Source organism: Lacimicrobium alkaliphilum, from assembly GCF_002591895.1.
Lineage (GTDB): Bacteria > Pseudomonadota > Gammaproteobacteria > Enterobacterales > Alteromonadaceae > Lacimicrobium > Lacimicrobium alkaliphilum.
The window spans coordinates 57217-114887 of the sequence record NZ_NISX01000004.1; the positions used below are offsets into that span (position 1 = coordinate 57217).

The window sequence follows — 57671 nt, forward strand, 5'->3', positions numbered from 1 at the left end:
TTGAAATACTGCCCGCCATGATCTTCGGATCACCGGTACCAAACAGGGTAATCTGCTGGAAGGTGGCAATCATACCGATAACCGTACCTAGCAGACCCAACAGCGGGGCGATGGCAGCAAGAATCTTGATGATATTCACACCAGACTCAATCTTCGGCAACTCACGCAAAATGGCTTCATCGAGTTTCAGTTCAAGGTTCTCTACATCTGCGCCCTTATTCTCTTTATAAACCTGCAGGATACGACCCAGAGGGTTAGAAGATGAAGGATTAGAGGTGTTGTTCAGCTGAGAACGAATCTTGCCACTCATTACGGTCAGAGTAACAATCTTGTACAAAGCAATCAGTAAACCAAGAATGAACAGCCCGGTGATGACATAGCCTGGTAAACCACCGGCATGGTAACGCTCAGACAATGTTGCTTTGGCTGTCAGCAGACCAAGGATGGAACCTTGTGAAGGATCCACATAGAAAGGTGCGATACCGGATGTAGCGCCTTTAAAGTCTTCTGCAGCACTCAGCATGTAGCCATCGGGCTGACGACCCAGCGGTTGCACCTGAGCATTCTCAGAGTTGTACAGCAGGTAGCCTTCTTCACCAACCAGGTTAAAGGTACCAACGCGCACCACTTCCTGGCGACTTGAACCACCATCCAGGCTCACCACTTCTGTTTCAAAGCGGGAAACTTTACCGGACTCGGTCATTTCAGTCTGCAGAGCAATCCACAGCTCTTCCAGCTCCTGAATATTTGGCAGGCCTTTTGACTCTGAAGACATCTCTTCAAGGAAAGCGCCTCGGCCGGGATACTCGGCACTGACAATTGAGGTGGAGATACGGCCATAGGCCTCGCCGGAAGCCTGACGAACCACACCGAACATTTCACCAAGGGTACCGGTAGCGGTATCCAGTTCCTGTTCTTTCTCAGCCAGACGCACTTCGTTATCAGCGTATTGTTTTGTCAGACGGTCACCGCGATCCTGCTCAGCTTTAAGCTCTGATTTAGCTTTACGCAGCAGTGCCTGTTTGTCGGCACGGGCAGAATTAAATTCCGCTTCACGCTGTGAATTAATGCGCGCTTCGGATACACGGTTTTTCTTAACTTCTTCAAGCAGTTGATCCAGTGACGTCGCCGCCTGAACTGGTGCAACACTTACAGCCATTGCCGCTGTAAGTAGTACAGATTTGAATATTGTTTTCATTCTGAATTACTCCGCAGCTTTAATTGGCAATTTAATCATATCGAAAGGCACCAGTTTACGGGCCATACGAACCGCTTTGACTACTGAACTCAGATACTCATCACCCAGCTGTTCCCAGGTGCGACTATCATTGTTCCATACCCAGGCGTTTTTCTGGTCCAGAGACAGTGCCAACAAGGCGGTACGACCAAGATTAAAGAAATCAGCCGAAATCGTCTGACCATTATGCTCCAGCTCACCCTGATAAGCGCGGATACGTGAACCGTATTCGTTCTCTATCTGGTAGGCTTCAAGCACCTGGCGGAACTGTTCAGAGGTGGTGACGTTGGATTTACCCATCAGCTCGCGCAAGTGAGCAATACGATCCATACGTTCGTCATAGTTGATCGGCACATCCAACTCAATAAACTGTTCCAGTGAGTCGATCATGCGATACATCAACGGCACAACACCACGCTTGACGCCTTCAATACCGTCAATCTGACGTTGTAACGAGGCAATGCCAGCTTCCTGGTCGGCAACAAGGCGAGCCAAATGGTCGTTATAAACCTTGAGGTTCTCAGTTTCATCGACAACAGCACGATACTCTGCCAGTAATTCCTGGGTTTGCTCATAGATGCTGTTAATTTTCTTTTGGGATTGCGCTGCAGCCACATGGATTCTTGCTTCTTCTTTATGCAAATCATTAAGTGGGTCTGCAGAGACAACTTGGCTGCCACCTAGCGCGAATGCGCTGATAACGGCAGAAGCAATCAGATTTCTCTTGCTCATTTTGGACATAGTTCCCAACCAATTTTTTTATCTTGAATCCTCACCCAAGGCTTGGTCTAGCCTTCGTGAGGGGCGTTAAAAACGGTTCTGCTTTTGGTAAGAAGCCTTTGCAGGATTTATTCATCCAAAGGCTCGACCTCGAATGTTCACACGGAACAGATAAAATTGTCAAGGTCAGCCAGCGGCTCATTTACAATTCATTAATGTGGTTGTGGTCAGTATCAGAGGATATAAGATGAAATACAGGGATACGAATTTGTACATGGCATTGAAGAACTAATAGGCGTCAGGTTACCTGTGCGAAATATCAGCTAAGAATCGCCAGTTTTTCTGGTCAGTTCAAAAGCTTCTTTTGCGACTTTAAAGTTCACTTGCGACAATTTCTCTGACGCCAGACAAATAACTTTCGTAATTGCGCCACCGTTCAAGAGAGTGCATATACAGTGGCTGTCTGACCTGCCAGACACTTGCGGTTTTGACTACAGAACTGGACTTATGGAACTGCATACAATCCTCTGACCAGGGTAGTCCACAGAACTCTAATACCCTCTTCATCGTATCTTCCGGCTCCATCACCAATTGTTGATAATCGACACAAATCAGGTTATCCGGCATCAGTTCTTTAAAATGTTTCAACAACTTTTTATATTGCATATAGTAATGCGCAATATGTTCCATATTCGCATTGTAGGGTAATTCATTACCCAGATGCTGAAAGTACACTGACAAACAAATATCTAATGGATGTCTGTCAGTGCAAATAATTTTCGCCTTGGGAAAGGCAGAGCGAATCACACCCAGATGCCAGAAATTATCAGGGCGTTTATCGGTCACCATTTTAGCTTCTGGAAACAGTGCCTCTATGCCCTTCTGGTACATGGTACTTAACTCCAGAACTTGCGCTTTAGTCATCTGTTTCTCAGTGTTCTCAGCCTCCACTTTCTCTACGCAGCGTTTTAGTACACTCAACTCACCACCACTGGTCACCATGGGGTGTGCGCTGAGTATCTGTTCAAGCAATGTGGTGCCTGAACGAAACATGCCACAGATAAAGACCGGTTCAAAATCACTAGAAGTCTGAGTCTGCTTCACCCAGTTGTTATCAGTCGATGTCAGAATAGTTGTTACCTGAGACTCTGTCTGTTCAGCCTTATAGGGGGGAAGCCTTTTGCTGCACAATGCATTGGCTTGTGAGTAGTAATTAAAGGCCGTCGCATAATCTCGTAAGTCATCGTAACCTTTACCAAGCGCAAAGTAGCCCGCTTCACGCTCTAATTGACTAAGATTAGGGTTGTTTTTCAGCGATGAGGTCAGCCGTTGCAATATTCCGCCCTGCTCTGGCTGTACTTTGTCGCACTGAACCAGACGAGCCAGTACCTCGGTATTCGAGGGCTGGTGCTTTAGCAACCTTTGATATTGTTGTTTCGCCTGAGGTTTATCCCCGAACTCTTCAAATAAGGTAGCCAGATTAAACAGCGCGGGAACATAATCGGGATTAATTTCCAGAGCACGTTTAAGACTTACCTTAGCGTCCTCTTCGCGCCGCATCTCAGAATATAAAACCGCCAAGTTCGTATGAACTTCCTCAGGCTGAGCAATATTCAGGGCCAGAGCCTTGTTATAGGCCTCTTCAGCCTGAATTGGGCGACTCTGCTCTTTGTATAACAATGCCAGATTAAAATAGGCATCGGCGTTATCAGGGTTGTTCAGCATAAACTGTTGATAGCAGCTAATCCCTTTTTCAGGCATCTTTTGGTGCTTGTACAGCTCGGCAAGCTGTTGGGTATAACCAAGTCTATCAGGATTGATTCTGGCGAGATCACTAAGTTGAGCTTCAGCTTCCTTAAACTGCCCTGTAGCCCTGTAGATATCAGCCAGTAGTTGACTAAAGGCCTGTTTATGAGGGACTTCGGCAATTCTGTGACACCGGAGACACAGAGCAAGTGCAGATTGCCACTGACCTTGCCGACATAAGCTGACAACACTATTCAGTTCTTTTTCTGCCAACATGGATATCCCCCGCTTTTTTGACAAGCATCATACCCGGTTGATGGCGATTTTTCTAAACACAAAAAAAAAGCGGCCTCAGTGAGGCCGCTTTTAGTATTTAACTCATACCGCTTAGTAAGTCAGACTTACACCAGCGAATACATAGCGTCCCAGAGCGTCATAGGCGCCAGGGAAGGTGTTACCGTTACCGGAACCTGCTGGTGCGTTAGGCATCAGCGGTGGCTCTTTATCCAGTACGTTGTTAACACCCAGTCTCAGAGATACATTCTCATGCGCCTGCCATGTGGCTGCCAGATCTAAGTAGTTCTGAGCATCAAACGTGGTAGGTACATCTGGATCACCTAACTCTTCCGCCTCACCCATATAGCGCCAGGTTGCAGTAACAGTTGCATCCCAAGGCGTATTCCAGGTTGCGCGGAGGTTATGGCGCCATTCAGGAGACGGTGAGCCACAGGCATTACGATCCCATTTACCGGCACATTCGATAAGGTCTGCACCAGGTAGTGGCAGCTCATCCAGTTTCTCTAACCAGGTTCCCACCATGGACACTTTCATACCGCCCATTTCGCCGATATCAAAGTCATAGGTGGCTTCGATATCCACGCCTGAGGTGGCGCGATAACCGATATTGATATCCGTTGCCGTTACACTGGCCTGGCCAACCCACAAATTACCGTTAGGACCACGGTTAATCAGGTCACAGAACTGCGCATCGCCAGTGGTACCACACAGATTTATAATAATATCTGACGGGATATTGGCGATCGCATCTTCAATTTCAATATCGAAGTAGTCGACATTCATATTAAAGCCAGGCAATGCGCTGGGCGATAATGCAAAACCGAAGGAGTAGGTATCAGATACTTCAGGATCCAGTTCCGGATTACCACCTGTAACCTGATTATACTGTCCTGCAGGGCTTTCCAGTGCACCACTTTGGTACTGGTCTGCAGTCAGACCGGTATTCAGACACTGCTCCAGTGTCAGGTTACCACCCACACCACAAGGGTCGGCCAACATATTAAACAGACCGATGCTTTGCGGGCGGAACAAGTCACGCACGTTACCGGCACGCACCGCACGCTGATAGCTGGCACGGAAACGAATGTCTTCGTTAATACCCCAGTCTAAAGCGTACTTATAGGTATTAGTAGTTTTGTCTGTGGAGTAATCAGAGTGACGGAAGGCCAGCTCTAAGGTCAGCTCGTCAGCGAACTCTTTGGCTTCAAGCAGTGGAATATCCAGCTCACCAAACACCTCGGTTACGCTGTATGACCCCTCAACACCCTTGGTTGGGCCACCCTGACCGGCACCATCACCTGAAGTGAAACCAAAGTCAGGTTCCAGAATCAAGTGTTCACGACGATATTCGCTACCCAATACCACACCGACACCGGTAGAGGTACCTGGCACCATTACGCCGGCTTCGGTTAAATCACCAGTAACATAACCACTTACCTGTGTGGTCTTGGTATCACCACGGGCGTAAAGAGGCTTAATCAGATAATCCAGAGCAGACTGCGTTACACCGCCAGTTTCAAAAATATTCCAGGGCACACAGTTAGGATCGCTACCATCTACAACAGAACGACAAACCGGGTTGCCGCTGTCATCTTCAACAACGTCCAGCGCGCGCTTAATGTTGGTGATTGACAGTTCGTTACGGTAAGTCTGTACATAGGCAACAGAGCCGTGGTTAGCGAATAAGTCATATGACCAGTTATCATCGATAATACCACGAACACCCAGTACTGCTTTCATTGAGGTGTGACGCAGGTCATCCTGACGAGGACCACCTTCGACGTTACGACGGCCAATGTAAGTACCTTCACTGAAATCATCTTTGGTCAAGCCACGGTCGTCACATAACAAACCAAACTGCTGATCAGACAGGAAAGGGTTACCACAGAAGATTTTGTCAGTTACAAAGAAAGCACCGGAAGGGGCGATCTGAGCCACACTGCGGTCATCCATGTAGCTAACTTCTGCATAGACTTCGGCGTGTTCATTGATTTCATATTTACCCAGTGCACCCAGTGTTTTGCGATCATCGGGGCGCTGGTAATAGTTCAGCGGACCATAGTTATAAAGGGCAGTTCTGGGTACAAACTGATCACCTTCGACCTGATAGTCAAAAGTATCAAAGTCGGTAATGCGGCCCTGAGGAATCGTACCGGAACCACCACAAACAAAATCATCAGCCGTGCCAAACAGGGCACAGGAGCTGTAATCACGCTCTGAAAGTCTCAGCGACTGGATGTCACGGAAAGTACCATACATGGTCACATTACCGCGGCCATCAGCAGTATTAGCACCCACCATAAAGGAGAAGTCATTAGCGTGACCATCACGAACATGGCTGGTTGGCAGATCATAACCATCACCACGGACGATATCCTGAATAGTGCCATTGTCGTTATTATGCTGATAGAAGCTGTGCTGGTAATCGAAGTTAAAACCTTCGAAATCATCCTTAAGGATAAAGTTAACCACACCGGCAATCGCATCAGAACCGTAAGTTGCAGAAGCACCACCGGTCAGCACTTCGATACGCTCAATCAGCGTAGCAGGAATCTGGTTAACATCGGGGGCAATACCACCGGCGCCCGGAGAACCAGAAGGCAGGCGACGGCCATTAACCAGCACCAGTGTACGAGTAGAGCCGAGGTTCCGCAGGTCCAGCGTTGCTGTACCTGTTGAACCATTTGCCAGGTTACCGGTTTGCGCAGCGAACAGCGCTGGCATATCGTTAAGGATATCTTCCACACGGGTCATACCGGTGATGGCAATATCAGCGGCCGTGATTTCTGTGATAGGGCTGGCGCTAACCATGTTTACACGTTGGATACGTGAGCCCGTAATTGAAATTTTCTCTACTGATTCAGCGCCTTCTTGCTGCGCCATGGCAACAGGAGTGAAGGCTGCGGTAGCAGCACCCAGAGTCAGTGCCGTACGCACTGCTCCAGCTAATCTGGATTTTGTATACATGTTTTGTCTCCCTGGACCACCAAAATGTTAGTGACACATTTTTTTAGTGATTATTGTTTACCGCTTTTGCGGCTTCTTATTTAAAGAGGTAGTGAGCCTCTACGTTGATAATACACACAGCTCTGATGCAGGGTCAATACAGATTGGAAAGTCAGTTGGGAACATTCTGCGAATCAGATTGTCGTCCCACGCACTTATGTAAAGTTATTGTTACTATATAGCATCCCGGAATGACCGAAATACATCGCTTTCATCGTCATTTTCCTGCTGTTGCCCAAATAATTTACATTTTGTTCGCCTGTCTTGGGCGGACCACTTTCAGCTCTGGCGTATCCGGTTGTTGAAGAAAAACACTCACTCATTCCTTGCTAAGTACAAACCCCAGGTGTTTTTTTACATGGGCAGGCAACTGTGGAAGTGCCTCTTTGGGTAACAAAAACGTCGCCATATTGAAAAAGTCCTGAAAGATACGGTTAGTTTCTGTGGTGCGTTTGAGGTATTCATGCCCGGAAGATCCTCCGGTACCGATTTTACCACCCAGCATGCGCTGCACCATCATCGCATGGCGGTATCGCCAGATAGTAAGTTTCTCGTCAATCTCAGTCAGGCAGTGAATAAGCTGACAGGGCAGGTTAAAAAGCGGCTCTTCACTATATTGATTAATAAACAGCGCCGCCATCAAGGCTTTTTGCGATAGTCTGAAATGGCCATCTGCCTGCCACTGAGAATATTTCTTATCATCCCATAAGGTTGTAAACGTCTCTCGGGTACTTTCCAGCTCTTTTATTTCCTGACGCCGCTCTTTATCAGACAAGGTTGGGTTGCTGCGGATGATCTGCTCATCGCTGGCCAGCATTTTCTCAGTCGCATCGCGATAAAGTTGCCAGAACTTAAAGTCACCAAACTCCAGCAAAGGAAGACGCTCAAGCCAGGATTGCGTAAGTTCAAATAAGCTGGGCTTTTGTTCCAGTTGCTCGAGAAAGTCACGGTCTGACTGATTCAGCCTGTTATAAAAGGACTGCTTATCAAAATCTATGCGGGTACCGCGCTTCAGACCCAGTGAAATTTCCAGCATTTTAAACTGAATGCTCTGAAAGCCCGACGCCGGTACAAGATAATCTCGGAAAGATAAAAACTGCTGGGGGCTCATGGTTTCCATGATACCGATCTGGTCATTCAGCAGTTCCTGAATACTGATGACACGCTTTAGCCGGTGGACAACGGTGGTTAATTGCTGATCTCTGACCTGCTGTTCACAGAACACGTCCATAACAGAGGACAACTCATGCAAAATCTGTTTAAACCAAAGCTCATAAGTCTGATGCACAATAATAAACAGCGTCTCTTCATGGGCCGGCGGCCCATATTTGCTGCTCTGCAATGCCTGTGCACCAAGTAATTTATCCAGTTGAAGATACTCGCCATAGTAGACGGGTTGCTGATTTTTCTTCATTTTATTCCCCGATCATTGAACCGCTTCAGTCTAACATCTGTACCGGTAACAGTTGCCAGTATCAGAGTATTCTGTCTATCTTAGGATTGTAGATAATTTGTTACTGCATCGGCAGAGGTAACCATCACTCTGTCATTAGCCGCTTCAGGCCCGCGCCTGAGCGACTGTAAAACAACTAAAAAAGGTCGGAACATGAAGTTGGACGATGATATTCACAATTACTATGAACACCTGGTACTGGAAAAGATTGAGCAGATGGGACTGGATAAAACAGAAAATCAGGATTACCTTGCCGATCTCTGTTGCCTGACGCTGAATCAGGTCCCCCCCAGATATATTCGCTATGAAGTGGACATGGCGTTTTATGTATCCCCTAACGAGCGCCACCAGATGGAAATGAATGTGGCATCAGCGCTGAGTAAAGCCAAAGAATTTCTCGACAAAAAACGTCAGGAATAACAGATAAATCAGGAGGGTGGCAGTCCTGCCAGCCACATCCCGGCACATGAGTTCTTTACTGCGGCTGCTCCCTTCCAGGCCTGACCGGGTTCATAAAGTATCATTGCGGGAGGACCAACAGGACCACCATTGAAAGCCTGAGGTCATCTCAGGCGGCGCGCATTATCTCTGAACCCTGAGATGGTTTCAAGCCGCGTTCGGCGTTAAACGGGTAAAAATCCGATAACAATACCAATACAGGATTCAGATCGTCTTCAGACCCCGGCTAAAAAGCGTTGTTCGGCGATCTTATTCGCTTCAATATTGGTAGGAAGCCCCTGTTGTTCCGCTTTCTGATAAATTTCAGTTAATGTGTCTCCAAGCCCCTCAAGGTGCTTACGCAAGGCTTCGGCTGTGCTGCCCTGTTTCTGGTGATATATATCGATCACACCACCTGCGTTGATCACATAATCGGGCGCATACAGAATGCCTTTTTCCATTAACATCTGACCATGGCGCTCTTCGGCCAACTGGTTGTTTGCAGCGCCCGCGATCACGCTGGCTTTGAGCTGGCCAATTGAATGATCATTAATCGCAGAGCCCAGAGCACAGGGCGCAAAGACATCCACATCCAGCGCAAATATCTCATCAGGAGAAACCACTGTTGCACCGAACTGCTGAGCGGCCTTATCCAGATTGTCCGGGTAGATATCCGTTACATACAGTTTGGCGCCTTCTTTATGCAGATGTTCTGCAAGTCGGAAACCCACATGGCCTAACCCCTGGATCGCCACGGATACGCCTTTAAGGTCTGACTTTAGCTTATGCGCTACAGACGCCTTCAACCCCATATAAACGCCGTAGGCCGTTGACGGTGCAGGATTGCCATCAGCAGGGCCACCATCATAACGGTACTTGGCATGTGTGCCGGCAATATAACTGCTGCGCTGCGCCATGGTCTTCAAATCACTGACTGCAATACCTGAGTCTTCGGCACTGATGTATTTGCCTCCAAGACTCTGAATGAAGTCGCCCATCGCTAACATCATGTCGCTTGATTTATCTTTGCGTGGATCACCGATAATGACCGATTTGCCGCCACCTAGCTTAAGGTTGGCCATAGCAGACTTGTAAGACATTCCCTTAGAGAGTCTTAATACATCGGTCAGGGCTTCTGCGCTATTGGCATAGGGCCACATACGACACCCCCCCAAAGAGGGCCCAAGATTGGTGTTATGAACGGCAATAATGGCTTTCAGACCACTTTTGATATCATGATAAAACGCCACATGTTCATGTTGGTCGTAGGCCGGATGATCAAAAACAGACATAAATATACCCACAAAGTTCTGGAAGCTAAAAGTTGCGCACATGGTAGCGCATGGCTTAGAGGATATGTCTTGCTATGTTAGAAGCCTGGTATCAGTTAGCGCAACTGGCGTAACTGAAACTGAACAATACTAGGATACACATCCTATTAAATTCCCTTGAAAAACAAACTTTTTTTCCGCATCCTTGGGCAACTTCATTATCTCACAGCCTTATATGAAACTAGACAAATTTGATCGGGAAATACTGCGCGTTTTACAAAGAGACGCCACCGTCTCTATGGCAGAACTCAGTCAGCGGGTAGGACTGTCTCACACCCCTTGTTGGCGCCGAGTTAAGAAACTGGAAAGTGATGGCATCATCCGTCGTAAAGTGACACTGCTGGACAATAAAAGGCTCAATCTGGGCGTCAGCGTGTTCATCTATGTGACCCTGAAAAATCATGATGAGGAATCGCTTAACAGTTTTGAAGCCTCGGTGCAGGATATTCCGGAGGTGGTAGAGTGCCACACCACCAGTGGTGAAAAAGATTATTTACTTAAAGTCGTTGTGGAAAGTATCGAAGAATATGAGCATTTGCTTAAGAGTAAACTGACCCACCTGCCAAGTGTTGACCATCTGAGTTCCACTTTTGCCCTCAAACAAGTGAAAAACACCACTGAACTGCCGATAAAGCAGTGCTGAGGGATTAGTGATGAATGCTGAGTGATGAATGCTGAGTGATGAGTGATGAGTGATTCAGTGTGCTTGAGAGGTTTTGACAATACTGGTCAGTATTTTTACCAATTCTTCACACTCGTTCAGAAGTTCTGATATCTGAGACTCAGTCACTAACTCTGTAGCAAGCAATAACCGAAGCCAGTAATGAGATTCCCTGGCTTCCTTCCTTGCAATAGACATTTTTGCGGTAAAATCCGCTTAGCTATGTCCCGCCTGAGCCTCTTCAATATTTGCACCTACAGACGTACCTGACCGCAGAAGCTGAGATGCCAATGTCCTCGATACACGATTCTGTTTATCCAGAAACAGGCACAATCGAACAAGTCTGACTGAAAACTGAAACGCTCTCTCCTTAACCCCTAATTCAGCATTCATAATTAATCACTCAGCATTCATAACTGCTTTACCCTGCGTCCGGTTGATTTTCCGGTAAAGCCTGTTCAAACGCAGTAAGCTGATTGCAGTTTGAAGCAATACGAGATATCAGTGGATACTTATCGAGATCCACTCCAAAACGGGTCGCATTGTAGACCTGAGGCACCAGGCAAATGTCAGCCAGTGACAAGTCAAAGCCAAAGCAGTATTTTCCTGCTGTAGTTTGCAAACGTTCCTCAATGGCAGTAAACCCTTTTTCAATCCAGTGGCGGCACCACAATGACTTGTTTTCATCGTCGATGCCATGCTCCCGCTGAATATACTGTAGTACTCTGAGGTTTACCAAAGGCTGAATATCTGCCGCTATATCATAGGCCAGCGCACGCACTCTGGCTCGCTGCAACTTATGTTCTGGCAGCAATGGCTGCCCGGAATCATAGCGCTCATCCAGATACTCGATAATCGCCAGTGATTGATTAAGAATAATATCCTCATCCTCATCCACCAGTGTCGGAACCAGCTCCGCTGGATTAAGGCGGGCGTAGGGCTGCTGATGCTGCTCGCCCCCCTCTTTGACCAGATGCACGGGAATAATCTCATAATCCAGTTGTTTCAGATTTAGCGCAATCCTCGTCCTGTAGGTGGCAGAGGATCGCCAGTAACCATATAACTTAAGACTCACGAGCGGTACTCTTTAACCTGCTGATCGATAGCACCAAAAATACTTTCACCGTTCTCATCCAGCATTTCTATGCGAATACGATCATCAAACTTCATAAACTCAGTACTGGGCTTACCGTCTCGAATAGTCTCAATCATCCGTACCTCGGCAATACAGGAATAACCGACACCTCCTTCTTCGATAGACGTACCATGTTCCGTCCCCTGCTTATTGGATACAGTACCGGATCCGATAATGCTTCCGGCACTCAGGTTACGTGATTTGGCAGCATGGGCGATCAACTGACCGAAATTGAAAGTCATGTCTTCGCCAGCCTGAGGCTTACCAAAAGGCTTTTCGTTATAGGTAGACAACAATGGCAAATGGACTTTAAAGTCTTGCCAGTAATCACCCAGCTCATCTGGCGTTACAGCTACAGGAGAGAATGCTGATGAAGGTTTGGACTGAAAGAAGCCAAATCCTTTCGCCAGCTCTCCGGGAATGAGCCCGCGAAGGGATACATCATTAACCAGCATCATCAAACGCACATGATTGCCCGCCTCCTGTGGTGAAACGCCCATGGGCACATCGCCTGTTACGACCGCCACTTCGCCCTCAAAATCGATACCCCATTCGTCACTGGGCATCAGGATGTCTTCCATTGGACCAATAAAATCATCGGAGCCGCCCTGGTACATCAGCGGATCGGTCCAGAAAGTTTCTGGCATTTCCGCGCCCCGGGCCTTTCTGACCAATTCAACATGGTTGACGTAGGCGCTGCCATCCGCCCACTGATAGGCGCGGGGTAACGGGGATTCGCATTCACTGGGATCAAAAGCAATCACATCATCCAACTGTCCAATGCTCAGAGAGTGATAAGTGGCCTGTAAATGCATCGATACTGTATCCCAATTGTCCAAAGCAGACTGCATGGTTGGGGCAATATGGGTGACGGCTACGGCTGTTTTGAGATCTTTGCTGACAACAACCAATTGTCCGTCACGTGTACCATTTTTTAATGTTGCTAATTTCATTGATTATTCAGACTTCTTTTTCCAACTATGGATGTATTCAGGGTTTCCCACTGCCGGCACCGCTTGGGAATAGCCGGCATCAATGGCACCTCGTCGGTTAAGGTCCGCTGGCGCTCTAATCGGCGTTAAAAATCGCCAATGAGCCAGTGGGTAAACCCTGCAACTATGAAAGTATCACAACTTCAACAGACTCCTTAATGGTAAAAGAGTGCAATCCGAAGACGCCGTGACGTAGATTTAAATTGATATCCACATTCTCCCATTTACCCTGCGTGGAGGGGAATACAACAACGCAGGGTCAACAGCCTGCCTTGTCAACCTGAATGTATTCATACCTTTACAGTCTTCTTGTTGATGCCATATTCACGCAGTTTATTGGCAATAGCGGTATGGCTGAGCCCCAGTTTCTTGGCTAATTGCCGGGTACTCGGGTAAGAGGGATATAAGCGGCGTAAAAGATCTTTTTCAAACCGTTTTACTTCCTGGTCCAGCGTTCCCTCTATCTGCTCGCTGAAATAACTCGGCGCACCCATACTGCTGGGCAGCTGCACGTCATCCCGACCCATTTCATCTTTTTCCAGCAGGCTCAGAGCCCGATAAAGCGCATTTTCAAGCTGCCGGACATTGCCGGGCCAGGGATAGGACTGCAGGTAATCGACACAGGATTTATTCAGGGTCGGCGGGCGACGCCCCAACTTACTGCTTTGCTGTTTCAGGAAATATTCTGCCAAAGCAATAATATCGGATTTACGTTCACGCAAAGAAGGAATAGTCAGACTCAAAACATTTAGCCGGTAATACAGATCTTCCCGGAATTTACCTTCCTGTACCATCAGGCTGAGATCTTTTTGAGTGGTACTGATAATACGCACATCTACTTTCACTTCCCTGGCATCCCCTACACGCCTGAAAGACCCATCCTGTAAGACCCGCAATAGCTTGGTTTGCATTTGCAATGACATGTCGCCGACTTCATCAAGAAATAACGTGCCACTTTGTGCCTGCTCCAGCAAACCTACCTGACTCTGTTCATTGCCGTAACTGCCCGGACCACATCCAAATAACTCCTGCTCTGCTACTTCGTCGGGAATGGAAGCGCAATTCAACACCAAAAAGGGGTGCGTACCCCGCCGACTGGCCTGATGACAGGCTTTGGCGATCAGTTCCTTGCCAGATCCGGTTTCACCATAAAGCAAAATCGGCGCATCCAGTTCGGCCATTTTCTTCGCTTCACGAACAACCCTTTTCATCTGTGCACTCTGTGCCTGTATCTGAGAAAACGAGTCACTACTGATTTGATTAAACGCCGTGAGTTGCTGCCCAAGCCTGTACTCAGATTTGAGCAATAACACAGTCCCGGCCAGAATCTCGCCACCCTCACCGTCTGAAACATTGATTGGCAGAATGTCGGCGAGAAAGTCCTGTTCGATAAATTTCACTTTATGGGTCTGGGCGTACACCTCTTTACCATCCATCCAGCGAACAAAATTAAACCCCTTCACCAGTTCCGTTATTTCCTGCCCGATCACTTCTTCATATTCACTTTCCAGGCTCGACAACACGGCTTCGTTAGCCAGCAGTACATACCCTCTGGTATCGATAGAGAAGACCGGGTCGGGCAATGTTTTTAACAATGCTTTGAGCTGATTTTGTTCGCGTTCAATAGGCATAAATGGAGTGGTTTTAACATCCTCCACCCCGTCTATCCGGCGAATCTTGGGCATCAAATGCTGAAACTCAGCGAAGTCTATATTGGGAAAATGAAGGAAAATCTTGCCGGACTTATCGATCTCTATTCCGCGCAGATCAATCTCATACTCTACCAGAATATCTAATAAATCCTGGGTAATACCTAACCTGTCCTGACAACTTATTTCCAAACGCATAAAGACACCTCTGTCACTGAGTTGTAAACATTTTATGCCATCTGTGCGGGGGAAAACAGCAAAATATCAACCCGCAACATGTCATCAGGCAATAAAAAAGGAGCACCTGGTGCTCCTTTTGCAATCACTTGCCCACTCAGTTATCTGACAGCTCGTCTGTTTTAGCTGCACAGATAAAGTCATTCTTATGCAGGCCATTAATGGCATGGGTCCACCAGGTCACCGTCACCTTGCCCCATTCCAGTAATATAGACGGATGATGGCCTTCAGATTCGGCCAGTTCACCCACCTTGTTGGCAAAGGCCATCGCCTGCCTGAAATTCTTAAATTTAAATTCTCGTTCTAACTGCATCACACCATCAACGGCTTTGGGCGTCCAGTCAGGGATCTGCCCCATCAGTTGTTTCAGTTCATCATCAGACACTTTAGGTGCGTCAGCATGGCATGCTTCACATTTTTGCTCAGATAATTCTGTCATATTAATCTTCTCCTTCAGGTTAACTGGCCATTTTTTCTTTCGGTGGAAATTTCGGCTTGTGCAAACCCAGACCTTTGGCTTTTTCTACCAACGCCATAATGTCCATATCTGCAATCCCGAATAATTCATCAAGGCTATCTAATACGTAGTAAACCGGCTGCATAATATCAATGCGATAGGGCGTTCTCAGCGCCTCTACCGGATCCATCTCATGCCTGTCGGGTTTATCGCTTTCCAATGCATACAGTGTTTCGCCCGGAGAAGAGAGGATCCCCCCTCCATAGATTCTCAGATCACCGTTTTGGCGGAGCAGCCCGAATTCGACGGTGAACCAGTAGAGTCTGGCCAGATAGACGCGGTCCTGTTTGCTCGCCGCATAACCCAACTTGCCATAAGTATGAGTAAAGTGGGCAAACGCAGGATTCGTCAGTAAAGGGCAGTGACCGAAAATCTCATGGAAGATATCCGGCTCCTGCAGGTAGTCAAATTCTTCGCGGGTGCGGATGAAGGTAGCAACCGGGAAACGTTTATTTGCCAGCAGACGGAAAAACTCATCAAAATTTATCAACGCTGGTACTTCCGCCACTTGCCAGCCGGTTTCACGCTCCAGCACCTGATTGACTTCTGCCAGTTGAGGGATTCTGTCTCTGGGCAAATCAATCAACTCAAGACCTTGCATATATTCATCACAGGCGCGCCCCTGAATAATCTCAAGTTGCCTGGTGACCAGGTCCCGCCAGACGGCATTGTCTTCATCACTCCAGTGGATAATACCCTTCTCGTCTGACTGACGGGATACATACTGGGTTGTCTTACTCATAAATTCCTGCCACTTCGATAACTCGGCTTTAGTTGGACGTGAGTCTACTTAAATAGTGGCAAAGAAAAAGCAGTGTTGTCTTTTCAGGGTGCCGCAAAGGCGTAACATTATTTTTACATGACTTCAGGGCCCATGACCTGCCGTAGCGCTCATTTTGTTGTCCCGGCCGATTCAGGTTCCATTTTCTTAAGTCGGCTGAGCACCTGAGAGGCAATTTTTCCGGTATTCGGAGCCGGCACCTGAATAAATGGCATTGGGCGGCACAAACGCGCTGCCTGAACGCCCATTCTGGCGGTCAGTACACCCGCTCCGAGACCTTGCGCCACGCGGCTTGACAACCTCGCAGTGAGACTGCCCCCCAGAGCCCAGGCAGAAGCGTCGGTGGCTAATTCACTGGCGCCAGCGTAGACAAGGTTATGGCACATTTTTCTGATTAATTTAATTCGTGCCCAATATCCGGTATCGACACCATAACTTCGACAGATCTGATTAATCATCTTAAGATTACGCCAGAGTACCAACAGCATATCCAGAAGCGCAAAGGGACTGACCGCAATAAGCACCGAAGATGCACTCGCTTCACGACCAATCTGATTTACTACTTGCTTGTCGATATCACTCAGCACCTGCTGTTCAAACAAAAGCATGATTTCTTTGTCAGAGTAATGGGGCTGAAGATTACCAAGCCAGGTGGTGACGCTGGTCTGTGCCGATTGAGGTAACTGCCGCGCCAGTTGTAAACAATAGTCCCGAGCCTCACCAATTGCAGGGCTTTCGGCCAGCAAAGCCGAGGTCTGTTGCCATTGACTTCGCTGCTCCAGTCGTGCAAAAGCGCGCCACTCCTTTACCAGCGCAACACCCATCGCCAGGCCACCAAGTGCCAACAGGCTTAACCAGGCGACCCCAAACCATGCTCCCGTCTGAAAGGCGCTGTAAAGACTGACAAACAGCTGCGCGGTTGCCATCAGCGACAACAAAACCACAAACCAGAATAATTTCCCCGGGGCCGAAAAGTCATCTTCAGGTTCGGTCGCGTTTTCTTCAGAAGCGCTGTCAAAGTCTGCTTCTTCTATCTGTATTGCCGAACGTAATGAGTCAGGGTGTGAATTATCAGATTCACTCACCGGGATATGCACAGCGGGATGCAGGCCGTTATTTTTAAGGTTTTGATTCATTGCACTTTATCGCTTAACAAAAATTCCAGTAACTGATCCATCCGGATATGAGGAAGAGCCGACATAGCATCGCGTTTTGGCGGAGCAAAGGCGGGAAAGCTAAATTGCTGAGATTGCCAGAATTCCTTCCGTGGGCAGCATGACGGTACATCCCCCGGATAAAGCATAATGGGTTTACCATCAAGGTCTCTGCCACGCAATACACTCAGCATGTTACCCTGGTATTCTGTTTTACCCACTTGTGAGGCCCTGATCGCCGCCAGGGCAGTCGTCTGGATCTTACTGCCCCGGTAAGTAATATCCTGGCGAGCACTGTGAACCATAGACTCCAGCAAACGAATTAAATTGTCCTGTTGATCAGGTGTAATATGGTCAGCCTTACTGGCGGCAAAAACCAGTTTATCGATACGTGAGGAGAACAATCTTCGAACCAGAGAGTTATTGCCATAATCAAAGCTCTTTAATAACCAGTTAATCGCTTCCTGTAGCTCCTGAAAACTCTGTTCTCCACGATTCAGTGCAGACAGGCAATCGACCAGAATAATCTGGCGATCAAACTGCTTAAAATAGTTGTGATAAAAAGGTTTGATGACTTTTTCTTTATATTGTCTGAAGCGTTCAATAACCACAGCCAGATTCGAACCTTCCGGAACCCCCTTATCACCCTGCTTGCGAAGTGTTTCGGGTACAGGTACAAATTGCAGTATCGGCGCACCTTCAAGCTCTCCGGGCAACACGAAACGCCCGGGCTGAATCAGTTCCAGCCCAGCCCGTTTACATTGATGCAGATAACTTCTGTACGCATCGGCAAGCCCTTTAAGCTGCATTTCATCAGCGGCTGCCAGCCAGTCAGTCTGCTTTAGCTGAGCAACAAAGTCCGTCGCTAAGTGTTGACGCTCAGGTTGCTGAAGTTGTTGTTCACAGAACGCACTCCAACTGTCAAAGCCCATTCCCAGTAAAGGCAAATCCAGCAGCCATTCTCCAGGATAATCAATAATATCCAGCACCAGAGTTGACGTATCGGCAAATAAACGCCGGAAGCGCTGTGCATGCTGATAGCGGATATTAATACGGATTTGACTGACCCCCCGGGTCGGCGCCGGCCACTGTGGGCAATCCTGATTAAGAGCTGACATGCCCTGTTCATATTCGAACCGGGCTAACTGCAGGTCAGGTTGGGAGACTCGCTGAGCACCGACTAGCCGGCCCTGACGAGCAGGACTAAAAAACGGTAAATCAGCGCCATGATTGGCTTCCAGTAATTGATTAACCAGTGATGTTATAAAAGCCGTTTTACCCGCTCCACTTAACCCGGTCACGGCGAGCCGTACATGCCGATCGGTTACTCTGGCGGCGGCCAACTGTGCCTTGCTACGAATTTTTTTTATCGTCTTTTGGTGCAAACCGGATGTCATAGAATCCTTAAACTAACTGGAGGTGTCATTGTGAGGGCATCCTGCCCATCATCATGCCAATACCAAAGTGACATACTGAAGTCAGCAGAGTAAAGTTACAACTGGCTGATTTCGCGATTCAGCTGATACTGCGAGGACGTCACATACGTTTCCATTCTCCGAAGCCTTGTTTCGAGCCGGTCAAACTGGCCAACAATGTCGTGAAACGCTTGCTGGGGCGGCTCTCCGGATTGCCAGACCTTAGACTTCACTTCCACTGCTTCTGAAGAATCACTGTTCTGCCACCCCTTTCCGGAGGAGGATTGCATACTGCCCACAGAGAGGTGCTGGACTGGCTTCTTATCCAGAATAAACCAGGCCGCAATGTACGCCATAATGAAAAATGGACCGCCAGCCAGCAACACTGCTGAGATAAAAATGATCCTTACCAACCAGGCTTCCCAGCCAAAATAGGCAGCAACGCCGGCACAGACGCCGGCTACCTTGCCATTTTTACTGTCCCGGTAAAGCTGTCCTTTACTTTTCATGCTCTGTTCCTCCACTGCGGGGCCTCGGCATCCAGCAAGGCTTCAAGTGTCTGAATCCTTTCACTCATCACCTCCGCTTTCTTAGCCAGCTCTGTCAGGGCGGCAAACTCTTCCTCTGACAGTCCCTGTGCTACCTGCTTCTTGCTTCGGTAATGCATAATCAACCAGATAGGCGCCACAAAGATCATAAAAATGATAATGGGCGCAACAATGATACCAATTACACCTTCCACAACACTCTCCTTAAACCGTTACTTTTTGCTGTTACCAGAGGGCTGTTTAGTCTTAACCTTTTTCTTCAGCGCCGCCAGCTCCTCATCAATCTTATCGCTGGCTTCGAGCTCGGCAAATTCATCAGCCAGGGTATTTTTACCTAAATCATAGGCTTCTACCTGGCTCTCCAGATCATCTATTTTACGCTCATATCGCTCGAAACGCCCCATCGCATCATCGACTTTGCCACTGTCTAGGTTGCGCTTAATCTCCAGCCTGGACTGGGCTGTTTGCTGACGCATAATAATGGTTTTCTGACGGGCTTTCGCATCAGCCAGTTTTTCCTGCAATTGTCCGATTTCACTTTGCAGTTTACTGATTTGCTCTTCCACCAAAGTCAGTTCACGATTCAGCACTTCAACATGCTCATCGGTCTTTTTGCGTTCCATCAGCGCGGCACGGGCAAGATCTTCACGATCTTTACTCAACGCCAGTTCAGCTTTGTTTTCCCAATCCCTGGCCTGTAATTCTAATTTCGCAACCTGACTGACAATGTCTTTCTTGTTGGCCAGCGTCTTCGCCGAGGTAGAACGCACTTCCACCAACGTGTCTTCCATTTCCTGGATGATCAGACGTACCATTTTCTCTGGATCTTCAGCCTTATCCAATAAAGCATTAAGATTAGAGTTCACAATGTCAGAGAATCGGGAGAAAATACCCATAATACTTACCTCTTTATCATTAAACTTGAGTGACCGGTCAATATGACCTCGTCTGATATCAGGTATTCAATAACCAGGCCAATCAGCAAACAAATATAACCCATTGATTTTAAGAAACTATTAATTTACTACCTTTTATCCTTCATCTAGAATATTATTTATATCAACCACAAATTAGTCTTTTAGACCACTTTTTAAGGAACAGCGTGAGTCGTTTTCGTCAACAAGATAATCTACTGGGGCAGTCCAACAGCTTTTTAGAAGTGTTGGAACAGGTATCGCAAATCGCCCCTCTGGACAAACCTGTTCTGGTAATTGGCGAGCGCGGTACAGGTAAAGAATTAATTGCTGCACGGTTACATTACTTGTCCAAACGCTGGGAACAGAGTTACCTGAAACTCAACTGTGCTGCTCTGAATGACAATCTGTTGGAGAGTGAGCTGTTTGGTTACGAGGCCGGGGCTTTTACCGGCGCATCTAAACGCCGCGAAGGCCGCTTTGAAACAGCCCACAATGGCACCCTGTTCCTTGATGAAATGGCCAATACTTCCGGCCTGATTCAGGAAAAGCTACTGAGAGTAATTGAATACGGTGAGTTTGAGCGTGTAGGCGGCTCCCGAAGCGTCAAAGTGGATGTCAGACTCATTGCTGCCACGAATGAAGACCTGCCCAGTCTGGCTGAACAAGGCAGCTTTCGGGCAGACCTGCTGGACAGGCTGGCATTCGATGTCATAACGCTGCCACCGTTACGTGAGCGCCAGGAAGATATTCTGATGTTAGCGGAGCACTTTGCAATCAATATGGCTCGCGAGCTGGATATGGAGCTGTTCAGCGGATTTACCGAAAAAGCCAAACGCACCATGCTTAATTATGAGTGGCCGGGAAATATCCGGGAGCTCAAAAATGCCGTGGAACGGGCGGTGTACCGATGCAACAACCCACATCTTCCGGTACATGAAATGGTTCTTGACCCATTTGCCTCACCTTACCGGCCAAAACAGCATATAAAACAAAGGGTTCACAGTCACCCACATGCCACAGCTCAGTTCAGTGAACCCGAAACACCGCTATCGGACGCAAAGCCACAACACACCAATGGATATATACAACCCGATTTTGATTTTCCGGTAGACCTGAAGAATCTGTCCCAGGATTTTGAAATTAAACTGATTCGTTCTGCACTGGCAGACAGCCAGTTTAATCAGAAGAAAACGGCTGACAAACTCGGACTCACCTATCATCAGCTAAGGGGCTATCTGAAGAAGTACAATCTGCTGGAGTCAGCCAACAGCGAACAGGAAAAATTACAGTGAGACGCCGTGTTCTCGTCGTGCTGGCCTTATCAATACTCAGCGGATGCCAGAAACCGGGGCAGAACTCTCTGCCCATGGAGGGGCTGGTTTACTGCTCCGAAGGAAGCCCCATCACCTTCAATCCACAACTGGATATATCCGGAACAACAGCGGATGCCACGTCTCATCAGCTTTACAACAGACTTATCGACTTCGATCCTGAGACGGGTAAGCTGGTTCCGTCACTGGCCAGCAGTTGGTCGGTGAGCCGGGATGGGCTGACTTATGCATTTCAGTTACGTAAGCATGTTAACTTCCATCAGACCGCCTATTTCACTCCTACCCGCAGCTTTAATGCTAAAGACGTGTTGTTCAGTATTAACCGCTGGTTTGATCCCAACCACCCATATCATCAGGTGTCTGGTGGCCGTTACCCCTACTTCGAAAGCCTTGGACTCCAGCAGATTATTAAAGAGGTTAGCCTGATCAATGGGTTTCGGGTGGAAATCAAGCTCAATTACCCGGACAGCTCTTTTCTGGCAACACTGGCCACTGATTTCGCCGTTATCCTCTCGGAAGAGTACGCCAGCCAGCTGATGACTGAAAATAGACCAGAATTGATTGACTCTCTTCCTATTGGCACAGGCCCCTTTAAGTTTCATCGCTACCGCAAGGATGCCTATATCCGATACAGTCGTCATGATGGTTACTGGGAAGGCAACCAATCTGTAGAACAACTGATTTACGATATAACCTCCCGAAGCTCACTGCGGCTGGCCAAACTGATTACCGGTGAATGTGATGTGATTGCCTATCCGGCCCAGACTGAACTGCAGGTCATCGAGGAGCGTTCAGACCTTTACCTGGAGGAGCGGCCCGGTCTGAATGTGGGCTTCTGGGCATTTAACACTGCCAGAGCTCCTTTCGATGATGCACGGGTCAGACGCGCTTTGGCCCTGGCCGTTGACAGAAAAACATTACTGGATGCAATTTATTTTGATACAGCTGTGGCAGCAAAAAGCCTGCTTCCTCCCTCTTCCTGGGCCTATGATGATACGTTAGAGCAAAGTTCATATAATCCGGTGCAGGCAAAAAAGCTGCTTCAGGAAGCCGGTATTGAGCCAGGTTTTACTATGACTATCTGGGCTATGCCCGTAGAGCGGGCATACAATCCAAATGCCACAAAAATGGCGGAGTTGATCAAGCACTATCTTGCTGATGTAGGCATTCAGGTACAAATTGTCAGCCACGAATGGAGTACCTTTCGCCGTCTGCTGCTAAAAGGGCAACATGATTCAGTGTTAATAGGTTGGTCTGCAGATAACGGTGACCCGGATAATTTTTACCGACCACTGCTGAGCTGTTCAGCCATTGCTTCTGGTAGCAACAGAGCGAACTGGTGCTCAGCTGAGTACGACAAACTGATTAATCTGGCGGTGAGAACGGCAGATGAATCCATTCGCATGAGCTACTATCAACAGGCCAATCAAATACTGATGGATCAGGTTCCGTTGCTACCTATTGCTCATGCTTATCGCTTTCAGGCTTATCGTAAAGGCGTCAGTGGTTTACAGATAAACCCCTTCGGTGGCATCAGCTTCGCTAATGTCAGCAAGGACAGGGACTGATATGTTGATCGCCATTGCCCGCCGTCTTAATCTGTTAATCATAACGCTGTTTATACTTTGCCTGGCCTCCTATGTGTTGGCCTTTCTGTTTCCCGGTGATGCCCTGACTAATTTATCTGGTATCCCTGCGTTATCGGCTGATCAGTCCCATCAGCTGCAGTTAATGTATGCGTTGAATGAGGGCTGGTTTAGCGGATTCTGGACTTACCTTAAGTTAACACTTAACGGTGACTGGGGAGTCAGTCTGAACTCTCAGACACCGATATTCGAAGATATTCTGAAACTACTACCCGCCAGTCTTGAGCTCAGTCTGTACGCTATGGTGATCTCTTTGGTAGTGGGTTTGCCTTTGGGCGTTCTGGCGGGGTTGAAGCACCGTTCCTACACCGACATGAGTATCCTCTCGGTGAGTCTGACCGGTTTTTCTTTTCCGGTGTTCTGGTTATCTCTGCTACTTATACTGATCTTTTCCCTGCAACTGGGATATCTGCCAATGTCTGGGCGTATCAGCCTGCTGTTTGATATCCCGCACAGTACCGGCTTTATACTGGTTGATATTTTACGCTCAGAGATGCCTGTTAAAGATGCCGCTTTGTTCGATGCACTTCGTCATCTTGTACTTCCCACCCTTTCACTGTCGATAGTGACTACAGCTCTGGTCATCCGCCTGATACGTCGATCGGTAGTCACGGTTTATGCGAGCGACTTTATCAAGGCCGCTTACACCAAAGGCCTGAGTCACTCTCAGGTATTCTGGCGCCATGGTATGAAAAACGCGCTTTTGCCAATTATGCCGCAACTCGCCATGCAATTTACCGTTTTGCTGACCAATGCCATGATCGTCGAAGTGATTTTTTCCTGGCCGGGCATCGGTGAATGGCTGATACAGGCCATCTATCAAAGAGACTTTCCCGCGATTCGCGGCGGTATGCTTGCCGTATCTGCGGTAGTGGTAACCTTTACGATTTCAGTTGAGTTACTGGTACGCATACTGTACCCCCTGAATAAGAGGCAATTTTATGCCCAGACCTAGTTTCTATCAGGAGGAATACTATCCCTCTCCAATGCGCCACACCTGGACCGATTTTCAGCGCAACCATATTGCCCTGGCGGGACTTTGGTGCCTGTTATTCTTTATTGTTGCCGCATTTTTAGGACCATTTTTAGTACCTTATGGACCGCTTCAACAAAATACCGACATGCTGTTGCTGGCTCCGGCCTGGAACGTTAATGGCGACATAAGTCATCTTTTTGGTACAGACAGTCTGGGCAGAGACATTCTCAGCCGTATTATCCACGGGTGCAGAATTACGCTGGGAACCAGCGTAATATTGGTTTTAATTGCAATGCTGGTGGGCTGCAGTATAGGTGCATATGCGGGCATCAGCAGAGGGCTGCGGGCCAGTGTGATCAATCACCTGCTGGATGCCATAATGGCTATTCCTACGTTGTTGATTGCCATTATCATTGTCGCGATATTGGGAACCGGCCTGCTCAACAGCATGTGGGCGATAACACTGGCGTTGATACCACAGTTTATTCATCAGACCCGGGATCTGGTTCGCAGAGAGTTTCAGAAAGAGTACATTGTGGCGGCACGCCTTGATGGGGCCAGCAACCACAGGCTCCTGGTCAAAGACATTTTACCCAATATGGTAGAGGTTCTTGTGGTGCAGGCCACGATGGCATTGTCTGTGGCCATACTGGACATTTCCGCACTGGGCTTTCTTAATCTTGGTGCCCAGTCTCCGTCGCCAGAACTTGGCACCATGTTGTCAGAAGCTCTCGACACAGCTTATGCGGCCCCCTGGAGTGTTGCACTGCCCGGTGCCGCTATCTTTTTGATGGTGCTGTCAATCAACCTGGTCGGGGATGGACTGCGCACCGCACTAAAAAACAGGTTGCTTCAATAATGCCGATGCTGGACATTAAAAACCTCACTCTGGAAATTGATACTCCGATGGGTTGGGTCAGTGCGCTCGACAAAGTCAGTCTGAGTATTGATACCAGCGAAATTCGTGCTTTGGTGGGCGAGTCGGGTTCAGGTAAAAGTCTTATCGTAAAATCCATTGTCGGTGCCATTCCCGAAAGGTGGCGTGTGACGGCAGATCGGATGAACTGGAAAGGTAATGACTTACTGGGTATGTCAGGCAACCAGCGCCGGGCAATAACCCGAAACGAAATATCTGTCATTTTACAAAATGCGTCTGCTGCTCTGGATCCATCCGCTACCCTCAGAGAGCAGATTGAAGAGAGTATTCCTTCCTATCGGCTGACTAAAGGCTGGTTCTGGCAACGCAGGCAACAGCGACTCGATATTGCCATTCAGGAACTACACCGTGTAGGCATTCGTGATCATAATCTGTGTCTGTCCAGTTATGCTCATCAATTACCGGAAGACATCTGTCAGAAGTTCTCTATCGCCATGGCGTTGGTGTCCAAGCCCAAACTGCTGATTGCCGATAATCCTACAGTAGGCATGGAAACCACTACCAAAGTACAAATACTAAAGCTACTAACCAAACTGAATAAAACACAAGGGTTGAGTGTACTCTTTGTCAGTCATGACTTATTGGCCATTGCTGCCATGGCCAATACGATGACCGTGTTGTACTGTGGTCAGACCGTAGAAAGTGGCAGTATAGAACAGGTCAAACGGCGCCCATTACACCCTTATACCAAAGCCCTGCTGGACAGCGCCCCCAGCTTCCGGCGGGACCTGCCTCCTAAGTCCCCACTGTCCTGTCTCGACGGCACGATACCGACACTTCAGCATTTGCCGATAGGATGCAGACTGGGCCCCCGTTGTCCAAGAGCACAGAGAGAATGCGTAAAAATGCCGGCCACCAGACACATTCATGGCCATTCTTATGCCTGCCACTTCCCGCTGCACAGAGATAAGCCATGAATAGTCTGCTTACCGTCAGCGGTTTGTCTTACCGTAAACAAAAAAGTGGCCTGTTCTCAAACCGGGAGCTATTCCGTCTATCGCCGCTGAGCTTTGAGCTCAAACGCGGTGAGACGATGGCCATAATGGGTGAGAATGGTTCAGGTAAATCGTTGTTGGCCAAATTACTGGTTGGCGTCTTGCAGCCTGAGGCTGGCAGTATATTGCTAAATGGGGAGCCCATGTGCGACAGCCGTCAGCAACGGCGCTTCAGCGCCATACGAATGATATTTCAGCACAGTAAAGACTCCCTTAATCCCGGTCTGACTCTGGGGGGGCAGCTGGAAGAGGCTCTTATTCTCAACACCAACATGTCTGCCACAGAGCGGAAAAGACAAATAGAGAATACTCTGGTTAAGGTGGGTATGTTGCCTGAACATCAGTACTTCTATCGCCACATGCTCTCTGAGGGGCAACATCAGCGAGCGGCTGTCGCACGTGCACTGATACTCGATCCTCAGGTTATCGTTGCCGATGAACCTTTTGCTGCACTCGACCCATCGGTCAGATCACAAACCGCAAATCTGTTGATGAACCTACAGCAACAATTAGGCCTGGGGTTTATATTTATCTCCCACAACCTCGGAATTGTCCGTCATATAAGTGATCGAATATTGGTTCTTGAGAAAGGAAAAGTGGTGGAGTCAGGTAAGACTGAAGTCATTTTTAACTGGCCAAAGTCAGAATATACCAAACGAACGATTCAGGCTCATCAGGAACTGATTTCGGGGCAATAATACCCGTTGTAATAATACCAGAATCGACATAAAAAAACGCTGCCGAAGCAGCGTTTTATCACTATGGCTTTATATCAATAACTCAACGATTATTCTGTTGTCGGCTGCACCGCATAAACCTCAATATCGGCCTGAGATTTCAGGGCTTCGATAAAATCAGTGTATACTCTCTGACCGCGTCCCTCAGACAACTGTTCTGAAAGCTGTCCAAGCATCGCAGACTCTGCTTCTTCAGCATTGTGAATATTGTCGACTCTGACAATCGCCACATTACCATCAGCAGTATTAACCACTGTCATGTTCTCTTTCTGCTGTGCGGGTAACTTGAAGGCTTGTTCAACCGCAGCTGGCGGTAAAGCGGCGCCGTAACGCATCTGAGCTTCATATTCCTCCCAACTCAGAGACATCTGTGCAAGCATTTGCTCTGCTGTGTCGGTCTCACCGCTCTGATAATGGCCCAGCACCTTCTGCGCCCAGGTACGTGCAGCCTGTTGTGCTTTTTGGGCCTGAAGCTGCTCAAAAATCATCGGCTCAACTTCATCTAAAGGGCGAGTACGTTGTGGCTTATGTTCCTCAACACGCATCACCACCAGATGTTCTGCGGAAACATCAATCACATCACTGTTAACTCTGTCTTCGATCAACTCAGCCGAAAAAGCCACATTTTGCATCTGATTCGAATCAAAAAGTTCGGGAGCTTCCGTACGGGAAAATAATGACGTTGACTGAATCGGCTGGCTGGCAAGTTCCGCCACCTCATCCAGGTTGTCTGGCATTTCAAAGGCCACCCGGGCTATCTGCTCGTGTAAATCATAAAACTCAGCGACAGCCTTATCACGCTGTACCTGAGCAAAAATTTCATCACGTACCTCATCAAGACTCTGCACTTGTTCAGGCTTAATACCCGTTAGCTTTATCAGGTGAATACCGAACTCAGTGATAACAGGCTCACTGACAGCTCCTTCCTGCTGCAAGCCAAAGACGGCTTGTTCAAATTCGGGATCCATTACCTCAAGGCCAAACCAATCCAGATCACCACCATTCTCGGCACTGAATGTATCGTCAGAGTACTCTTGTGCCAGAGCAGCAAAATCAGCACCATCCTCTAATCTTTGCTGCAGCTCGCGGGCCAGCTCCATTTGCTTTTCAGTATTATCCCCATCCACTTCTAACAAAATATGCGACGCACGACGCTGCTCTTCTGTACGGTACTGCTCAGCATTTACCTGATAGTACTCCTCAAGCTCCGCTTCGTTGACATCAATCTGCGATAGCAAGTCATCTACTTTCAGCTCCACGTACCGCAGGGAGATCTTTTCCTGCGTATCAAACTGGGTAATATTAGCCTGATAGAAGGCATTTAACTCTTCATCAGTAATCTCGATTTCCTGCATAAAAGCGCTCGCAGGTACTGACAAATATCCCAAATCACGGGTTTGCCGTTGTAACCGGTACGCCAGTTGTGCCTCGCTATTCAGACTAAACTCAGTGCCAAGCACCGCTCTGACCACCTGCTGACGCGTCATGTCCTGACGCAAAATATCGCGAAAATCTTTAGGCTGCAGACCATTCTGGCGAAGTATGGCCTGGTACCTGTCATTATTAAATGCACCAGCAATCTGAAAGCTTGGCGTCTCCAGAATGGCGTCTTTTACCTGCTGATCGCTGACCCGCAGGCCCAGATCTTCTGCTGTTTGCTCAACGAGCTTTTCGGCAATCAGACGATCCAGCAGGTTACGCCTGAATGTACGCATATATTCCGAATCCGCCATCATATCGATAAACGCATCCCCATACTGCTGCTCCATTCTGGCCCGCTCATTCTGGTAGGCTCGCTCTAAGCTCGCCTGACCAATATCTTCGCCATTTACATTGGCGACTGGCTGATCACTTTTCGCATTCAGATAGCTGCCAACACCGGCCAAAGCAAAGGTGACAATCACCAGTCCCAGAATTATTTTGGCACCCAGCCCCTGGGATCCCTCTCTGATTCTTTCTAACATCTTGGTCTCTTAACTCCGATTTGCCTGACGGCAGACTGAAAATGGCAGTGATTATACCGTATTGTCGAGGTAAACAGAACGCCACACTTAGCCGAAATAACCGGTCGTACAATCGATGACAATTCGCTGTAAGACCATCATACGATCGCCCTGGACGACAGGAGTATGGGTTATTCAGAAACACCATGGCGTATGGAACGCCAGGGAACAGCTTTAGCTGGCCTGCGCAGCAGGTAAGCTATAGGGAAGTAGCTTATAATTACCTGTCAAGCCCAACTCTGGGCATCGCCGAAAAACGTTCCCGACATTTTCGGCATACCGTCCATCACTGGACATAAAAAAAGCGATGAGTTAACTCATCGCTTTTTTCAGACACTGTTAGCTACTTAGTTACAGGCATCTTTCAGCGCTTTACCCGCTTTGAAAGAAGGTACCTTGGCCGCAGCAATCTGGATGGTTGCACCTGTTTGTGGATTACGGCCACTGCGTGCAGCACGTTCACGTACAGAGAAAGTTCCAAAACCAACCAAAGCAACTTGATCACCGGATTTCAGTGCATCAGTAACTGCATCGGTCAATGCGTCCAACGAACGACCAGCAGCAGCTTTTGAAATATCAGCACCAGCAGCGATCTTATCGATTAGTTGAGACTTATTCACAATATCATCCCCTTCATTTGTTATTATTTGTCTGTTTCGCACACTTGTTGCGAATTTGTTATAACAAGCCTGAATACTAACTTCAAGCCAAGACTTAGACACTTTAAATTATTAAGAACAGCTTAGATCCCTTTTGTGACAGGGCTTCAAGCCATTTCCTGTTCAAGGCTACCACAACCTATCCTGTAGGGAAGCCCTTACAGCGAAAAAATCAACAAAAAACACAGCAAAGCGTCATTTTTTCTGTTCTTCAGGCTCTACAGGCTCAAAGCCCTCAGGATTATTAGCCAGTGCCAGCACTAAAACCTCATCAATCCATTGCACAGGATGAATATCCAGATCCTGTTTAACATTATCCGGAATTTCTTTCAGATCCCGTTCGTTCTCCTTCGGAATCATCACTGTCTTAATCCCGCCACGGTGAGCGGCTAATAACTTTTCTTTTAAGCCACCAATAGCCAGTACTTCACCGCGCAATGTAATTTCACCGGTCATAGCGACATCACATTTTACCGGATTACCTGTCAGCGTAGACACCAGCGCCGTACACATAGCAATGCCTGCACTGGGTCCGTCTTTCGGCGTCGCCCCCTCAGGAACGTGCACATGAATATCCCGCTTCTCGTGAAAATCTTTATTGATACCCAGTTTATCGGCACGGCTCCTCACCACCGTCATGGCAGTCTGAATGGACTCCTGCATCACATCACCGAGAGAACCTGTGAAGGTTGTCTTACCCTTACCTGGTACCGCTGCCGTCTCAATGGTCAATAAATCTCCACCCACCTGAGTCCATGCCAGACCGGTAACCTGTCCGATCTGATTGTTTTTATCCGCTTTGCCATAGTCAAATCGCTGGACGCCAAGATAATCGGACAGGTTGTCTCCAGAGACCACCACTTCTTTTACTGACTTATCAAGCAGAATGTTTTTCACCGCCTTGCGGCAAATCTTGGAAATTTCCCGCTCCAGACTGCGCACTCCTGCTTCGCGGGTGTAATAACGGATAACGCCGATAATCGCTGACTCTTCTATGATCAACTCACCCTTTTTGAGGCCGTTACGCCCCATCTGTTTTTCAATGAGGTGACGTTGAGCAATATTCAGCTTCTCATCTTCGGTATAACCAGACAGGCGAATGACTTCCATTCGATCCAGCAATGGACCAGGAATATTCATGCTGTTGGAGGTGGCAACAAACATCACATCAGAAAGGTCATAGTCCACTTCGAGATAGTGATCACTAAAGAGACTGTTCTGCTCTGGATCCAATACCTCTAATAAAGCAGAAGCCGGATCGCCACGCATATCCGATGACATTTTATCGATTTCATCGAGCAGGAACAGTGGATTCTTAACCCCGACTTTCGCCATTTTCTGTACCAGCTTACCAGGCAGTGAGCCGATATAAGTGCGCCTGTGGCCTCTTATCTCGGCCTCATCCCTGACACCACCCAACGCCATACGCACATATTTACGTCCTGTGGCCCTGGCAATGGATTGCCCCAATGAGGTTTTACCTACGCCAGGCGGACCAACCAGACAAAGTATCGGCCCCTTAAGCTTTCTGACTCGCTGCTGCACAGCAAGATATTCGATAATACGCTCTTTTACTCTTTCCAGCCCATAGTGATCGGCATCCAGAATCTTCTCGGCATTGGCAAGATCCTTTTTCACCTTGCTGCGCTTAAACCAGGGTACGGTCACCAGCCAGTCGATATAACTACGCACGACAGTGGCTTCAGCCGACATCGGAGACATCATTTTCAGTTTCTGTAATTCTGCCGTAGCCTTTTTCTTAGCGTCGGCAGGCATTTTCGCTTCTTCGATTTTATTACTCAGCGCTTCAAATTCATCAGGAGCATCATCCATTTCACCCAGCTCTTTCTGGATGGCCTTCATCTGCTCATTCAGGTAATATTCGCGCTGGCTTTTTTCCATCTGCTTTTTAACCCGGGTGCGGATCTTTTTCTCCACCTGCAGCAGATCAATTTCACTTTCCATCAGCGCCATTAAATATTCCAGGCGTTCTCCAACCTGATCCATTTCCAGCACTTTCTGTTTCTCTGACAATTTGAGTGGCATATGAGCCGCCATCGTGTCAGCCAGCCTTGCTGCATCCTCAATACCATTAAGCGACGTCAGTACTTCCGGCGGGATCTTCTTATTCAGCTTCACATAGCCTTCAAACTGAGAGGTGGCGGAACGAATCATGACTTCCTGCTCGGCCTCGTCGATTGGCTCATCGGTTTTTTTGAGCACCTCGGCAACAAAATATTCCTGATCCTGAAGATAGGTCTGGATCTCTCCCCGCACATTGCCTTCTACCAATACCTTTACCGTACCATCCGGTAATTTAAGCAATTGCAGAATCGTCGCTACGGTGCCTACCCGATAAATATCGTCAGTTTCTGGCTCATCCACCCCGGCGTCTTTTTGCGCCACCAAAAAAATTTGCTTGTCTTTGTCCATGGCAGCATCGAGGCACTGAATTGATTTCTCGCGCCCCACAAACAAAGGAATAACCATATGCGGATAGACCACTACATCCCGCAGTGCCAGTACCGGCATTTCGACCATTTCGGTCCGATCACTCGTCATAAGGAATCTCTTTACAGTTTCAATTGGCTAATAATATGGGGATGGCGTCAGAAAGTTCAATCACTGACAGCGAATTCAGACATTGGCACCGGTTTATGGATGCATAACAGTTCATCGCTACTCTCTGACTGTTCTTCGAACACGGCATACCGTACATCCTGTATAAAAAAAGGCCCCGTTCGGGACCTTCTCAGTTACTCAGACGCCGCCTTCTTCTCTTTAGCATTGTCATAAATAAGAATGGGCTTGGATTCCCCGCGTATTACGGATTCGTCGATCACGACCTTACTCACGTTGTCCATGGACGGTAAATCATACATGGTTTCCAGCAACACTCCCTCAACAATGGAACGTAACCCCCGTGCGCCTGTTTTGCGCTCCATCGCTTTAACGGCAATGGCATGCAATGCATCTTCACGGAATTCCAGTTCAGCGTTTTCCATGGCAAAGAGTGCACCATATTGTTTGGTCAGGGCATTTTTCGGTTCACGGAGGATCTGTATTAACGCGTCTTCATTAAGCTCTTCCAGCGTCGCTACCACAGGCAAACGACCAATAAACTCGGGAATCAGACCGTACTTAACCAAATCTTCAGGTTCAACCTGCTGGAACAGTTTACTCAGACCCATCATATCTGATTTGCTGCGTACTTCGGCGCCAAAACCAATGCTGGTACCGGTTTGTGCCCGCTGCTCAATAACCTTATCCAGTCCGGCGAAAGCGCCACCACAGATAAACAGGATCTTTGATGTATCTACCTGCAAAAATTCTTGCTGAGGATGCTTTCTGCCTCCCTGAGGCGGAACAGAAGCAACGGTTCCTTCAATAAGCTTCAGCAGTGCCTGCTGAACGCCTTCACCGGATACATCCCGGGTAATGGAAGGATTGTCTGATTTGCGTGAAATTTTATCTATCTCATCGATATAGACGATCCCGCGCTGCGCCTTCTCTACATCGTAATCGCATTTTTGCAGCAGTTTCTGAATAATATTTTCTACATCTTCGCCCACATAACCGGCTTCAGTCAGTGTTGTGGCATCGGCCATGGTGAAAGGAACATCCAGAAAACGCGCCAGCGTTTCAGCCAGCAAGGTCTTACCGCTGCCGGTTGGCCCGATCAGCAATATATTACTTTTACCTAACTCCACACCCTCATGGACATCACCATTGCGCAGTCGCTTGTAATGATTATACACCGCTACCGATAGCACTTTCTTGGCATGATCCTGACCGATAACATAATCTTCAAGGTGATGATGAATCTCATTCGGCTTGGGTAGCGCACTCTGCTTCTTCTTCGGTGCTATTTCTTTGATCTCTTCACGAATAATGTCATTACACAATTCAACACATTCGTCACAAATAAATACCGAAGGCCCTGCAATCAACTTACGGACTTCGTGCTGACTCTTGCCACAAAAGGAACAGTACAAGAGTTTGTTGTCACCTTCGCCGCTCTGATTATCGCTCATTTACACTTTACCTCTGTCAGACTCAGGCATTAATTACTCCCTAAGCTTACATCTATTCATCTCTATCGGCCAAATAATCCAATTGGATTAGCTACCACTTACTTTTCTTTGTGGGCATCCAATCTGCTATTCAATACCTCGTCTACAAGACCATATTCCTTCGCTGATGTTGCACTCAGGAAATTGTCTCTGTCTGTGTCACGGGCAACTGTTTCATAGTCCTGCCCGGTATGCTCTGACAACAGACGGTTAAGCTTCTCTTTTACAGACAGGATTTCTTTTGCATGAATTTCAAAATCCGATGCCTGGCCCTGAAACCCACCCAGAGGCTGGTGAATCATCACTCTGGAATTAGGTAAACAATAGCGCTTACCTTTTGCTCCGCCAGACAGCAGGAACGCTCCCATGCTGGCAGCCTGCCCCACACATACGGTACTGATATCCGGCTTGATAAAATTCATCGTATCATAGATGGCCATGCCGGCAGTAACCGATCCCCCCGGAGAATTGATATATAAAAAGATATCTTTGTCCGGATTCTCAGACTCAAGAAACAACATCTGAGCCACGATCAGGTTAGCCATATGATCTTCCACCTGACCAACCAAAAAGATTACCCGTTCTTTCAATAAGCGGGAGAAAATATCATAAGAGCGCTCACCCTTGGAGGTTTGCTCAACCACCATTGGTACGAGGGAGTTCATTGGTTCTAAAGACTTTTCCATCATGATTAACGTCTCACAAGTTACCGCCTGAGCACATCCTGTGTTTGCGGTTTGATTTTCGTCCCTGTAGAAATAAAAAATGCCCGGTACTTACCGGGCATTTAATCAGTTGCTGACAGACTAAGTCAACGAACAAGAGCTAAATCAGGCTTGCTTGTTCATTATGTCGTCAAATTTCTTTTTCACTTCCTTGACTTTGGCGCCAGCCAAAAGGCTTTCCACCGCCTGTTCTTCAAGGGCCAGGTTCTGCATTTGCTGCATCAGCTCCTGATTACTCTTGTAATAATTGATCACTTCCTGTGGGTCTTCATAAGCTGAAGCAGTGGTTTCAATCAAAGACTGCACCTTGGCTTCATCTACTTTGAGTTCTTTCTGCTTAATCACTTCACCAAGCAACAGCCCCACAGAAACTCTGCGGCGAGCATTTTCTTCGAACAGTTCGGCTGGCAGTTCAGGCATATTCCCCTGCTGCTGGTTACCAAAGCGTTGCAAGGCCTGCTGTCGTAATTGATTAACTTCCTGGTCAACCAGCGCCTTGGGCAGGTCAATCTGGTTACTCTCAACCAGACCGTTGATAACCTGCTCTTTCACCTGGTTCTTCAGAGTCTGTTCCAGCTCACGCTGCATATTCTTGCGCACTTCATCGCGCAGAGCCTCGACGCCGCCCTCTTCCACGCCGAAAAGTTTGGCAAACTCATCATCAACTTTAGGCAGATCAAGACCTTCTACCTTTTTAATAGTGATGGTGAACTGAGCCGCTTTCCCTTTGAGCTTATCGGCATGATAGTCTTCAGGGAAGGTTACATCAGCAACCACTTCTTCGCCTGGTTTGTGGCCAACAATAGGGTCTTCAAAGCCTGGAATCATGCTACCTTTGCCCAACTCCAGCTGAAAGTCTTCTGCTTTACCACCTTCAAACTCTTCACCGTCAATGGTACCAACAAAATCGACAGTCACACGGTCATCTTTCTTGGCTTTGCGCTTGCCTTCTTTCCAGTTGGCGTGCTGTTTGCGAAGGGTATCCATCATGTTGTCCAGATCCTTATCAGAAATCTCAACAACAGGCTTTTCAACTTTGATCTTATCCAGGTCTTTCACTTCCACTTCCGGATAAATCTCAAAAGACGCGACGAATTGTAAATCTTCACCGTCGGTGTCTTTCTTCAATTCGAACGCTGGCATACCTGCAGGATTCAGTTTTTCCTGAACCACGGCATCATAAAAGTTGCGCTGCATGACCTCGCCCGCCACTTCCTGGCGCACTGCCTGACCAAAACGCTTTTTGATCACGTTCACAGGTACCTTACCAGGACGAAAACCATTAATACGTTGGGTTTTAGCTAATTGTTGTAAACGTGATTTCACGGCTGTGTCGACTTTTTCAGCCGGCACAGTAATGGTAAGACGGCGTTCTAAACCTTGAGTCGTCTCAACTGAAACTTGCATTCTTCTACCTCAACTTTGCCTGCTCGGCTTTGTGTAATATCACCCCACCGCCTTTGGACCGCAGCTCTCAAAGCTTTAGTAACGACCAAATGATGATGAATGAATTTAGGGCCTGATAAAAAGACGCAGTATTATACCGGTTGAGGCAAACTAATTCCAGCGAAAACATGCCCGGATGCGTATGCGAATTAAATCACATCTTGCTACCAAACCACAGAAGAGCCAGAAAAAGCTGACTTCACCACAGAGGCACAGAGAACACAGAGAACACAGAGGTTTTAATGGCTAATGCCCTTTTCACTTCTCTGTGTCCCTCTGTGGTTAATAGTTTTTTTGTTCGTGCTTTTGGTGTGGTTCGTGGTCTGTTTTTTCTGTGCGGAATAACAAAAATCGATGGAGAGAAATGTATTACAAAGATTAAGCGGGGAATGGGGTGGACGATGGGACTTGAACCCACGACAACCGGAATCACAATCCGGGGCTCTACCAACTGAGCTACGCCCACCACTGAATAGATGTTTGCCGTCTATCTGTTCGGCGGATATTCATTTAGACTTGTTACCTGTCTGGTTCGCCTGACAGGATTACTCCGTACGTCCTGTACTTCGCCTCTTCGAGGCCGCCTTGCGGCGTTCAAATTCGCTCCCGGCGAATTTGTATTTCGTACATCCTGTACTCCACCTCCCTGAGGCCGCCTTGCGGCGTTCAAATTCGCTCCCGGCGAATTTGTCGAACGGTTCTCATCCCTGCCTGGTTCGCTGGCGCGCCCGGCAGGATTCGAACCTGCGACCCACGGCTTAGAAGGCCGTTGCTCTATCCAGCTGAGCTACGGGCGCTTTTCGAACCCGAAACAAGAATTGGTCGGTGAGACAGGATTTGAACCTGCGACCCCTTGTACCCAAAACAAGTGCGCTACCAAGCTGCGCTACTCACCGATTCTTGCTCGCAGCAACTTCGTGTCTGCTACGGGGCGCGAATATTACCGACTTGGTATAAGAGCGTCAAACACTTTTTCACCTGAGCCTGTGCGTATGTCTATTTTTCCAGCGCATGGGTTAATTAAACATCATATCTCCCGCATAAGAGATGTAATAACGACAACACCACACCAATACATTTTGTCTTTATACGGGCCCATGTACACCAACCGGAGGCGGATCAATTGCCCTCCCCCGGGGTTCATGGGACAATAACCGGCATCTAATCCATATCCTGAATCCAGATCATAATCATCATGTCAGCACAGCTAATTAACGGAAAACTCATCGCCCAGCAAGTTCGTCAGAAAGTAGCCAGCCAGGTCAAAGCTATTAAGGATGCAGGAAAAAGAGCACCGGGGCTGGCTGTCATTCTAGTGGGCAGTGACGCGGCTTCTCAGGTTTATGTAGGTAGCAAGCGCAATGCGTGTGAAGAAGTGGGCTTCGTTTCCCGCTCTTATGATCTGTCTGCGCGCACAACGGAGCAGGAACTGCTTAAACTGATCGACGAACTCAACGCGGATAAAGAAGTCGATGGCATCCTGGTTCAATTACCCCTGCCAGCCGGACTCAATGCTGAGGCCATACTGGAGCATATTCATCCGAGCAAGGATGTGGATGGTTTTCACCCGTACAATATTGGTCGGTTGGCGCAAAGAATTCCTTCCCTACGCCCCTGCACACCAAAAGGGATTATGAAAATGATCGAGTCTACCCGCAGGCCGGTTAAAGGCCTGGATGCAGTAATTGTGGGTGCATCCAATATTGTCGGGCGTCCCATGTCGCTGGAGTTATTATTGGCCGGTTGCACCACAACGGTGTGCCATAAGTTTACCCGTGACTTACAAGCCCATGTGGAGCGGGCTGATTTACTGGTTGTTGCAGTGGGCAAACCCGAGTTTATTCCGGGGGAATGGGTCAAAACCGGTGCGACAATCATCGATGTGGGTATTAACCGCCAGGATGATGGCACCCTGGTTGGCGATGTTGCTTTTGAAGCCGCCTCTGAGCGGGCCGGCTGGATCACGCCGGTACCAGGTGGTGTTGGCCCCATGACCGTTGCCAGCCTGATTGAAAACACCCTTGAAGCTTATGTTAACTTTCACAGTTAAGAATGCCTGTGTATCAGGATGCTGAATTTATAAGACCCGTAAAGCGCTGGGTTGATACAGTGGTAATCGGGCTGAACTTCTGTCCTTTCGCAAGACTTGAGCAAAACCAGACGCGTTATTCGGTCTGCTATGATAGAAAGATAAAAACGGCTCTGGTCACACTGAAAACAGAGCTGGAATACTTGCAGGCACATCCGGGCATCGTCACCAGTCTATTGATCATGGCCGCAGGCTTCGATGATTTTAATCGATATCTGGAATTGGTTGAGCGGGCAAACGACTTTCTCGATCAGCAGGGGTATCGCGGTGACTTTCAGCTAGCCAGTTTCCACCCTCTGTATCAGTTTGACGGAGAGGCTGCCGATGACCCATCTAATTATACCAACCGCGCCCCTTTCCCGGTTTTGCATCTGCTCAGAGAAAGTGAGATAGAGAGCGCACTGGCAACCTACAGGCAGCCTGAGAAAATTCCTCAGCGCAATATAACTAAAGCCAGGGAACTGGGCAGTCAGTCACTGCAGCAAAAATTGAACGACTGCCTCGAATATCAGGACCAGGATTATACCAATCCTCTGAAACCTTAAGCCCCCGGCTTAACCAATCAGGCTATGATTGTCTCGCTCAGTGGTCTGTTTTTCACACCACCTGGCATTATTCCATCCCCGTACCCGGATTGACCGGTAACTTTTCCTCGGGTTCTGCCCCTTCTGCGATAAAGTCCGATGGCGACTTGAGCAACTGTTTCGAGGAAAAGCCTGAAATTTGATAGAACCAATTCTGCCAATACGGTGATCCCGATTCCACCGACAGCGCAGCATAGTGAAGCTCGTCAGCCTTAGCCAGCTTCAGTGCAACCTGACGGCCGTCCTTCAATACCATTTGAAATTCAGCTGCCGGTGTAAGGGTATCCCAGAAAGCGTTATCCGCATCAACCAGTTGCTCGAAACTGAGGTTGATGATATTGCTGACAAAACTTTCAAGTACCCCTTCATACCTGAGTTGCTCACCCTCTTTCATCGGTTGTAACTGAAAACTCGCATCTGTTGTGTCGCGATAGATCTCCCAGTTATGATTATCCATTCTGGCCAGGCTCACAACCTCATCCACACTGACATCCAGAATTGGCTGACGCATCCAGTCGCTGGCGCTGACGGGCAGTGACAAACTCTGATCCACCAGCCAGGCCTGAGAACTGTTGGCAAAGCGCAGATAATGCCCTAAACCGCTTGAAGGCTTATTCCCCACCATCAGTTGCCAGGAATCCTCATCAGAGCTGATGCTTACTTCAGCGGCTTGTCCCTGTTCTGATTTTGCCAGGCCAAGCCGGTATAGCTGATCTTCGCGGTCAGTTTTTGGCTGCAGCTTGCGGGCATTGACCACATCCTGAAGCAATGTCGCCAGCTTCTGTTGATCTACCGGATAGTGCCCATGGCTGCTCATACGCCAAAGGCCCTGATCAAGAACCACCTCTATGTGCTCACCACTGGTAGTGAGCACGGTAATCTCGTTCACGGCATCAGCCGACTCTTGCAATTCCGGCACAAGTGGACCGTTCTGTAACTCGGTATTCTGAGGGTTGCCACTGAGCAGCAGATAACCGGCCAGCAAGCCCAGTAAACTAATGAGTAACAATGACAATAAATGTTTCTGCATTACAGGCTCCTCCCAGCAAAGGCCCGGAACAACCTGAACAGGCCACCGAGCAACAACACCAGCACTATCGGAGCCAGCGCAATATTAATAAACTTGAGTATCGTTCCAAGTTGCTCTATATCTTTGTCCAGCTGGTGACGAACTTCCCTCAGGGCCTTGCGAATATCGACTTTCTGCTGCATGAAATCGTCCAGCATCTGCTGTTGTTGCTGTGACAACACTAAAGCACCAGACTGCCCTCCTTGTTCCTGCAGTTGCGCCAGTTGCCGCTCTGTTTCTTCCAATTGTTGTTGTAGCCTTTTTTCCTGCTCACGAAACGACTGCTCTGCCTTGACCGTTAGCTTTTCCACCACTTCAAAGGGACGAGAGAAAGTGCCTCGGCTACGAATGCTGATCAGTGCGTCGCTGCCACTCAGATTCTCTACAGCATTGGTGAGAAAGTCGCCGTTATTGGCGAACGGCGTGTAGATAGTCTGACCAAAAAAATTGGACTGGCTGACCCAGAATCGATCAGTAAGAAAATCGGTATCCCCTACCAGGATCACATTTAATGCCTCGGTCTGCAGCTGGTGTTCGCCTTTCTCCGTACCTTCCGGCACGGATTCAAAGGCTGACCGGGCCTCTCCTGACAAACGCACCGCCAGGGTATATCTGGACGCCTGCTCAAAGTCAGCGCTAAGCTGACTGACATCCCGGATCATGGCATAGCTACTGCTATCGATAACCGCCGCAGACTCCGATGAATACAATAAAGGTTGCCAGTCTGTAGGCGTGTTTTCCTGACGAGTGAAGTAGCCAAAAGACGCACCGTTCAGCATATCCAGATCCCGGGTAATGACATCCCCCTCATCCAGCCGGCCCTGATCCAATCCCAGAAAGCCAAGATGCCGGGTAGTGCCAGTTTGCGTTCTAATCTCCAGACCAGCTGCAGCATCTAACACCACTTGCTGGTTTGAGAACTCTGCACCCCAGGCGCTGAGCAACTGACTCAGTTCAGAGCCGTTCGCCCCTCCCATCGCTGCCATAGGATCTGACTCGTGATGAGGATCAAGAAAAACTAATGCCTTGCCGCCATTAAGTACATACTGATCAATACTGTACAACATCGACTCGCTTAGGTTTTGTGGGTGTACTAACACCAGTACATTGGTATCAGCAGGAAGCCCGGCGGCATCGCTGCCCAGAGTCTCCACGTCATAGAGTTGCTGTAGCTGGGTAAAACTGGTCCATGGGGGATCAAAGCGACCTGTCATCGGATTTTGTCCACCCTGAACCGCCAGATCTGTCACCAGAGTGACGTTTACCGGTTGCGGATCACTGAGCTGGTAAAGCAGTTTGCTTAACTCATATTCCAGTGAGCTCTCCTTCTGCGGGTCGAAAAAGGCAATAGTCCTCTCATCATCATAGGCATTGCGCGCTGCCAGTCCGAGATAAACAGAATCGCCCGCAGCACCTATTGTTGCGGCAGTCAGACCAAACTGACTGGCCTGATCCTCAGCCTCAGAAAAAGGTTCCGGATCAATCTTGTGCAACACCAGTTTATCCCCGGCAAGACTACTATATTCCTCCAACAGACTCTCTACGCGGTTGGCATAATTTCGCAAACTGGTCATGCCTTTGGAAGCTTTGTCCGAATAGAAAAAGTACAAATGAACAGGTTCATCCAGTTCCTTCAGAATTTGCTTGCTACCAGCGGACAGAGAATAAACCCGATCCTCAGTCAGATCAGCCCGAAAGCCTCCCATCAACTGATTATTCAGCAACACCAGAACAAAGAAAACCAGCACCAATAATACTGCCGCCAGCATAGAAGAAAGCTTATTACTCATCCTGTCTTACTCCGCTTTTTTCTGTTCAACTGCAAGCAAGCCTGCATAAAGCCAGACACCGATAACGATGACAAAATAGCCCACATCATCCAGTGCTATAACGCCTTTGGCCATGGACTCAAAATGCGTCAGAAAACTGAATGAAGCCAGCGTATCCAGCAATAGTGGCGATAACCAGCCGGTAAAAGCATCAAGAACGATGCTGCTGCCGCTGAGAACAAACACAAAACACACCACGATGGCCAGGATAAAGGCAACCACCTGACTTTTTGTCAATGCCGACATACATATTCCAATGGCCAGAAATGCCCCCGCCATCAGCCAGCTTCCCAGGTATGCCGCAATGATTATGCCGTTATCCGGACTCCCCAGGTAATTCACCGTCAGCCAGAGTGGGAACGTCAGGAGCAAAGCCAGCCCCAGCACTGCCCAGGCTGCAAGGAACTTGGCCAACATAATTTCCAGGATGGTTACCGGCAGGGTCATCAACAACTCAATGGTGCCGCTCTTACGCTCTTCTGACCAACTGCGCATCGCAATGGCGGGTACCAGAAACAGATATAACCAGGGGTGAAAATTAAAAAAGGGTAGCAAATCCGCCTGCCCTCGCTCATAAAGGTTACCGATATAAAAGCTGAAAACACCGCTTAACATCAGAAAGATAAGAATAAAAACATAGGCCACCGGGGTTGCGAAAAAGCTCGAAAATTCCCGGCGAAATAAGGTGATGACATTAGCCATTATGCACTTACCTCTTCTGTCATTTGTCTGAAAACATCATCCAGCCGCCCTTGCTCCTGATACAGCGTATCGACCTGCAACCCACGATCGCGAATGTAAGCGGAGACGGCAGGCATCAGGTCCTGCTGACCTTCAGGAAATAATGTTACCCTGCCATTGTGTCGATCCACCTCCATGTCTTCTACGCCTTCCAGTTCAGCGAGCCCGGAGATATCTGTCAGTTGTGTAAAGTGCAAACTGATAGCCTGGTAATAGCGGGACTTTTTCTGCAAATCTGCCGGGCTGGCATCAAACAGCATTTTGCCTGCGGCAATGATCATGGCCCGGTTACAGACCGCGGTAACTTCCTCAAGAATATGGGTGGAAATGATTACAATTTTATCTTTGGAGAAATTCTTGATCAGTTCGCGTACCTGATGCTTCTGATTGGGATCCAGCCCATCTGTAGGCTCATCGAGGATAAGAATATCCGGATCATGAATAATAGCCTGAGCCAGACCGACACGGCGTTTAAAGCCTTTAGACAGATTTTCTACCGGGCGCCTTAGCACCTCTTCCAGTTGCACCAGTCTGATCACCTCTCTTATGCGGTCTTTCCTGTGCTGGCCTTTAAGCCCCCGTATATCTGCGATAAAGCTGAGGAACTCCACCACTGTCATATCACCATAGGCCGGTGCACCTTCAGGCAGATAACCTATCTGCTTCTGAATCGCCTTGCTGGATTTGTCCATCGCCATATCACTGATTCGGATCTCCCCGTTGCTGGGAGTCAGAAACCCGGTAAGCATCTTCATGGTGGTGGATTTTCCGGCGCCATTGGGACCAAGGAAGCCCACCACATCGCCCGCTCTGACTTCAAAAGACAGTTTATCAACGGCGATGAAATCGCCAAATGCCTTGCTGAGATTCGTTACTGAGATCATAGGATTCCTTACATGATCAAAGAGTTAAGTACCTATATACAGAGCATATAAACATGTGCAGACACATGCTCTGTATTTAGACACTCGCACCGCTGGAATATGGGCACCGATGTTAATAATTCAAGTCTGTCCGGGGTACCTCAAAACACCGTGGTAAAAAAAAGCCGCGAAAAATATCGCGGCTTTATCAATACCTTAACTTATAGCTCTTTGTTGTGCTCGGACAGATATTTGGCTACACCTTCAGTGCTCGCCTGCATACCCTCTTTACCTTCCTGCCAGCCTGCAGGGCAAACTTCACCGTGCTCTTCATGGAAGTTCAGTGCATCCACCATACGCAGCATTTCGTCTACGTTACGGCCAAGCGGCAAATCATTGACCACCTGATGACGCACATTACCTTCTTCATCAATCAGGAAAGAACCACGCAGGGCCACACCAGCTTCTGGATGCTCAACATCGTAAGACTGGCAGATTTCATGTTTAATGTCTGCCACCAATGGATACTTAACGGCACCGATACCACCGTCATTCACAGCTGTATTACGCCATGCGTTGTGACTGAACTGTGAATCAATAGATACACCAATCACTTCGACGCCCCGTTTTTTAAACTCATCATAACGTTTGTCAAAAGCAATCAGCTCAGAAGGACAAACAAAGGTAAAGTCCAGCGGATAGAAGAAAATGACCGCCTTCTTTCCTTTGATGTTTTCTTTCAGATTGAAGTTTTCAACAATCTCACCATTGCCCAGAACAGCAGCAGCAGTAAAGTCAGGGGCAGGACGACCAACTAGTACACTCATCATTTTCTCCATTTTCTTCGTTGTAGAACGAGTAACAAAGCACTGTTTGCCACTCTTTGCATAAGACTATCTAAAGTATGGGCAATTAAGACAATTCCAAGGGAAAAAATTCGTTAAAGGCAGAAAAAATTGTGCTCGATTGATGCTGCGGCCGATAAAAAAGCGATCAATTGGGTTGCCATAATGCCAAATAGCAATTATTATCATTAGCAATGATGCAGGAGAATGATTAATGTTTGTGTGTCTTTGCCACGGTATAACCGACAAACAAATCGCCGAGACTGTCCGTGAACAGGGCATCGGTAATATGCGCGAGCTGCGTAAACAGCTTGGCGTAGGCAGTCAGTGTGGCAAATGTGTACAACTGGCCCAGCAGGTTGTCGATAATACCATTATCGACGAATCGTTATTCAAAGAGGTTTGCTGAACCAATAACATCGCCTGTGCGTAATCCTCTCAGCACCTCCCTTTTTTCGTTCTCTCAAGACAGTCGCTTTATACTTCTCTATACTAACCCTATGAGTTTATTCAGGGTAACGTTATGAAAGGTAATAAAGAACTGATAAAGCATCTGAACATCGTGCTGGGCGACCAGCTGATTGCCATCAATCAATATTTTCTGCACTCGCGGATATTTAAAAACTGGGGGCTGGACAAGCTCGCCAGCAAAGAATATCAACATTCAATCTGCGAAATGAAGCTGGCAGATGATCTGATGGAGCGAATCCTGTTTCTTGACGGTATGCCCAACTTGCAGGATCTCGGCAAATTACATATCGGTGAAGATACTTCAGAAATGCTCAAATGCGATATGAGTATTGAGCACAATGCCGTGTCCAGACTGCGCACAGCCATTGAATATGCCGAATCAATTCAGGATTATGTTAGCCGGGATTTGCTGGCAAAAGCTTTGGACAAAGAGGAAGAACAGGTGGATTGGCTGGAAACCCAGTTACTGCTTATCGGGCAACTAGGCATTGAAAATTATAACCAGTCACAGGTCGGTGAGGACTAAACAACAATGTCATGGTGAGAAAAGCCAGCCCCGGCTTTTCTCACCACTACGCCTCAGGAACGATCATCATCAGCTTTTAACAGCAGCTTCTTACTCTCTACCAGGCTTTTCTTGGCAAAATCACCAAACCACTGGCCTATGTGGAAAAACTCTTTAATAAAGGTTCCTTTGTCCCCCGCTTCCAATACTTCAAGAGCGGCGTTGAAGCGATGTTGAAATCGTTTTAACAGTTCGACGCTGTCTTTGTTGTTAAAAATGATATCGGCGTACAGGTCCGGCGATTGGGCAAATAAACGCCCCACCATCGCAAGTTCTAACCGATAAATAGGCGAACTGAACTGAATCAGTTGCTCCAGTGGCGGATTTTCGCCGGCCAGATGGGCGCCATATACGAACGAACAAAAATGGCGCATCACCTGAATAAAAGACATCGCATCGTCATGTTCTTTCGCCGTGGACTCATTAAGAATGGCACCCCAGCTCTGCATTTGTTCCAGTAGCCACTGATAGCGCTCGGGATAACGACCATGACAGACCACCACCACCTGCTTAACCAGGCTTGACACATCAGGACCGAACATGGGGTGCAAGCCCAGCACCGGACCAGAGTGCACCTCTAACATAGCGTTTAACGGCGCGGCTTTGGTACTGGTTATATCTGCCAACAAACAGTCAGAGGGTAAATCAGACAAACGTTGAATGACCTGTTCAGTAAGCTTCATCGGAACCGAAACCAGGACCAGACCCGCATCACAAAAAATCTCTGCTGACCTGTCCCAGTCGTCTTTTTCCAGGGCTTCTGCCTGGTAGCCACTGCGCTCAAACATCTCCAGGAATACTGAACCCAGGGCACCATGGCCACCAATAACAACTACTTTGCCGAGATCCGGCTTTGTGCACTGATAACGCACATGCTGTGTCTGGTACGACTCACGCATGATGCGCCTTAGCAGGTCCTCTATCAAATCCGGTGACAGCCCCAACGCGTCGGCCTCAGCCCGGCGCTTTTGCAATAGCTGCGCTTCACGGGCTGGCACGTAAATCGGCAAGCCGACCCGGCTTTTAATTTCCCCCACCTGTTTGGTCACTGCCAGCCGCTTACCCAGTAACGCCACCAACTCGCTATCCAGCGCATCAATTTGCTGACGCAAGTGAGCAAGAGGATCCGAATCCATGGTCATGATTATACCGCCCGCTCCATTTTTCTCATTCGCATCGGCAGCACGGTAATCAGCTTATCGCGGATTTTCTTCAGCAACTGTGCGGTTCCCTGCCAGTCGATACAGGCGTCGGTAATCGACACGCCATAGTCTAAATCCTTTAGCTGTTTGCCCTCACTGCTCTGATTTCCCTCGTTGAGATGACTCTCCAGCATAATGCCAATGATGGACTCATTCCCTTCGAGGATCTGATTCATCACATTAGTGGCCACCAGAGGCTGGCGACGATAATCCTTATTGGAATTCGCATGACTGCAATCCACAACCAGACCGGCACTGAGTCCGGCTTTGTTCATTTGTTCCTCACACTCAGACACACACACCGAATCATAGTTTGGTTGTTTGCCGCCACGCAGAATAATATGCCCGTCAGGATTTCCCTGAGTCTGAATCATGCTCACCTGCCCCTGCTTATTAATACCCATAAAACTGTGCCCCGAAGCAGCAGATTTAAGTGCATTAATAGGGATATCCAGACTGCCGTCCGTACCGTTTTTAAAGCCTACAGGCATAGACAGCCCACTGGCCATCTCCCTGTGTGTTTGTGACTCTGACGTTCTGGCACCGATAGCGGCCCAGGCGAATAGCTCAGATAAATATTGCGGGCTGATAGGATCCAGAGCTTCGGTAGCGACAGGTAACTGTAGTTCAGACAGCCAGATCAGTAACTCTCTGGCCTTACGCAATCCTGTCTCAATATCGAAACTGCCATCCAGATGAGGATCATTGATTAGCCCCTTCCAGCCCACAGTAGTTCTTGGCTTTTCAAAATAGACCCGCATTACGATGTACAGGCTGTCCTTGGTCTCTTCGTGCAGTTCTTTAAGCTTGAGGGCGTACTCTTTGGCGGCATCAATATCATGAATAGAACACGGACCACTGACCACCAGCAGCCTGTGGTCCCTTCTGTGAATAATATCGGCAATCGTTTCACGAGACTGCTGGATAATATTCAGCGCAGTCTCACTGACGGGCAGTTCTTTTGCCAGTTCATCGGGAGTAATAATGACCTGTTCACCGGATACATGAACATTGTTAATGGCGTCTTTTAACATAGGAGAAAAACCTGTTTGTAAATGGATAATAAAATAAAGAGTGGCAATAGAAAGTATGACACCGGCTGAGAAAACCGGCAGGAAAGATCAGCAATATCGGGATGTTTTCAATAAACTCCGTAACGTTTTCTTTACTTTCATATTTAAATGTATTTCTTTACAGGGATTGACTTTTTAACATTACCCGACTTGTTTGGCAAGCATTGCTACCCAAAAGTCCCGTAATTGCCCTGATGTGCACCAACAGGCAAGCGAATGTGCAGGTGTTCTGATGTTTTAACCCTTGATTGTATATATGCCGGGTTTTACCTTAAGCACAAAAGCACAGCATCACCACGTGGCAAACTAAGGAATAGCAATGTAATCAATGGGCACCATGCTAGCTTGACGGTGATCTGGAGCGCATCATCAGCCCTGAGCGAAAATCAGATAAGTTTCCGATAGGCATCATTCAGTTTGCGGGTTTTACTGACATCGCCTCCTTTGTCAGGATGGTGGCGATGAACAAGAATGCGGTACTGGCGGCGTATTTGCTGCGGACTGGCATCTTTGGGTAAATCCAGTACCGCCAGAGCCTCACAACGCTCCTGTTCCGGTACAATTCCGCCCATGCGCTGCCAGAAACCATCCAGCAATGCGTTCACATCCTCTTTGCCGGTGCTGTTAAAATTGCTCCAGTCCAGATAGTACGCCGCCAGAGAATCTGATTCACTCAGCGCATTACACCCGGGTGTATAAGGGCGCAGACAAACAGACATGGCACTGATGACCAGGTCTGCCCGCTGGCTAAGGCGCAGCTGATTTCTGAGCCGGTATAGCTGATTAAACAGATAAAAATGAGTCTGGAACAGGCACAAGGAATCACTGAGGTCGAGCCCGGCACTGAAGATCGCCACGTCAGGCTGCTTCAATACCGATATAAGCTTATGCTCACTTAGCCCCTGAGGGTACTTCAGCAGAAGCTCGTACAGGGGCTGGGTGATATCAGGGGCCTCAGTGTTCAATTAGTCTCCTGACTCCGCCACAATTCAGGGTGCCGGATACACATAACTGGACTGCAAGCCGAGAGGAATCCCCAATGCCCAGTAAATCAGCAGAAATGCGGTCCAGGCAAGAATAATGCAAACCGAAAAAGGCAGCATTAATGACAACAACGTTCCGATACCGGTGCCTTTTACATAACGCTGGCAATAGACCACAACCAGAGGGAAGTAAGGCATCAGCGGAGTGACGATATTAGATGAGGAGTCACCCAGCCTGTAAGCCGCCTGTGTCAGATCCGGTGAGATATTCAATTGCATCAGCATCGGTACAAAAATCGGCCCCAACAATGCCCATTTAGCCGATGCAGAGCCGACGAACAAATTGACAAAAGCGGTCAGAAACACCAGGCCAACAATGGTCACCATACTGGGAAGTTGCAGGGTTTTGAGTAACTGCGCCCCCTCGATGGCCAGCAAAGCACCGAGATTGGACTTGCCAAAGGCATCGATAAACAGGGCACAGAAAAACGCCATTACCACATAATAGCTCATGCTGCCCATGGACTTGCTCATGGCCCCGATCACATCTTTACTGGAGGAAAAGGTACCGGCCAGATAGCCGTAAACCACCCCGGGTAATACAAACAACAGAAAGATCAGCGGCACAATACTGTGCATCAGGGGCGCGGTAAAAGAGGCCAGGTCACCATCAGGGGCACGCAGTGGTGAGTCAACCGGCCACAACACCACAACCAATAAAATGATTCCCGCCAGCATGGTCAGCCCGGCAATGCGCAACGCTGTCAGCTCTTTCTTACCCAGGTCTTCAAATTTGGGGATCTCATCCGGATCACCATCTACCTGAGTATTCTGTAATCTTGGCTCAATAACTCTGTCTGTCAGCCACCAGCCGAGCAAAATAATCAGTACACTGGAAGCACTGGTGAAAAACCAGTTATTCAGCGGATTAATCTGGATTTGCGGGTCGATAATCTGCGCGGCGCTCTGGGTAAAGCTCTGTAGCAAGGGATCAATTGCCGAAGGGACAAAGTTGGCACTAAATCCTCCACTCACTCCGGCAAACGCCGCGGCGATACCTGCTAAAGGATGACGTCCCATAGCATAGAAAATCACCCCCGCCAGCGGGATCACCAGCACATAACCGGCATCGGTGGCGGTATGACTGACAATCGCTACCAGAATAATAGAAGGTGTCAGCAGCATTTTCGGCGTAGAGTCGAGCATCCGCTTGAGTCCGGCATTGATAAAACCGGAATGCTCCGCCACACCGACACCCAGCATGGCAACCAGGACCACCCCCAAAGGTGCAAAACTGGTAAAAATAGTGACCATTCGTGACAGAAAATCGGCCAGATTTTCTCCGGTTAACAGGTTATTCACCACGACAGGAGCATCGGTTCTTGGATCGATTGCACTAAAACTGGAACCTGAGAGCAGCGCCGATAACACCCACACAATGATCAGGCTGATCAGAAATATCACCGCAGGATCCGGTAACTTGTTTCCTACACGTTCGATCTTATCCAGCGCCCGGCTGGTCCAGTTAGTTGTGCTCACCGGAAGTCTCCCATATTTTTTTATTTTATTTATTGGTAACGGCCACAAAACTGCGGCCACGTCAGCTGTCTGGCAAGTTTGCCATAGACCATCTTCCATAGCCACAATCTCCATAAACTTGAGCAAAAGACTTGATTGAAAGCCGCTTAGATAACAGACTGGATAAAAATACTTATAAAAACCTGAAATGACTTGCACCCTGATTTATCACTTTGCGTCTCTGGACAGTCGTTTTTATGAAAGCGCTTAACTTTGTGGAATTAAGCTATCCGGGCCTCTCGCGACAGGCAGTACTATTGTCCTTTTTCACATTATTGCTGTGTCTCTTTAGTAAGAATAACCAGGCTCAGCCCAGGGTTAGCAACGCCAACCCAGGCAACGAACAGATACTCACCTACTGCGTAGATCCGGACTGGCTGCCTTATGAAGCCATTGAGCAGGGACAGCATACGGGAATGTCATCAGGGTATCTGCAGAGGCTGAAGCAATACACCGGCCTGCAGTTACAGTTCAGACCAACCGGGTCATGGAAAGAAACCCTGCAACTGCTTCGTGAAGAGAAGTGTCATCTCACTCCCATGCTCAACAAGAGTGAAGACAGAGAGCGTTTTTTAACATTCAGCGATGTATACCTCTATGCGCCAAATGTGCTGGTTTCCAGAAGAGAAGAGCCTTTTTTACAAGGGCTTGAACATATCGGTGACCGACGCCTTGCCATTCCAAAGGGGTATAGGCTACTGGAGTATGTTAAGCGGCATTTTCCTGATCTGGATGTTATAGAAGTGGACAGAGAAAATGCCGGCCTGATGGCCGTGGCCGATGGCAGGGCTGATGTGTTTGTCGGATCCCTGTATTCAGTCAATGCCTATGTGCAGCAACAGGCGTTGCTGGATCTGAAAATAAATGGCTGGGCCTGGCCTCAGGATGAACTCCGCATGGCGGTAATTCCCCGCTATGCCTCGTTACTACCTGTCATCAACGAGGCTCTGGCATCCTTCTCTGAAACCGATCACCTTGCGGTACAACAGCAGTGGAATAACGTCAGAATCATTGAGAAACAAGATTACACACTGACCCGAAGAGTGGCATTGATCACATTGATGATTATTCTGCTGTTGGCGGCATGGAACCTGATAATTCGCCGTTATAACCTCAAGCTGGAAGAGAAAAACGGCCAGCTGGAAAGTCTGAAAACCAAACTCGAAAATTCCAATCGTGAGTTAGAGTTTCTGTCTAATCATGATCCTCTTACCAAGCTCTACAACAGGAACTTTTTTAACACCAGCATGCAGCCGGATAATCGTGCAGTGAGTGAAATTCAGCGTTGCAGTCTGATTCTTCTGGACATTGACCACTTTAAAGAAATAAATGACGAGTACGGCCACAATGCCGGTGACAGTGTATTACAGGAACTGTCCAACGTGCTGAATCAATGCGTTCGGGAACAGGATGTTGTGGCCCGTTGGGGTGGGGAAGAATTTGTTGTTATGAGTCAGCAAGACAGCATTATTGATGCTAAAGCACTGGCCATGCGTATTGCCCAAAAGATCCAGAGCACAGAGTTTATTGTAAAGAAAACCATCACTTGTAGTTTTGGTATCGCCCGTTTGCAGGAACATGAGTCCATGACAGACTGTTTTGAACGCGCAGATAAAGCCCTCTATCAGGCTAAAGCAAAGGGGCGTGACTGTATTTGTATCAGCGAAGAACAGACCTGAGAGCGATGCCCGTAAATAAAGTTTAAGCTTTTTATCAAATAAGGACCAGTTATGACAATTTGGGTCGATGCAGATGCCTGCCCGGTAGCCATCAAGGACATTCTGTTCAGGGCTGCCGAACGTACCCGGACAGACACTATTCTGGTGGCAAATCAGCCCATGCGTACGCCTAATGGACGTTACGTACGCTCATTGCAGGTATCCAGCGGATTCGATGTAGCAGACGATGAAATTGTTCGCCGTGCACAAGCTGGCGACCTGATTATTACCAGTGATATTCCGCTGGCAGCAGAGGTGATTGAAAAAGATTGTCTGGTGTTGAGTCCGAGGGGGGAATGGCTGGATAAGAGCAATGTACGCCAGCGCCTTAATATTCGTGATTTCATGGATACCATGCGCGCCAGCGGCGCGCATACCGGCGGGCCGCCGCCATTAGGCCAGGCCGATAAACAAGCCTTTGCCAATAAGCTGGATAGTTATCTGACCCGCACTAAGGCACAGGTCAAATAGAGCGACTTCACCACTTAGATCGCGAAGAACCAAGAAAGATGGAAGGCGAATACAAGGATGTATTGTCTCGCGAACCGAAGGGTGAAATAAAAGGAAAGCTCAATGGCCAGGCTACGCGGGTAATGCCAGTACAAAGCAAAGAGTAAGCCTATGCCCGCAGGCGTTGCTGCTTCAACCTGTTTGTCGGACTAAAGCCAGAGCTACCGTCTCCATCATTCCTGTTGGGCGAAATAATTCAGCTCGCGGATACAGTGCTTGAGTACCGGGTTGAGAATGGTATTTTTGCCGTTGATGGCAAAAAACTCATGGTTGAAACGAAACGCATCACCGCCGATGGATACCAGTCCGAGGCCCTGAGCATCCTTCTGCACCAGCGAGTCTGGCAGCAAACCGAGATAGTTTCCTGTGAGCACCGCTGACAAACAGCTTTCGAAGGAATCAGAGAAAGTGTGAATGGCCATGCGCTGTTGTTCATTAACATAATTTGATGAGGACAAACCCGTGATCCCAACCGAGGCATAGTCCTCCAGGCGCACAGAATCCGGAAAATCATCGGTATATTTAGCCAACGGATGAGATTGATGGCAGTAAAGATGGCCCGCATTACTCACCCCCAAAGGGTGAAAGACCAGCGACTCAGGTTTGACCATATCATAACTGGAGACCACCAGGTGGCACTCTCCCGACAACGCCACATGCTCAATTTCATTATACAGACGGGTCTGAATATTAAAGTGAATATCATCAAACTTCTGCATAGTGCTCTTTACTGCTTTACTCACCGCCTGAGATAACTTCAGTGGCAGGCTCGACATCAGCACCAGCGTAATATGCCCGGAGTAGTCGTCATGCAAACTCTTAAGATTGAATACAAAGTTATCGAAGGCATTAAAAATACGCTTGGTTTCCTGGAACACCACCTCGCCTTCTTTAGTCATTTGAAAACCACCGCGCCCACGATGGCAAAGCACCAGATCCAGACGCTCCTCGAGTTTCTTGATCGCAGCACTGATATTCGGCCGTTGCATACGCAGAACCGGTTCCGCAGCGGTAAAACCATTACAGGAGGCTACAGCGTAGAACACACGCAGCAGCTTGATATCGGATTCTTGTAGTCTGTTCAGCATAGGTCTCAGATCTTGTTATAGGTATGCCAAAACATACTACACCCGTTTTTACTGCAGATGCAAATGTTCTGCCCGGAGGCAGATTGTTTTACGACAAGGCCACCAACTGCCGGCGTAAGGCTTCAACCTCATCCCTCAGCGCAGCCGCCTGTTCAAACTCCAGGTTTTTGGCATGTTCGAACATTTGGCCTTCAATACTACTGATCTTTTTCATGATCTCATCCGGCGAGCGTAACCCATACTTTTGTTCTGACTCCGCCACTTTGCGTCGCTTGTTTGACACCCAACTTCCGCCGAGATCCATCACATCGGTGACGGATTTTTTCAGACTGGTAGGGGTAATGCCATGTTCCAGATTATGGGCTATCTGTTTCTCACGACGTCGCTGGGTTTCATCTATTGCTCGCTGCATTGATCCGGTGATCACATCGCCATAAAGAATCGCTTTACCGTTAAGGTTTCTTGCCGCTCTGCCCATAGTTTGTATCAGGGATCGTTCAGAGCGTAAGAAGCCTTCTTTGTCCGCGTCCAGAATAGCTACCAGAGACACTTCCGGCATATCCAGGCCTTCCCGAAGCAGGTTAATACCTACCAGTACATCGAATTTCCCCAGCCGCAAATCACGTATAATCTCCATCCGCTCCACAGTGTCGATATCTGAGTGCAGATAGCGTACTTTGACGCCATGTTCGTCGAGGTAATCACTCAAATCCTCGGCCATACGCTTGGTTAATGTGGTGACCAGCACCCGTTCATCGACATTACTGCGCAGTTTGATTTCGGAAAGTAAGTCGTCTACCTGAGTGGCCACCGGCCTGACTTCAATTTCCGGATCGATCAAGCCTGTGGGCCGCACCACCTGCTCCACGATATCACCATTGGATTTTTCCAGTTCGTAATTGCCGGGCGTTGCCGACACATAGATTGTCTGCGGTGAAAGTGTCTCAAACTCATCGAATTTAAGAGGCCTGTTATCCAGTGCAGACGGCAGCCGGAAACCATATTCAACCAACGTCTCCTTGCGCGAGCGATCGCCTTTATACATTGCCCCAATTTGCGAGACCGTCACATGGGACTCATCAATGAACATCAGGCCATCGGCAGGAAAGTAATCGATCAGGGTCGGAGGGGGCTCGCCGGGATCTCTGCCGGACAAATAACGGGAATAGTTTTCTATTCCCGAGCAATACCCCAGTTCCAGCATCATCTCAATATCAAACTGACAGCGCTGACTGATACGCTGCTCTTCGATAAGCTTATTCACTGATTTCAGCTGCTCACGGCGATCTGCCAGTTCAACCTTTATTCTCTCTATGGCATCGAGAATTTTCTCTCTGGGTGTCACATAGTGAGTTTTGGGGAATACCGTGGCTCTCACCACGGAGCGCTCAACTGCGCCAGTGAGGGGATCGAACAGACTGATTTTTTCAATCTCCTCGTCAAACAATTCTACCCGGATACCTTCACGCTCAGAATCGGCGGGAAAGATATCGATCACATCACCACGAACCCTGAACGTCCCCCGCTCAAAATTCACATCATTGCGGGTATACTGCAACTCTGCCAGACGGCGCAGGATATCCCGCTGATCCATCAGATCGCCCTGGCGCAAATGCAGCAACATCTTCATGTACGATTCCGGATCACCCAGACCATAAATAGCTGAAACACTGGATACGATCACTACATCGCGTCGCTCCATCAGCGCTTTAGTCGCCGAGAGTCGCATTTGCTCTATATGATCATTAATAGAAGCATCTTTCTCGATAAAGGTATCGGTTGTAGGCACATAAGCTTCTGGCTGGTAATAGTCATAGTAGGAGACAAAATATTCCACCGCGTTATTGGGGAAAAACTCTTTCATCTCTCCATACAGCTGTGCAGCCAATGTTTTGTTATGGGCCAGGATCAGTGTTGGGCGTTGCACTTCATTGATAACACTGGCCATGGTGAAGGTCTTACCAGAACCTGTTACTCCGAGCAATGTCTGGCTCGCCAGGCCGTCATTCAACCCCTCAACCAGTGCCTCGATGGCCCTGGGCTGATCGCCAGCCGGTTTATAGGATGATACCAGTTCAAATCCTCTGCTCATGAAGTCGCTTCCTGAACGTTTTGACAATGGAGTGTCTGTTCGTATTGTAATCGCCGCCGAAACCACAAAAAAGCCACACAGGCAGTGATAAGGTTGGCCAGCACACCAGCCCAGAACATACCGGCCAGGTCATACACCAGGCTGCCAAGATAAGAGACAGGCACAAAAAACACAAACAGACGCAATATACTCAGCCACAGAGCACTCATTGGCCGGTGCAACGCATTAAACGAAGAGTTGGTCAGAATAATCACACCTTGCAGCCCATACCCGAGCGGTACGATCAGCAGAAAAAGCTGGATCAGTTCTGCCACTTTCTTTTCCTCGGCAAAGGCCATGGCAATATAGGGAGAGGCCAGCCATAACACCACAAATATTAAAAGTTGCCAGGCCAACACGAAACCGATGCACAGCATGTAGGCCTGGCGCACACGATGCACTTTACCGGCACCATAATTCTGGCTGATAAAGGGCGGCAAACTCATGGACAGGGCAAGAATCACAATGGATGCGATGGATTCCAGTCGATTTCCCACTCCCCAGGTGGCCACCGCCTCAGCACCATAGGTGGCCACAATCGCGGTAAGAATACCGTTAGCCAGAGGTGTGAGCATATTTGCGCCAGCGGCAGGCAACCCAATTCTGAGTATCTCGGTACTGGTCTGCCTGAACTCAGGCAGAGTTAACAGTCTGGGCAAAATCAACTGACGTTTATGCACCAGCAAATAAAGTATATAGATACAACCGCTGCCCCAGGCGATCATAGTGGCAATCGCCGCGCCCTGAATCCCCATTGCCGGAATCGGGCCAAAACCGAAAATCAACAACGGATCCAGAGCGGCATTGATGAGCCCTCCGGCGGCCATGATAATACTCGGTGTCTTAGTGTCACCGGCAGCACGCAGCACTGAGTTACCCACCATGGGAAAGGCCAGAAACACTCCGGCAAGGTACCAGATATGCATATAATCTTTTATATGCTCCATCTGTGTGTTGCTGGCACCCATCAAATTAAACACAGGCTCAATGGTCAGAAACCCTATCAATGCCAGACTGCCTACTAATAGCAACGACAACATCAGTGCGCCGGTACCAAACTCTCTGGCCAGATGAGACTTTCCCGCGCCCAGATAGCGGGCTATCGTTGCCGATGTGCCAATTCCCAGGCCAATATTCAGGCTGATCAAAGTAAAAGTAACGGGAAACGTAAAACTGATAGCCGCAAGTTCCTCTGTACCCAACAGACTGACAAAAAACGTGTCTACCAGACCAAAGGTCATCAGCATGATCATGCCCAGAATCATCGGCACAGTCATACGGCGCAACGTGCCGGGAATAGAGCTGTTCAACAGGTCTGGTTTATTGGTCTGGGTCACTGGGTCACTCTTGAGATTAACGGAGGAGCGATATGATAGGTGACTGCAGATAAGAAAACCATGGCTGATCGACCGACGGGTTAATCAGAGTGTTACAGATAGTTACTCCTCCCTGCCACAAAACACCAGGTTCAGCGGATTAAAAAGCTGATATACAGGAATTTTTATCCATAGGCAGAACAAATAACTAACAAGTCAATGGAATAATCGAACAGTTGTTGAGCGATTTATTCAGCCACAAGGAGAAACGCTTGTATATATTTGTTTTAATTGGCTTTTTATTTATTTCTTCCTATTCTGATAAATGACTATTGACAGCAACAAGATAAGTGCTTCCACTTTATTGAGAGTTTCATCAACATAGTTATCCACAGATTTAGTGGATAACTTCTTACTCGCCAATGATTGTGCCTGTTGTGCCTGAATGTGGACAAAATTTTGTAAGTCAGCACTAACCTTATGTGCCGGATAGCAATGTTACGTTTTTGTTAAAGGCTGTTTATCCATACAGATGACAAGCAGATTATAATATCAAAATAGAATAACTATCGTTGTTGATATACGCATCTAAAGAGTGACCTGTTTCCACTTTCTGACCTGCTTATCATCGCCAATTTCCACATTATTGGTCAGCAAACAGACAGAAAAGCATAAAGGGATAAAAATAATCGCATCCGCTGTTGACAGTAACAGATGGCCTCATTAATATTCGCCTCCGTTGAAAACAGCGCCAAATGTATTTGTTGTTTCTTTTCAGCGTGAATTTCTGCTCCCCCTTAGCTCAGTTGGTTAGAGCGACGGACTGTTAATCCGCAGGTCCCCCGTTCGAGTCGGGGAGGGGGAGCCAAATTCCTTCCACTACACATTACGATTCCCCCTTAGCTCAGTTGGTTAGAGCGACGGACTGTTAATCCGCAGGTCCCCCGTTCGAGTCGGGGAGGGGGAGCCAAATTCCTTCCACTACACATTACGATTCCCCCTTAGCTCAGTTGGTTAGAGCGACGGACTGTTAATCCGCAGGTCCCCCGTTCGAGTCGGGGAGGGGGAGCCATCTACCAGCACCATTCCATAGAAAAGTCAGATTAGTGTGCATATTTCTGCACAGAATCACACAGAATAACCCCAATAATATCAAGTTGTTAATCAGTACATAAATACGGATAATGGTGCCCCTTTTTTAATGCTCTGATAAGGCTGTGTACTAAGGCATGACTGAATACTTGCTGCTGCTCA

General features: G+C 48.2%; 49 protein-coding genes, 6 tRNA genes, 1 other RNA gene and 1 pseudogene (2 of these 57 only partly in view). 18 read left to right on the forward strand and 39 right to left on the reverse strand.

The window, feature by feature from the left end:
• The 5 genes from CDA54_RS05005 to CDA54_RS05025 form a co-directional block, all read right to left on the reverse strand.
• A protein-coding gene (locus tag CDA54_RS05005; protein WP_099033917.1) for a MotA/TolQ/ExbB proton channel family protein crosses the window boundary here: on the reverse strand, window positions 1-1198 show its 5' portion. 155 nt of this gene lie to the left of the window's left edge; the window shows 1198 of its 1353 coding nt (coding positions 1-1198); its start codon is at window positions 1196-1198; its stop codon lies off the left edge, out of view.
• A gap of 6 nt (window positions 1199-1204) precedes the next feature.
• Window positions 1205-1969 carry a DUF3450 domain-containing protein gene (locus CDA54_RS05010; RefSeq protein WP_099034086.1) on the reverse strand — a complete coding sequence of 255 codons (765 nt, stop codon included), beginning with the start codon at window positions 1967-1969 and terminating at the stop codon, window positions 1205-1207.
• A 360-nt stretch (window positions 1970-2329) separates the two neighbouring features.
• The gene (locus CDA54_RS05015; RefSeq protein WP_099033918.1) at window positions 2330-3979 is read right to left on the reverse strand and encodes a tetratricopeptide repeat-containing sulfotransferase family protein; all 1650 of its coding nucleotides are present in this window, start codon (window positions 3977-3979) and stop codon (window positions 2330-2332) included.
• A 111-nt stretch (window positions 3980-4090) separates the two neighbouring features.
• Window positions 4091-6967 (reverse strand): TonB-dependent receptor plug domain-containing protein, encoded by a 2877-nt coding sequence (locus CDA54_RS05020; RefSeq protein ID WP_099033919.1) that lies wholly within the window; start codon window positions 6965-6967, stop codon window positions 4091-4093.
• Window positions 6968-7325: 358 nt separating this feature from the next.
• Window positions 7326-8420: a tryptophan 2,3-dioxygenase family protein gene (locus tag CDA54_RS05025; protein ID WP_099033920.1), complete on the reverse strand. Its 1095-nt coding sequence runs from the start codon at window positions 8418-8420 to the stop codon at window positions 7326-7328.
• A gap of 192 nt (window positions 8421-8612) precedes the next feature.
• Between CDA54_RS05025 and CDA54_RS05030 the strand changes: the two genes are divergently transcribed.
• The gene (locus CDA54_RS05030; RefSeq protein ID WP_099033921.1) at window positions 8613-8879 is read left to right on the forward strand and encodes a late competence development ComFB family protein; all 267 of its coding nucleotides are present in this window, start codon (window positions 8613-8615) and stop codon (window positions 8877-8879) included.
• Between the two features lie 23 nt (window positions 8880-8902).
• Here the strand turns inward: CDA54_RS05030 and ffs are convergent.
• Window positions 8903-8999, reverse strand: an RNA gene (ffs, locus tag CDA54_RS05035) — signal recognition particle sRNA small type.
• Window positions 9000-9133: 134 nt separating this feature from the next.
• On the reverse strand, window positions 9134-10189 hold the full coding sequence (locus tag CDA54_RS05040; RefSeq protein WP_099034087.1) for a Leu/Phe/Val dehydrogenase: 1056 nt from the start codon (window positions 10187-10189) through the stop codon (window positions 9134-9136).
• 214 nt (window positions 10190-10403) lie between these two features.
• Between CDA54_RS05040 and CDA54_RS05045 the strand changes: the two genes are divergently transcribed.
• Window positions 10404-10871, forward strand: a complete 468-nt coding sequence (locus CDA54_RS05045) for an Lrp/AsnC family transcriptional regulator (RefSeq protein ID WP_099033922.1) — start codon at window positions 10404-10406, stop codon at window positions 10869-10871.
• Window positions 10872-10925: 54 nt separating this feature from the next.
• Here the strand turns inward: CDA54_RS05045 and CDA54_RS05050 are convergent.
• The 11 genes and pseudogenes from CDA54_RS05050 to pspA all read right to left on the reverse strand — a co-directional run bounded on the left by CDA54_RS05050 (window position 10926) and on the right by pspA (window position 20213).
• Window positions 10926-11282 (reverse strand): annotated as a pseudogene (locus CDA54_RS05050) (four helix bundle protein).
• A 28-nt stretch (window positions 11283-11310) separates the two neighbouring features.
• Window positions 11311-11964, reverse strand: a complete 654-nt coding sequence (maiA, locus tag CDA54_RS05055; RefSeq protein ID WP_099033923.1) for a maleylacetoacetate isomerase — start codon at window positions 11962-11964, stop codon at window positions 11311-11313.
• Window positions 11961-12977: a fumarylacetoacetate hydrolase family protein gene (locus CDA54_RS05060; protein WP_099033924.1), complete on the reverse strand. Its 1017-nt coding sequence runs from the start codon at window positions 12975-12977 to the stop codon at window positions 11961-11963. The genes maiA and CDA54_RS05060 overlap by 4 nt, the downstream gene beginning before the upstream one ends.
• A 329-nt stretch (window positions 12978-13306) precedes the next feature.
• Window positions 13307-14863 carry a transcriptional regulator TyrR gene (gene tyrR, locus CDA54_RS05065; RefSeq protein WP_099033925.1) on the reverse strand — a complete coding sequence of 519 codons (1557 nt, stop codon included), beginning with the start codon at window positions 14861-14863 and terminating at the stop codon, window positions 13307-13309.
• 136 nt (window positions 14864-14999) lie between these two features.
• Window positions 15000-15341, reverse strand: coding sequence for a 4a-hydroxytetrahydrobiopterin dehydratase (locus CDA54_RS05070; RefSeq protein ID WP_099033926.1), 342 nt, complete (start codon window positions 15339-15341; stop codon window positions 15000-15002).
• A 19-nt stretch (window positions 15342-15360) separates the two neighbouring features.
• Window positions 15361-16161 carry a phenylalanine 4-monooxygenase gene (gene phhA, locus CDA54_RS05075; protein ID WP_099033927.1) on the reverse strand — a complete coding sequence of 267 codons (801 nt, stop codon included), beginning with the start codon at window positions 16159-16161 and terminating at the stop codon, window positions 15361-15363.
• A 149-nt stretch (window positions 16162-16310) separates the two neighbouring features.
• Window positions 16311-17336 (reverse strand): YcjF family protein, encoded by a 1026-nt coding sequence (locus tag CDA54_RS05080; protein WP_099033928.1) that lies wholly within the window; start codon window positions 17334-17336, stop codon window positions 16311-16313.
• Entirely contained in the window at window positions 17333-18751 is a 1419-nt protein-coding gene (locus CDA54_RS05085; RefSeq protein WP_099033929.1) for a YcjX family GTP-binding protein, read from the reverse strand. Before CDA54_RS05085 ends, CDA54_RS05080 begins: the two co-directional genes overlap by 4 nt.
• 95 nt (window positions 18752-18846) lie before the next feature.
• Entirely contained in the window at window positions 18847-19278 is a 432-nt protein-coding gene (pspC, locus tag CDA54_RS05090) for an envelope stress response membrane protein PspC (protein WP_099033930.1), read from the reverse strand.
• Window positions 19275-19511: an envelope stress response membrane protein PspB gene (gene pspB / locus CDA54_RS05095; RefSeq protein WP_099033931.1), complete on the reverse strand. Its 237-nt coding sequence runs from the start codon at window positions 19509-19511 to the stop codon at window positions 19275-19277. Before pspB ends, pspC begins: the two co-directional genes overlap by 4 nt.
• Before the next feature lie 18 nt (window positions 19512-19529).
• A complete protein-coding gene (gene pspA / locus CDA54_RS05100; protein WP_099033932.1) occupies window positions 19530-20213 on the reverse strand; it encodes a phage shock protein PspA in 684 nt (227 codons plus the stop codon).
• Between the two features lie 206 nt (window positions 20214-20419).
• Here pspA and pspF point away from each other — a divergent pair, with 206 nt between their 5' ends.
• The 6 genes from pspF to CDA54_RS05130 are packed head-to-tail and all read left to right on the forward strand — an operon-like array spanning window position 20420 to window position 26817.
• Window positions 20420-21526, forward strand: a complete 1107-nt coding sequence (gene pspF, locus CDA54_RS05105; protein WP_099033933.1) for a phage shock protein operon transcriptional activator — start codon at window positions 20420-20422, stop codon at window positions 21524-21526.
• Entirely contained in the window at window positions 21523-23133 is a 1611-nt protein-coding gene (gene sapA / locus CDA54_RS05110) for an ABC transporter substrate-binding protein SapA (protein ID WP_373286071.1), read from the forward strand. The genes pspF and sapA overlap by 4 nt, the downstream gene beginning before the upstream one ends.
• A gap of 1 nt (window position 23134) precedes the next feature.
• A complete protein-coding gene (locus CDA54_RS05115) occupies window positions 23135-24166 on the forward strand; it encodes an ABC transporter permease (RefSeq protein WP_099033935.1) in 1032 nt (343 codons plus the stop codon).
• Complete coding sequence (locus tag CDA54_RS05120; protein ID WP_099033936.1) at window positions 24153-25046, forward strand: ABC transporter permease subunit; 894 nt, start codon at window positions 24153-24155, stop codon at window positions 25044-25046. Before CDA54_RS05115 ends, CDA54_RS05120 begins: the two co-directional genes overlap by 14 nt.
• Window positions 25046-26041 carry a peptide ABC transporter ATP-binding protein gene (locus CDA54_RS05125; RefSeq protein WP_099033937.1) on the forward strand — a complete coding sequence of 332 codons (996 nt, stop codon included), beginning with the start codon at window positions 25046-25048 and terminating at the stop codon, window positions 26039-26041. Before CDA54_RS05120 ends, CDA54_RS05125 begins: the two co-directional genes overlap by 1 nt.
• The gene (locus CDA54_RS05130; RefSeq protein WP_099033938.1) at window positions 26038-26817 is read left to right on the forward strand and encodes an ATP-binding cassette domain-containing protein; all 780 of its coding nucleotides are present in this window, start codon (window positions 26038-26040) and stop codon (window positions 26815-26817) included. Before CDA54_RS05125 ends, CDA54_RS05130 begins: the two co-directional genes overlap by 4 nt.
• An 89-nt stretch (window positions 26818-26906) precedes the next feature.
• On the opposite strand, the gene CDA54_RS05135 is transcribed toward CDA54_RS05130, so the two are convergent.
• From CDA54_RS05135 to CDA54_RS05175, 9 genes are all read right to left on the reverse strand, one after another.
• A complete protein-coding gene (locus tag CDA54_RS05135) occupies window positions 26907-28820 on the reverse strand; it encodes a SurA N-terminal domain-containing protein (RefSeq protein WP_099033939.1) in 1914 nt (637 codons plus the stop codon).
• Window positions 28821-29206: 386 nt separating this feature from the next.
• On the reverse strand, window positions 29207-29479 hold the full coding sequence (hupB, locus tag CDA54_RS05140; protein ID WP_099033940.1) for a nucleoid-associated protein HU-beta: 273 nt from the start codon (window positions 29477-29479) through the stop codon (window positions 29207-29209).
• Window positions 29480-29713: 234 nt separating this feature from the next.
• On the reverse strand, window positions 29714-32080 hold the full coding sequence (gene lon, locus CDA54_RS05145; RefSeq protein ID WP_099033941.1) for an endopeptidase La: 2367 nt from the start codon (window positions 32078-32080) through the stop codon (window positions 29714-29716).
• A gap of 194 nt (window positions 32081-32274) precedes the next feature.
• Complete coding sequence (clpX, locus tag CDA54_RS05150; RefSeq protein WP_099033942.1) at window positions 32275-33552, reverse strand: ATP-dependent protease ATP-binding subunit ClpX; 1278 nt, start codon at window positions 33550-33552, stop codon at window positions 32275-32277.
• Window positions 33553-33650: 98 nt separating this feature from the next.
• Window positions 33651-34277, reverse strand: a complete 627-nt coding sequence (gene clpP, locus CDA54_RS05155) for an ATP-dependent Clp endopeptidase proteolytic subunit ClpP (protein ID WP_373286073.1) — start codon at window positions 34275-34277, stop codon at window positions 33651-33653.
• Between the two features lie 144 nt (window positions 34278-34421).
• On the reverse strand, window positions 34422-35723 hold the full coding sequence (gene tig, locus CDA54_RS05160; RefSeq protein ID WP_099033944.1) for a trigger factor: 1302 nt from the start codon (window positions 35721-35723) through the stop codon (window positions 34422-34424).
• 429 nt (window positions 35724-36152) lie between these two features.
• Window positions 36153-36228, reverse strand: a tRNA-His gene (locus CDA54_RS05165).
• A 254-nt stretch (window positions 36229-36482) separates the two neighbouring features.
• A tRNA-Arg gene (locus CDA54_RS05170) sits at window positions 36483-36559 on the reverse strand.
• Window positions 36560-36581: 22 nt separating this feature from the next.
• Window positions 36582-36658: transfer RNA gene (locus CDA54_RS05175), tRNA-Pro, on the reverse strand.
• Between the two features lie 299 nt (window positions 36659-36957).
• Here CDA54_RS05175 and folD point away from each other — a divergent pair.
• Together folD and CDA54_RS05185 are read left to right on the forward strand one after the other, a co-directional pair.
• Complete coding sequence (gene folD, locus CDA54_RS05180; protein ID WP_099033945.1) at window positions 36958-37812, forward strand: bifunctional methylenetetrahydrofolate dehydrogenase/methenyltetrahydrofolate cyclohydrolase FolD; 855 nt, start codon at window positions 36958-36960, stop codon at window positions 37810-37812.
• An 8-nt stretch (window positions 37813-37820) separates the two neighbouring features.
• Window positions 37821-38396 carry a DUF1415 domain-containing protein gene (locus CDA54_RS05185; protein WP_229748067.1) on the forward strand — a complete coding sequence of 192 codons (576 nt, stop codon included), beginning with the start codon at window positions 37821-37823 and terminating at the stop codon, window positions 38394-38396.
• Between the two features lie 67 nt (window positions 38397-38463).
• Here the strand turns inward: CDA54_RS05185 and CDA54_RS05190 are convergent, their stop codons facing one another.
• The 5 genes from CDA54_RS05190 to CDA54_RS05210 all read right to left on the reverse strand — a co-directional run bounded on the left by CDA54_RS05190 (window position 38464) and on the right by CDA54_RS05210 (window position 43764).
• The gene (locus tag CDA54_RS05190; protein WP_099033947.1) at window positions 38464-39465 is read right to left on the reverse strand and encodes a DUF4340 domain-containing protein; all 1002 of its coding nucleotides are present in this window, start codon (window positions 39463-39465) and stop codon (window positions 38464-38466) included.
• Window positions 39465-41294, reverse strand: a complete 1830-nt coding sequence (locus CDA54_RS05195; protein WP_099033948.1) for a GldG family protein — start codon at window positions 41292-41294, stop codon at window positions 39465-39467. Before CDA54_RS05195 ends, CDA54_RS05190 begins: the two co-directional genes overlap by 1 nt.
• A gap of 6 nt (window positions 41295-41300) precedes the next feature.
• Window positions 41301-42035, reverse strand: coding sequence for an ABC transporter permease subunit (locus CDA54_RS05200; RefSeq protein WP_099033949.1), 735 nt, complete (start codon window positions 42033-42035; stop codon window positions 41301-41303).
• Window positions 42035-42958 carry an ABC transporter ATP-binding protein gene (locus tag CDA54_RS05205; protein WP_099033950.1) on the reverse strand — a complete coding sequence of 308 codons (924 nt, stop codon included), beginning with the start codon at window positions 42956-42958 and terminating at the stop codon, window positions 42035-42037. Before CDA54_RS05205 ends, CDA54_RS05200 begins: the two co-directional genes overlap by 1 nt.
• 200 nt (window positions 42959-43158) lie before the next feature.
• A complete protein-coding gene (locus CDA54_RS05210; RefSeq protein ID WP_099033951.1) occupies window positions 43159-43764 on the reverse strand; it encodes a peroxiredoxin in 606 nt (201 codons plus the stop codon).
• 232 nt (window positions 43765-43996) lie between these two features.
• On the opposite strand from CDA54_RS05210, the gene CDA54_RS05215 reads away from it, so the two are divergent.
• Entirely contained in the window at window positions 43997-44191 is a 195-nt protein-coding gene (locus CDA54_RS05215) for a bacterioferritin-associated ferredoxin (protein WP_099033952.1), read from the forward strand.
• A gap of 114 nt (window positions 44192-44305) precedes the next feature.
• Window positions 44306-44779 carry a bacterioferritin gene (bfr, locus tag CDA54_RS05220; protein ID WP_099033953.1) on the forward strand — a complete coding sequence of 158 codons (474 nt, stop codon included), beginning with the start codon at window positions 44306-44308 and terminating at the stop codon, window positions 44777-44779.
• A gap of 53 nt (window positions 44780-44832) precedes the next feature.
• Here bfr and tyrA read toward each other — a convergent pair whose 3' ends face one another.
• The 4 genes from tyrA to CDA54_RS05240 all read right to left on the reverse strand — a co-directional run bounded on the left by tyrA (window position 44833) and on the right by CDA54_RS05240 (window position 49615).
• On the reverse strand, window positions 44833-45960 hold the full coding sequence (tyrA, locus tag CDA54_RS05225; RefSeq protein ID WP_373286074.1) for a bifunctional chorismate mutase/prephenate dehydrogenase: 1128 nt from the start codon (window positions 45958-45960) through the stop codon (window positions 44833-44835).
• A 2-nt stretch (window positions 45961-45962) separates the two neighbouring features.
• Window positions 45963-47054: a 3-deoxy-7-phosphoheptulonate synthase gene (locus CDA54_RS05230; RefSeq protein ID WP_099033954.1), complete on the reverse strand. Its 1092-nt coding sequence runs from the start codon at window positions 47052-47054 to the stop codon at window positions 45963-45965.
• 425 nt (window positions 47055-47479) lie between these two features.
• Window positions 47480-48058: a DNA-J related domain-containing protein gene (locus CDA54_RS05235; protein WP_099033955.1), complete on the reverse strand. Its 579-nt coding sequence runs from the start codon at window positions 48056-48058 to the stop codon at window positions 47480-47482.
• A gap of 24 nt (window positions 48059-48082) precedes the next feature.
• Entirely contained in the window at window positions 48083-49615 is a 1533-nt protein-coding gene (locus CDA54_RS05240; protein WP_229748068.1) for an AbgT family transporter, read from the reverse strand.
• A 236-nt stretch (window positions 49616-49851) separates the two neighbouring features.
• On the opposite strand from CDA54_RS05240, the gene CDA54_RS05245 reads away from it, so the two are divergent.
• Both CDA54_RS05245 and CDA54_RS05250 read left to right on the forward strand, forming a co-directional pair.
• A complete protein-coding gene (locus CDA54_RS05245; RefSeq protein WP_099033956.1) occupies window positions 49852-51333 on the forward strand; it encodes a diguanylate cyclase in 1482 nt (493 codons plus the stop codon).
• Between the two features lie 51 nt (window positions 51334-51384).
• Window positions 51385-51843 (forward strand): YaiI/YqxD family protein, encoded by a 459-nt coding sequence (locus tag CDA54_RS05250; protein WP_099033957.1) that lies wholly within the window; start codon window positions 51385-51387, stop codon window positions 51841-51843.
• Between the two features lie 212 nt (window positions 51844-52055).
• Here the strand turns inward: CDA54_RS05250 and CDA54_RS05255 are convergent, their stop codons facing one another.
• The 3 genes from CDA54_RS05255 to CDA54_RS05265 all read right to left on the reverse strand — a co-directional run bounded on the left by CDA54_RS05255 (window position 52056) and on the right by CDA54_RS05265 (window position 56378).
• A complete protein-coding gene (locus tag CDA54_RS05255) occupies window positions 52056-52970 on the reverse strand; it encodes a LysR family transcriptional regulator (RefSeq protein ID WP_099033958.1) in 915 nt (304 codons plus the stop codon).
• Between the two features lie 88 nt (window positions 52971-53058).
• The gene (gene uvrB, locus CDA54_RS05260) at window positions 53059-55062 is read right to left on the reverse strand and encodes an excinuclease ABC subunit UvrB (protein WP_099033959.1); all 2004 of its coding nucleotides are present in this window, start codon (window positions 55060-55062) and stop codon (window positions 53059-53061) included.
• Complete coding sequence (locus CDA54_RS05265) at window positions 55059-56378, reverse strand: MATE family efflux transporter (RefSeq protein ID WP_373286076.1); 1320 nt, start codon at window positions 56376-56378, stop codon at window positions 55059-55061. The genes uvrB and CDA54_RS05265 overlap by 4 nt, the downstream gene beginning before the upstream one ends.
• An 830-nt stretch (window positions 56379-57208) precedes the next feature.
• Between CDA54_RS05265 and CDA54_RS05270 the strand changes: the two genes are divergently transcribed.
• From CDA54_RS05270 to rsxA, 4 genes are all read left to right on the forward strand, one after another.
• Window positions 57209-57285: transfer RNA gene (locus tag CDA54_RS05270), tRNA-Asn, on the forward strand.
• Window positions 57286-57310: 25 nt separating this feature from the next.
• Window positions 57311-57387, forward strand: a tRNA-Asn gene (locus CDA54_RS05275).
• 25 nt (window positions 57388-57412) lie between these two features.
• Window positions 57413-57489: transfer RNA gene (locus CDA54_RS05280), tRNA-Asn, on the forward strand.
• 157 nt (window positions 57490-57646) lie between these two features.
• A protein-coding gene (rsxA, locus tag CDA54_RS05285; RefSeq protein ID WP_099033960.1) for an electron transport complex subunit RsxA crosses the window boundary here: on the forward strand, window positions 57647-57671 show its beginning. 557 nt of this gene lie beyond the right edge of the window; 25 of the gene's 582 nt are visible here — the first part of the coding sequence; it begins with the start codon at window positions 57647-57649; the stop codon falls past the right edge of the window.

Excerpts from the sequence above, each read along its gene's own strand:
- CDA54_RS05200 (WP_099033949.1), bottom strand. The coding sequence starts at position 42,035 with ATGGCTAATGTCATCACCTTATTTCGCCGGGAATTTTCGAGCTTTTTC.
- CDA54_RS05030 (WP_099033921.1), top strand. The coding sequence starts at position 8,613 with ATGAAGTTGGACGATGATATTCACAATTACTATGAACACCTGGTACTG.
- CDA54_RS05265 (WP_373286076.1), bottom strand. The coding sequence starts at position 56,378 with ATGACTGTGCCGATGATTCTGGGCATGATCATGCTGATGACCTTTGGT.
- CDA54_RS05250 (WP_099033957.1), top strand. The coding sequence starts at position 51,385 with ATGACAATTTGGGTCGATGCAGATGCCTGCCCGGTAGCCATCAAGGAC.
- phhA (WP_099033927.1), bottom strand. The coding sequence starts at position 16,161 with ATGAGTAAGACAACCCAGTATGTATCCCGTCAGTCAGACGAGAAGGGT.
- lon (WP_099033941.1), bottom strand. The coding sequence starts at position 32,080 with ATGACGAGTGATCGGACCGAAATGGTCGAAATGCCGGTACTGGCACTG.
- bfr (WP_099033953.1), top strand. The coding sequence starts at position 44,306 with ATGAAAGGTAATAAAGAACTGATAAAGCATCTGAACATCGTGCTGGGC.
- tyrA (WP_373286074.1), bottom strand. The coding sequence starts at position 45,960 with ATGACCATGGATTCGGATCCTCTTGCTCACTTGCGTCAGCAAATTGAT.
- CDA54_RS05130 (WP_099033938.1), top strand. The coding sequence starts at position 26,038 with ATGAATAGTCTGCTTACCGTCAGCGGTTTGTCTTACCGTAAACAAAAA.
- CDA54_RS05215 (WP_099033952.1), top strand. The coding sequence starts at position 43,997 with ATGTTTGTGTGTCTTTGCCACGGTATAACCGACAAACAAATCGCCGAG.
- CDA54_RS05230 (WP_099033954.1), bottom strand. The coding sequence starts at position 47,054 with ATGTTAAAAGACGCCATTAACAATGTTCATGTATCCGGTGAACAGGTC.
- CDA54_RS05010 (WP_099034086.1), bottom strand. The coding sequence starts at position 1,969 with ATGAGCAAGAGAAATCTGATTGCTTCTGCCGTTATCAGCGCATTCGCG.
- CDA54_RS05020 (WP_099033919.1), bottom strand. The coding sequence starts at position 6,967 with ATGTATACAAAATCCAGATTAGCTGGAGCAGTGCGTACGGCACTGACT.
- pspC (WP_099033930.1), bottom strand. The coding sequence starts at position 19,278 with ATGAAAAGTAAAGGACAGCTTTACCGGGACAGTAAAAATGGCAAGGTA.
- CDA54_RS05205 (WP_099033950.1), bottom strand. The coding sequence starts at position 42,958 with ATGATCTCAGTAACGAATCTCAGCAAGGCATTTGGCGATTTCATCGCC.
- CDA54_RS05060 (WP_099033924.1), bottom strand. The coding sequence starts at position 12,977 with ATGAAATTAGCAACATTAAAAAATGGTACACGTGACGGACAATTGGTT.
- CDA54_RS05245 (WP_099033956.1), top strand. The coding sequence starts at position 49,852 with ATGAAAGCGCTTAACTTTGTGGAATTAAGCTATCCGGGCCTCTCGCGA.
- CDA54_RS05135 (WP_099033939.1), bottom strand. The coding sequence starts at position 28,820 with ATGTTAGAAAGAATCAGAGAGGGATCCCAGGGGCTGGGTGCCAAAATA.
- CDA54_RS05070 (WP_099033926.1), bottom strand. The coding sequence starts at position 15,341 with ATGACAGAATTATCTGAGCAAAAATGTGAAGCATGCCATGCTGACGCA.
- CDA54_RS05040 (WP_099034087.1), bottom strand. The coding sequence starts at position 10,189 with ATGTCTGTTTTTGATCATCCGGCCTACGACCAACATGAACATGTGGCG.
- pspA (WP_099033932.1), bottom strand. The coding sequence starts at position 20,213 with ATGGGTATTTTCTCCCGATTCTCTGACATTGTGAACTCTAATCTTAAT.
- CDA54_RS05085 (WP_099033929.1), bottom strand. The coding sequence starts at position 18,751 with ATGACATCCGGTTTGCACCAAAAGACGATAAAAAAAATTCGTAGCAAG.
- tyrR (WP_099033925.1), bottom strand. The coding sequence starts at position 14,863 with ATGCGTTTGGAAATAAGTTGTCAGGACAGGTTAGGTATTACCCAGGAT.
- CDA54_RS05190 (WP_099033947.1), bottom strand. The coding sequence starts at position 39,465 with ATGCAGAAACATTTATTGTCATTGTTACTCATTAGTTTACTGGGCTTG.
- CDA54_RS05080 (WP_099033928.1), bottom strand. The coding sequence starts at position 17,336 with ATGAATCAAAACCTTAAAAATAACGGCCTGCATCCCGCTGTGCATATC.
- CDA54_RS05120 (WP_099033936.1), top strand. The coding sequence starts at position 24,153 with ATGCCCAGACCTAGTTTCTATCAGGAGGAATACTATCCCTCTCCAATG.
- CDA54_RS05210 (WP_099033951.1), bottom strand. The coding sequence starts at position 43,764 with ATGAGTGTACTAGTTGGTCGTCCTGCCCCTGACTTTACTGCTGCTGCT.
- folD (WP_099033945.1), top strand. The coding sequence starts at position 36,958 with ATGTCAGCACAGCTAATTAACGGAAAACTCATCGCCCAGCAAGTTCGT.
- uvrB (WP_099033959.1), bottom strand. The coding sequence starts at position 55,062 with ATGAGCAGAGGATTTGAACTGGTATCATCCTATAAACCGGCTGGCGAT.
- CDA54_RS05195 (WP_099033948.1), bottom strand. The coding sequence starts at position 41,294 with ATGAGTAATAAGCTTTCTTCTATGCTGGCGGCAGTATTATTGGTGCTG.
- CDA54_RS05115 (WP_099033935.1), top strand. The coding sequence starts at position 23,135 with ATGTTGATCGCCATTGCCCGCCGTCTTAATCTGTTAATCATAACGCTG.
- clpX (WP_099033942.1), bottom strand. The coding sequence starts at position 33,552 with ATGAGCGATAATCAGAGCGGCGAAGGTGACAACAAACTCTTGTACTGT.
- CDA54_RS05015 (WP_099033918.1), bottom strand. The coding sequence starts at position 3,979 with ATGTTGGCAGAAAAAGAACTGAATAGTGTTGTCAGCTTATGTCGGCAA.
- CDA54_RS05125 (WP_099033937.1), top strand. The coding sequence starts at position 25,046 with ATGCCGATGCTGGACATTAAAAACCTCACTCTGGAAATTGATACTCCG.
- CDA54_RS05255 (WP_099033958.1), bottom strand. The coding sequence starts at position 52,970 with ATGCTGAACAGACTACAAGAATCCGATATCAAGCTGCTGCGTGTGTTC.
- clpP (WP_373286073.1), bottom strand. The coding sequence starts at position 34,277 with ATGGAAAAGTCTTTAGAACCAATGAACTCCCTCGTACCAATGGTGGTT.
- CDA54_RS05045 (WP_099033922.1), top strand. The coding sequence starts at position 10,404 with ATGAAACTAGACAAATTTGATCGGGAAATACTGCGCGTTTTACAAAGA.
- CDA54_RS05025 (WP_099033920.1), bottom strand. The coding sequence starts at position 8,420 with ATGAAGAAAAATCAGCAACCCGTCTACTATGGCGAGTATCTTCAACTG.
- tig (WP_099033944.1), bottom strand. The coding sequence starts at position 35,723 with ATGCAAGTTTCAGTTGAGACGACTCAAGGTTTAGAACGCCGTCTTACC.